This is a genomic window from Micromonospora sp. NPDC049836 (assembly GCF_044465125.1).
In the GTDB taxonomy this organism is placed as follows: Bacteria; Actinomycetota; Actinomycetes; order Mycobacteriales; family Micromonosporaceae; genus Micromonospora.
Map to the genome: position 1 here is coordinate 1 of NZ_JBITLH010000015.1, position 56,369 is coordinate 56,369.

Annotated in this window: 51 protein-coding genes and 1 tRNA gene (1 of these 52 running past the window's edge); 19 read left to right on the forward strand and 33 right to left on the reverse strand. The window is 73.9% G+C overall.

The window, feature by feature from the left end; genetic code table 11:
* Window positions 1-691: 691 nt before the first annotated feature.
* Window positions 692-820 (forward strand): hypothetical protein, encoded by a 129-nt coding sequence (locus tag ACIBPB_RS28910; RefSeq protein ID WP_396842606.1) that lies wholly within the window; start codon window positions 692-694, stop codon window positions 818-820.
* A 73-nt stretch (window positions 821-893) separates the two neighbouring features.
* On the opposite strand, the gene ACIBPB_RS28915 is transcribed toward ACIBPB_RS28910, so the two are convergent.
* Window positions 894-970: transfer RNA gene (locus tag ACIBPB_RS28915), tRNA-Thr, on the reverse strand.
* Between the two features lie 365 nt (window positions 971-1,335).
* Here ACIBPB_RS28915 and ACIBPB_RS28920 point away from each other — a divergent pair.
* Entirely contained in the window at window positions 1,336-2,427 is a 1,092-nt protein-coding gene (locus ACIBPB_RS28920) for a sn-glycerol-3-phosphate ABC transporter ATP-binding protein UgpC (protein ID WP_357316643.1), read from the forward strand.
* Window positions 2,428-2,593: 166 nt separating this feature from the next.
* Window positions 2,594-4,546: a hypothetical protein gene (locus ACIBPB_RS28925; RefSeq protein ID WP_396842607.1), complete on the forward strand. Its 1,953-nt coding sequence runs from the start codon at window positions 2,594-2,596 to the stop codon at window positions 4,544-4,546.
* Window positions 4,547-4,639: 93 nt separating this feature from the next.
* Here the strand turns inward: ACIBPB_RS28925 and rlmB are convergent, their stop codons facing one another.
* Together rlmB and cysS are read right to left on the reverse strand one after the other, a co-directional pair.
* Window positions 4,640-5,755 (reverse strand): 23S rRNA (guanosine(2251)-2'-O)-methyltransferase RlmB, encoded by a 1,116-nt coding sequence (gene rlmB, locus ACIBPB_RS28930; RefSeq protein WP_396842608.1) that lies wholly within the window; start codon window positions 5,753-5,755, stop codon window positions 4,640-4,642.
* Window positions 5,755-7,170, reverse strand: a complete 1,416-nt coding sequence (gene cysS, locus ACIBPB_RS28935) for a cysteine--tRNA ligase (protein WP_396842609.1) — start codon at window positions 7,168-7,170, stop codon at window positions 5,755-5,757. Before cysS ends, rlmB begins: the two co-directional genes overlap by 1 nt.
* 63 nt (window positions 7,171-7,233) lie before the next feature.
* Here cysS and ACIBPB_RS28940 point away from each other — a divergent pair, with 63 nt between their 5' ends.
* The gene (locus tag ACIBPB_RS28940; protein ID WP_396842610.1) at window positions 7,234-7,881 is read left to right on the forward strand and encodes an IclR family transcriptional regulator; all 648 of its coding nucleotides are present in this window, start codon (window positions 7,234-7,236) and stop codon (window positions 7,879-7,881) included.
* Between the two features lie 11 nt (window positions 7,882-7,892).
* On the opposite strand, the gene ACIBPB_RS28945 is transcribed toward ACIBPB_RS28940, so the two are convergent.
* Complete coding sequence (locus ACIBPB_RS28945) at window positions 7,893-8,594, reverse strand: HAD family hydrolase (RefSeq protein WP_396842611.1); 702 nt, start codon at window positions 8,592-8,594, stop codon at window positions 7,893-7,895.
* Between the two features lie 13 nt (window positions 8,595-8,607).
* On the reverse strand, window positions 8,608-9,564 hold the full coding sequence (locus ACIBPB_RS28950; protein WP_396842612.1) for an EamA family transporter: 957 nt from the start codon (window positions 9,562-9,564) through the stop codon (window positions 8,608-8,610).
* Window positions 9,565-9,648: 84 nt separating this feature from the next.
* On the opposite strand from ACIBPB_RS28950, the gene ACIBPB_RS28955 reads away from it, so the two are divergent.
* Window positions 9,649-10,194 carry a CGNR zinc finger domain-containing protein gene (locus ACIBPB_RS28955; RefSeq protein ID WP_357316670.1) on the forward strand — a complete coding sequence of 182 codons (546 nt, stop codon included), beginning with the start codon at window positions 9,649-9,651 and terminating at the stop codon, window positions 10,192-10,194.
* Here ACIBPB_RS28955 and ACIBPB_RS28960 read toward each other — a convergent pair.
* From ACIBPB_RS28960 to ACIBPB_RS28985, 6 genes are all read right to left on the reverse strand, one after another.
* On the reverse strand, window positions 10,161-10,757 hold the full coding sequence (locus tag ACIBPB_RS28960) for a GNAT family N-acetyltransferase (protein ID WP_396842613.1): 597 nt from the start codon (window positions 10,755-10,757) through the stop codon (window positions 10,161-10,163). The genes ACIBPB_RS28955 and ACIBPB_RS28960 overlap by 34 nt on opposite strands.
* 149 nt (window positions 10,758-10,906) lie before the next feature.
* Entirely contained in the window at window positions 10,907-12,316 is a 1,410-nt protein-coding gene (locus ACIBPB_RS28965) for a class II fumarate hydratase (protein WP_396842614.1), read from the reverse strand.
* 39 nt (window positions 12,317-12,355) lie between these two features.
* Window positions 12,356-15,346 carry a BTAD domain-containing putative transcriptional regulator gene (locus ACIBPB_RS28970; RefSeq protein WP_396842615.1) on the reverse strand — a complete coding sequence of 997 codons (2,991 nt, stop codon included), beginning with the start codon at window positions 15,344-15,346 and terminating at the stop codon, window positions 12,356-12,358.
* 244 nt (window positions 15,347-15,590) lie between these two features.
* Window positions 15,591-17,258 carry a fumarate hydratase gene (locus tag ACIBPB_RS28975; protein ID WP_396842616.1) on the reverse strand — a complete coding sequence of 556 codons (1,668 nt, stop codon included), beginning with the start codon at window positions 17,256-17,258 and terminating at the stop codon, window positions 15,591-15,593.
* A gap of 66 nt (window positions 17,259-17,324) precedes the next feature.
* On the reverse strand, window positions 17,325-18,707 hold the full coding sequence (locus ACIBPB_RS28980; RefSeq protein WP_396842720.1) for a hypothetical protein: 1,383 nt from the start codon (window positions 18,705-18,707) through the stop codon (window positions 17,325-17,327).
* A gap of 122 nt (window positions 18,708-18,829) precedes the next feature.
* The gene (locus ACIBPB_RS28985; RefSeq protein ID WP_396842617.1) at window positions 18,830-19,360 is read right to left on the reverse strand and encodes an Lrp/AsnC family transcriptional regulator; all 531 of its coding nucleotides are present in this window, start codon (window positions 19,358-19,360) and stop codon (window positions 18,830-18,832) included.
* A gap of 140 nt (window positions 19,361-19,500) precedes the next feature.
* Here ACIBPB_RS28985 and hppD point away from each other — a divergent pair, with 140 nt between their 5' ends.
* Genes hppD through hisC form a run of 4 tightly spaced genes read left to right on the forward strand, consistent with a single transcriptional unit; the run spans window position 19,501 to window position 23,575 of the window.
* Window positions 19,501-20,706, forward strand: coding sequence for a 4-hydroxyphenylpyruvate dioxygenase (hppD, locus tag ACIBPB_RS28990; protein ID WP_357316695.1), 1,206 nt, complete (start codon window positions 19,501-19,503; stop codon window positions 20,704-20,706).
* 10 nt (window positions 20,707-20,716) lie between these two features.
* Window positions 20,717-21,412, forward strand: coding sequence for an RDD family protein (locus tag ACIBPB_RS28995; protein WP_396842618.1), 696 nt, complete (start codon window positions 20,717-20,719; stop codon window positions 21,410-21,412).
* Window positions 21,413-21,467: 55 nt separating this feature from the next.
* On the forward strand, window positions 21,468-22,475 hold the full coding sequence (locus tag ACIBPB_RS29000; protein ID WP_396842620.1) for an RDD family protein: 1,008 nt from the start codon (window positions 21,468-21,470) through the stop codon (window positions 22,473-22,475).
* Complete coding sequence (hisC, locus tag ACIBPB_RS29005; RefSeq protein WP_396842621.1) at window positions 22,472-23,575, forward strand: histidinol-phosphate transaminase; 1,104 nt, start codon at window positions 22,472-22,474, stop codon at window positions 23,573-23,575. The genes ACIBPB_RS29000 and hisC overlap by 4 nt, the downstream gene beginning before the upstream one ends.
* 246 nt (window positions 23,576-23,821) lie before the next feature.
* Here the strand turns inward: hisC and ACIBPB_RS29010 are convergent, their stop codons facing one another.
* The 5 genes from ACIBPB_RS29010 to ACIBPB_RS29030 all read right to left on the reverse strand — a co-directional run bounded on the left by ACIBPB_RS29010 (window position 23,822) and on the right by ACIBPB_RS29030 (window position 28,293).
* On the reverse strand, window positions 23,822-25,069 hold the full coding sequence (locus ACIBPB_RS29010) for a PQQ-binding-like beta-propeller repeat protein (RefSeq protein ID WP_396842622.1): 1,248 nt from the start codon (window positions 25,067-25,069) through the stop codon (window positions 23,822-23,824).
* 133 nt (window positions 25,070-25,202) lie between these two features.
* The gene (locus ACIBPB_RS29015; RefSeq protein ID WP_396842623.1) at window positions 25,203-25,685 is read right to left on the reverse strand and encodes an SRPBCC family protein; all 483 of its coding nucleotides are present in this window, start codon (window positions 25,683-25,685) and stop codon (window positions 25,203-25,205) included.
* Between the two features lie 114 nt (window positions 25,686-25,799).
* Complete coding sequence (locus ACIBPB_RS29020; RefSeq protein WP_396842624.1) at window positions 25,800-26,009, reverse strand: DUF397 domain-containing protein; 210 nt, start codon at window positions 26,007-26,009, stop codon at window positions 25,800-25,802.
* Window positions 26,010-26,150: 141 nt separating this feature from the next.
* Window positions 26,151-27,350 carry a fumarylacetoacetase gene (gene fahA / locus ACIBPB_RS29025; protein WP_396842625.1) on the reverse strand — a complete coding sequence of 400 codons (1,200 nt, stop codon included), beginning with the start codon at window positions 27,348-27,350 and terminating at the stop codon, window positions 26,151-26,153.
* 76 nt (window positions 27,351-27,426) lie between these two features.
* Window positions 27,427-28,293, reverse strand: a complete 867-nt coding sequence (locus ACIBPB_RS29030) for a hypothetical protein (protein WP_396842626.1) — start codon at window positions 28,291-28,293, stop codon at window positions 27,427-27,429.
* Window positions 28,294-28,387: 94 nt separating this feature from the next.
* Between ACIBPB_RS29030 and ACIBPB_RS29035 the strand changes: the two genes are divergently transcribed.
* Window positions 28,388-29,554 (forward strand): homogentisate 1,2-dioxygenase, encoded by a 1,167-nt coding sequence (locus tag ACIBPB_RS29035; protein ID WP_396842627.1) that lies wholly within the window; start codon window positions 28,388-28,390, stop codon window positions 29,552-29,554.
* Between the two features lie 70 nt (window positions 29,555-29,624).
* Here the strand turns inward: ACIBPB_RS29035 and ACIBPB_RS29040 are convergent, their stop codons facing one another.
* The 3 genes from ACIBPB_RS29040 to ACIBPB_RS29050 form a co-directional block, all read right to left on the reverse strand.
* On the reverse strand, window positions 29,625-30,665 hold the full coding sequence (locus ACIBPB_RS29040; protein WP_396842628.1) for an NAD(P)-dependent alcohol dehydrogenase: 1,041 nt from the start codon (window positions 30,663-30,665) through the stop codon (window positions 29,625-29,627).
* 163 nt (window positions 30,666-30,828) lie between these two features.
* Entirely contained in the window at window positions 30,829-31,848 is a 1,020-nt protein-coding gene (locus tag ACIBPB_RS29045; RefSeq protein WP_396842629.1) for a tetratricopeptide repeat protein, read from the reverse strand.
* 115 nt (window positions 31,849-31,963) lie between these two features.
* Entirely contained in the window at window positions 31,964-33,319 is a 1,356-nt protein-coding gene (locus ACIBPB_RS29050; RefSeq protein WP_396842630.1) for a BTAD domain-containing putative transcriptional regulator, read from the reverse strand.
* 187 nt (window positions 33,320-33,506) lie between these two features.
* Here ACIBPB_RS29050 and ACIBPB_RS29055 point away from each other — a divergent pair, with 187 nt between their 5' ends.
* Entirely contained in the window at window positions 33,507-34,034 is a 528-nt protein-coding gene (locus ACIBPB_RS29055; RefSeq protein ID WP_357316731.1) for a hypothetical protein, read from the forward strand.
* 80 nt (window positions 34,035-34,114) lie between these two features.
* Here ACIBPB_RS29055 and ispF read toward each other — a convergent pair whose 3' ends face one another.
* From ispF to ACIBPB_RS29070, 3 genes are read right to left on the reverse strand one after another with little or no spacing between them, the layout of a single operon-like run.
* A complete protein-coding gene (gene ispF / locus ACIBPB_RS29060) occupies window positions 34,115-34,597 on the reverse strand; it encodes a 2-C-methyl-D-erythritol 2,4-cyclodiphosphate synthase (RefSeq protein ID WP_357316735.1) in 483 nt (160 codons plus the stop codon).
* 16 nt (window positions 34,598-34,613) lie between these two features.
* Window positions 34,614-35,309 carry a 2-C-methyl-D-erythritol 4-phosphate cytidylyltransferase gene (gene ispD / locus ACIBPB_RS29065; RefSeq protein ID WP_396842631.1) on the reverse strand — a complete coding sequence of 232 codons (696 nt, stop codon included), beginning with the start codon at window positions 35,307-35,309 and terminating at the stop codon, window positions 34,614-34,616.
* Between the two features lie 54 nt (window positions 35,310-35,363).
* Window positions 35,364-35,849 carry a CarD family transcriptional regulator gene (locus ACIBPB_RS29070; protein WP_007073334.1) on the reverse strand — a complete coding sequence of 162 codons (486 nt, stop codon included), beginning with the start codon at window positions 35,847-35,849 and terminating at the stop codon, window positions 35,364-35,366.
* Window positions 35,850-36,177: 328 nt separating this feature from the next.
* On the opposite strand from ACIBPB_RS29070, the gene ACIBPB_RS29075 reads away from it, so the two are divergent.
* A complete protein-coding gene (locus ACIBPB_RS29075) occupies window positions 36,178-36,888 on the forward strand; it encodes a hypothetical protein (RefSeq protein ID WP_396842632.1) in 711 nt (236 codons plus the stop codon).
* Window positions 36,889-36,895: 7 nt separating this feature from the next.
* Here the strand turns inward: ACIBPB_RS29075 and ACIBPB_RS29080 are convergent, their stop codons facing one another.
* The 4 genes from ACIBPB_RS29080 to ACIBPB_RS29095 form a co-directional block, all read right to left on the reverse strand.
* On the reverse strand, window positions 36,896-37,462 hold the full coding sequence (locus ACIBPB_RS29080) for a hypothetical protein (protein WP_396842633.1): 567 nt from the start codon (window positions 37,460-37,462) through the stop codon (window positions 36,896-36,898).
* Window positions 37,463-37,502: 40 nt separating this feature from the next.
* Complete coding sequence (locus ACIBPB_RS29085) at window positions 37,503-38,552, reverse strand: type III polyketide synthase (protein WP_396842634.1); 1,050 nt, start codon at window positions 38,550-38,552, stop codon at window positions 37,503-37,505.
* A 140-nt stretch (window positions 38,553-38,692) separates the two neighbouring features.
* Window positions 38,693-39,859 (reverse strand): acyl-CoA dehydrogenase family protein, encoded by a 1,167-nt coding sequence (locus ACIBPB_RS29090; protein WP_396842635.1) that lies wholly within the window; start codon window positions 39,857-39,859, stop codon window positions 38,693-38,695.
* 42 nt (window positions 39,860-39,901) lie between these two features.
* Window positions 39,902-40,660, reverse strand: a complete 759-nt coding sequence (locus ACIBPB_RS29095) for a methyltransferase domain-containing protein (protein WP_357316752.1) — start codon at window positions 40,658-40,660, stop codon at window positions 39,902-39,904.
* 46 nt (window positions 40,661-40,706) lie between these two features.
* Here ACIBPB_RS29095 and ACIBPB_RS29100 point away from each other — a divergent pair, with 46 nt between their 5' ends.
* The 4 genes from ACIBPB_RS29100 (at window position 40,707) to disA (ending at window position 45,329) form a co-directional block, all read left to right on the forward strand.
* Entirely contained in the window at window positions 40,707-41,546 is an 840-nt protein-coding gene (locus ACIBPB_RS29100; protein WP_396842636.1) for a UbiA family prenyltransferase, read from the forward strand.
* A gap of 142 nt (window positions 41,547-41,688) precedes the next feature.
* Entirely contained in the window at window positions 41,689-42,441 is a 753-nt protein-coding gene (locus ACIBPB_RS29105) for a hypothetical protein (protein WP_396842637.1), read from the forward strand.
* Window positions 42,442-42,547: 106 nt separating this feature from the next.
* Window positions 42,548-44,002, forward strand: a complete 1,455-nt coding sequence (radA, locus tag ACIBPB_RS29110) for a DNA repair protein RadA (protein WP_396842638.1) — start codon at window positions 42,548-42,550, stop codon at window positions 44,000-44,002.
* A 142-nt stretch (window positions 44,003-44,144) separates the two neighbouring features.
* Entirely contained in the window at window positions 44,145-45,329 is a 1,185-nt protein-coding gene (gene disA / locus ACIBPB_RS29115; RefSeq protein WP_396842639.1) for a DNA integrity scanning diadenylate cyclase DisA, read from the forward strand.
* 51 nt (window positions 45,330-45,380) lie between these two features.
* Here disA and ACIBPB_RS29120 read toward each other — a convergent pair whose 3' ends face one another.
* The 3 genes from ACIBPB_RS29120 to ACIBPB_RS29130 form a co-directional block, all read right to left on the reverse strand.
* Window positions 45,381-46,136, reverse strand: coding sequence for a hypothetical protein (locus ACIBPB_RS29120; RefSeq protein ID WP_396842640.1), 756 nt, complete (start codon window positions 46,134-46,136; stop codon window positions 45,381-45,383).
* Window positions 46,137-46,266: 130 nt separating this feature from the next.
* On the reverse strand, window positions 46,267-46,830 hold the full coding sequence (locus ACIBPB_RS29125; RefSeq protein WP_396842641.1) for a peptide deformylase: 564 nt from the start codon (window positions 46,828-46,830) through the stop codon (window positions 46,267-46,269).
* Window positions 46,827-47,339 (reverse strand): glycine cleavage system protein R, encoded by a 513-nt coding sequence (locus ACIBPB_RS29130; RefSeq protein ID WP_046562695.1) that lies wholly within the window; start codon window positions 47,337-47,339, stop codon window positions 46,827-46,829. The genes ACIBPB_RS29125 and ACIBPB_RS29130 overlap by 4 nt, the downstream gene beginning before the upstream one ends.
* A 589-nt stretch (window positions 47,340-47,928) precedes the next feature.
* Here ACIBPB_RS29130 and ACIBPB_RS29135 point away from each other — a divergent pair.
* Window positions 47,929-48,834, forward strand: coding sequence for an A/G-specific adenine glycosylase (locus ACIBPB_RS29135; protein ID WP_396842642.1), 906 nt, complete (start codon window positions 47,929-47,931; stop codon window positions 48,832-48,834).
* Window positions 48,835-49,094: 260 nt separating this feature from the next.
* Here ACIBPB_RS29135 and ACIBPB_RS29140 read toward each other — a convergent pair whose 3' ends face one another.
* The 3 genes from ACIBPB_RS29140 to lysS all read right to left on the reverse strand — a co-directional run bounded on the left by ACIBPB_RS29140 (window position 49,095) and on the right by lysS (window position 54,081).
* Window positions 49,095-51,632 (reverse strand): ATP-dependent Clp protease ATP-binding subunit, encoded by a 2,538-nt coding sequence (locus tag ACIBPB_RS29140; protein WP_357316775.1) that lies wholly within the window; start codon window positions 51,630-51,632, stop codon window positions 49,095-49,097.
* Window positions 51,633-52,109: 477 nt separating this feature from the next.
* Window positions 52,110-52,460 carry an Lsr2 family protein gene (locus ACIBPB_RS29145; RefSeq protein WP_396842643.1) on the reverse strand — a complete coding sequence of 117 codons (351 nt, stop codon included), beginning with the start codon at window positions 52,458-52,460 and terminating at the stop codon, window positions 52,110-52,112.
* A gap of 112 nt (window positions 52,461-52,572) precedes the next feature.
* Window positions 52,573-54,081 carry a lysine--tRNA ligase gene (gene lysS / locus ACIBPB_RS29150; RefSeq protein WP_396842644.1) on the reverse strand — a complete coding sequence of 503 codons (1,509 nt, stop codon included), beginning with the start codon at window positions 54,079-54,081 and terminating at the stop codon, window positions 52,573-52,575.
* Between the two features lie 91 nt (window positions 54,082-54,172).
* Between lysS and ACIBPB_RS29155 the strand changes: the two genes are divergently transcribed.
* Complete coding sequence (locus ACIBPB_RS29155; RefSeq protein WP_396842645.1) at window positions 54,173-54,913, forward strand: class I SAM-dependent methyltransferase; 741 nt, start codon at window positions 54,173-54,175, stop codon at window positions 54,911-54,913.
* A 35-nt stretch (window positions 54,914-54,948) separates the two neighbouring features.
* Window positions 54,949-55,689 (forward strand): class I SAM-dependent methyltransferase, encoded by a 741-nt coding sequence (locus tag ACIBPB_RS29160; RefSeq protein WP_396842647.1) that lies wholly within the window; start codon window positions 54,949-54,951, stop codon window positions 55,687-55,689.
* Between the two features lie 72 nt (window positions 55,690-55,761).
* Here the strand turns inward: ACIBPB_RS29160 and ACIBPB_RS29165 are convergent, their stop codons facing one another.
* Window positions 55,762-56,369 carry the 3' portion of a type III pantothenate kinase gene (locus ACIBPB_RS29165; protein WP_357316791.1) on the reverse strand. It continues 151 nt past the right edge of the window, so the window shows 608 of its 759 coding nt (coding positions 152-759); the start codon falls outside the window, past its right edge — the gene reads right to left on this strand; it ends in the stop codon at window positions 55,762-55,764.

The following is a 56,369-nucleotide window of genomic DNA, read 5'->3' on the forward strand; positions in this document are numbered from 1 at the left end:
TATGGGTGCCGGTGGTGTTCGAGGTGACGGTGCGGTCGGCCTCGGCGTGCGCGACGCCGGTCATGGTGGCCGAGACGGCAGCCAGCAGGACGGCGGTGGCAGCGCCTACGAGCAGTCTGAACCGGCCGCGACCGCGGCCACCTGGGCGGGCGGGAGCATCGTTCATGGGTGTCACCTACTCGTGAGACCTGGCGGACGAGCCAGGCGGTGATCGGGGGTGGTGGTGCGACGGCGCTGACAGCCGTCGATGAGCATCGTGATTCAGCGTTCATCGCATGTCAACAATTTCCGGAACGACTCCGGAACCAATCTTCCCGACGATCTCCCTGATTAGCACTGGATCGCCGGTCTCTCCGGAAGGGCCGATCCAGCATGACGGGTAGCGATCTCCGAAAGTTTTCGGAGCCGTACCGAATGATCTGCTGGCAGGCCACCGGCGGGCCGCTCCGCGGCCGGGCACCAGCTATCTGGGCCATTCGCACCGGTCCGGCCTACTGGGCGAGTGAACGCCAGCAGGCTGAGCGGGCTGCGCTCGCCGAGGTCTGGCAGGACACGGCCCGGTCTTCCCCTCCGAGCGGGGCACCCCGTTGAAGCCGACCAACCTCAGCCGCTCGTTCGCTCGGCTTCGGGAGACCGCCGGTCTGCCCCGTGCCGCCTGCACGACCTGCGGCACACGGTCGTGTCCCTGCCGATGGAGCTGGGCGTCCCGCCGCACGTCGTCCAGGCCATCGCCCGGCACGCCGACGTGAAGGCCTACGCCCACGCCAACCTTGATGCCATGCGTCAGGCGCTCGGCAAGCTCGACGGGCGGCTGTCGTGACCCCCGTTGCTGTCAGCGTTGCTGTCCATGCGCCGTCTCGTGGCAGCCAGCGCCGCAAGATGCCTGATGGAATTGGAGCCCCCGGCCGGGATCGAACCGGCGACATCTCGCTTACAAGGCGAGTGCTCTGGCCAGCTGAGCTACAGGGGCGCGTGGTGCCGCCGTCAGCATAGCGAGTGACGTCCGAAAATCCCGCTCGGCAGGCGTCCCGAGCACGGAAAACGTCAATTTCCGGACCCGGCCAGCTTCGGATCGGTGTCGGGTCGCCGCCGGCACCGAGGAGATTGATGCCTTGCCGTGCCCGTGTGCCCGGAATGCGCTATGCCGGCCGTCCCACCCTTGGCACCCCGTCTTGGCAGCGCCGCCAAAGCCGTTTACGGTGCAGTGACACGGACGACACTCCGGTCGGCCTCGGCTGCCCGGGTGACGCCCGGCTGGCCGGCACCGTAGGTGCCGGTCGCTCCTTCACTCGGATCGTCCGGCACGTTCCTGCCGGTGAAAGGAAGCGCTTCACCATGGCTACGGTCACCTACGCGAAGGCGTCCCGGATCTACCCGGGTACCGACCGCCCCGCGGTCAACCAGCTCGACCTCCAGATCGGCGACGGCGAGTTCCTCGTCCTCGTCGGCCCCTCGGGTTGCGGCAAGTCCACCAGCCTCCGGATGCTCGCCGGCCTCGAGGACGTCGACGACGGCGCCATCTACATCGACGACCGGGACGTCACCCACCTGCCGCCGAAGGCCCGTGACATCGCGATGGTCTTCCAGAACTACGCCCTCTACCCGCACATGACGGTGTACGAGAACATGGCGTTCGCGCTCAAGCTGCGCAAGACCTCGAAGTCGGAGATCGACCGGCGGGTCAAGGAGGCGGCCGGGCTGCTCCAGCTGGAGGAGTTCCTCAGCCGCAAGCCGAAGGCGCTCTCCGGCGGTCAGCGCCAGCGGGTCGCCATGGGCCGCGCGATCGTCCGCGAGCCGCAGGTCTTCCTCATGGACGAGCCGCTGTCGAACCTCGACGCCAAGCTGCGCGTGCAGACCCGTACCCAGATCGCCTCGCTCCAGGCCAAGCTGGGCGTCACCACCGTGTACGTGACCCACGACCAGGTCGAGGCCATGACCATGGGTCACCGGGTGGCGGTCATGCTCGACGGCGTGCTCCAGCAGGTGGACACCCCGCGGGCGCTCTACGACACCCCGGCCAACGTCTTCGTCGCCGGCTTCATGGGCTCCCCGGCCATGAACATCAAGACCGTGCCGCTGACCGAGCAGGGCGCCGCGTTCGCCGAGCTGCACATCCCGCTGACCCGCGAGCAGGTGGCCGCCGCGCGGGCCGAGGGCGGCGACGGCAAGGTGACCGTCGGCTTCCGTCCGGAGGACTGCGACCTGGTCAGCCCGACCGAGGGCGGCATGCCGGTCGTGGTCGAGCTGGTCGAGGACCTGGGTTCCGACGCCAACGTCTACGGCCACGCCGCGCTCGAGGGCCACAACGAGCGGTTCGTGGTCCGCACCGACCGGCGCACGATGCCGAACATGGGCGACACCGTGTTCGTCAAGCCGCGTACCGGCCGCAGCCACGTCTTCCACGCCACCACCGGCACCCGGATCTGACGTACGCCGAAAGGGGCGGTCCGCATCGGCGGGCCGCCCCTTTCCGTGTGCCCGGGTAGGTGTCCCCGGCGGCCCTTCCCCCGGAGGGCCGACTGCAACCGGTCGTGCCCGTGGCGCGTGTCGTGTCTGCTTTTTCGGACAGCGGGAGTTGCGGGGGACACGACACATGCAGGTGTTGCTGGCGTACGGGTTCGACCGGGCGCCCGAAGCGTCCGAGGTGGCCGAACGGCTCGACCGGGTCGCGGCCCATTACCGGCCGTTGTGGCGGGCGCCGGTGGCCCGGCACGGCGTGGCCGCGGGCCGGACCGGCCTGCACCTGTGGGACGCGGTCTCGTCGCCGTGGCGGTGGCCGTCCTGGCAGCAGGCGCCCGACCTCGCCGCCGCGACGCTCTACCTGCCCCTCGGGTACGAACGCCTGGTCGGCCGAATCGCCCCGGAGCGGGCCGCGCTGCCCCTGGCCAGGGCGTTGATCGACCGGCCCGCCGGGGTGCTCGAGCTGACCGCCCCGTTCGTGGTGGCCTCGCTGGCCCCGGACACCGGCCGGCTCCGGCTGCACACCGACGGGATCGGCCTCGGCCGCCTGTACGAGCTGCGTTTTCCCGGCGGCTGGGTCTGGTCGAACCGGCCGGCGGCGGCCTGTCGGTTCGCCGGCATCCGGGCCCGGCCGGACCGGGACGGCTGGCGGATGTTCGCGGCGACCGGCTGGTTCCAGGGCGACCGGACCCCCTTCACCGGCGTCTTCACCGTGCCGGGCGGCGCCACCGTCGGCTACGACCCGCAGGGCCAGGGCCGCACCCAGAGCGTGATCGACGCGCTGGCCGCGTGGGCGGTCGGCCGGGGCGGCGACGCCCTGGCGCCGGACCGGGTCGACGAGGTGGCCGACGGCCTGCGGGAGCTGGCCCGTTCCCTGGGCAGCATGTGGTCGGGTCGGGTCCTCATCGGGCTCAGCGGTGGGCGGGACTCCCGGCTCTGCGTCGCGGCGGCGCTGGCGGCCGGGCTGGACCTGCAACTCTTCACCAACGGTTCGGAGCCGGGCGAGGCCGAGGTCGCCGAAGGGCTGGTCGCCGCGCTCCCCGACGACCTGGCCCGTCGGGTCCGCCACCGGGTCGCCCGCCCGCGGCCGGGCGGTCCCGCGCAGGCGCAGGGCCTGGCCCTCGACGCGCCCATCCTGCCCAACGCGCTCGGCTGGCACCGCTCGCACGAGGGGCTGCGCGCGGAGACGTACCTGCCCAGCCCGGCCCCGGCCGGCCTCGACCACCCCGATTTCCTCACCGTGAGCGGCGCCGCCGGCGAGATCGCGCACGGCTTCTACTACCCCCCGGACTACGCCGAGCTGAGCCAACTGCCGCACGTGGACCGGCTCGACGCGTTCGCCGAACGCCTCTGCGCCCGGATCCTGCTCAAGCGCGGGCTGTCCGACGCGGCCCGGGCGGCGTCCACGGCGGAGATCCGGCACCGGCTGGACGAGGCGTTCCGGAAGGGTCTCGACGACGCCAGGATGCTGGACCACTTCTACGCCACCGAACGGCTCCGCCGGTGGAGTTCGGCGGCCGACCGGATCGGCACCATCGTCCCGCTGCTGGCTCCGGAGTTCGTCCGGGCGGCCTTCGACCTCACCCCGGACCAGCGGCGCGAGAACGCGCTGCACCGCGCGGTGACCGCACGGCTGCTGCCGCAGTGGCGGGACCGGCCGTACTACCAGCGGCCGGCCGGGCTGGTCAGTCCGGCGCTCGCGCCCCGGCTGGGCGACGCGCCGGACCGGGACCTCATCACGGCCCTCGTCGCCGACCGGGCGGGCTGGGCGGACGCCTTCACCCCGTCGGTGGTGAACCGCGCCTGGGCACGCCTGCTGGCCGGAGCGGGCCGCCCGGCCGACGAGCGGCTGCTCCAGCGGGTCATCTGGCGCGCCGTCTTCGCGGACTACCTGGCCGAGGTCAACGACGAACCGCCGGTGCACCGGACGCCGCGTACCCCGGCACCGGCTCCCCCGCCCAGGCAGCCGGCACCGCAGGTCACCGACCCGTCGTCGGCGGGCCCCACCGTGCGGGGCCGGCGCTTCGTGGCGCGCGGCCTACGCCGGGTCGCCCGGGCGCTCGACCCGGCCCCCAGCGCCCGCTGACCGGACCGGGCGTCCGCCCCCCGCTGACCGGATCGGGCGTCCAGCGCACCGCTGACCGGACCCGGCGCCCAGCGCCCGGTCCGGACCGGGCGGTCAGGCCTCGACGGCGCGGCGGCGGGCGACCTCGGCGAGGGTGACCGCCGCGGCCACGCTGGCGTTGAGCGACTCGACCTCGGAGACCATCGGGATGCTGACGGTCAGGTCGCAGGTCTCGCCGACCAGCCGGGACAGCCCGCGCCCCTCCGAACCGACCACCACGACCAGCGGGCCGACCGCGGCCTCCAGGTCGTACAGGTCGGTCTCGCCGTCGGCGTCCAGGCCGACCACGACGAAGCCGGCCTCCTTGCACGCCTTGAGCGACCGGGTCAGGTTGGTGACCTGGGCGACCGGCACCCGCGCGGCCGCGCCGGCACTGGTCCGCCAGGCGGTCGCGGTGATCCCGGCGGCCCGCCGCTCCGGTACGAAGACCCCCTGCGCGCCGAACGCGGCGGCCGACCGGATCACCGCGCCGAGGTTGCGCGGGTCGGTGACCCCGTCCAGCGCGACCAGCAGCGGGGCGGCCTGCTCCAGCGCGGTCGCCACCAGGTCGTCGAACGGCTCGTACGCGAACGGCGGCACCTGGAGGCCGACGCCCTGGTGCAGCACCCCGCCGGTCATCCGGTCCAGCTCGCTCCGGCTGACCTCCAGGATCGCGATGCCCCGGTCGGCCGCGGTACGCACGATCTCCTTGACCCGGTCGTCGACGTCGATGCCCTGCGCGGTGTAGAGCGCGGTCGCCGGCACCTGGGCGCGCAGCGACTCCAGCACCGGGTTGCGCCCGACCAGCAGTTCGGGACTGTCCTTGGCCGGGTTCGACTTCCGGCCCGGCGCGACCCGGGGACCACCCCGACCGGCCGGCTTGCCCTTGCCGCCCTTCAGCGGCGCACCGGCCCGGGTGCCCTTGCCCCAGGTGGTGTCCTTGGTGCCGGGCTGGCCGATCTTGGGGGCGCGCCCCTCCTCGGCCGCCGCCCGGCGCTCCTTGTCCTGCTTCCAGGCGGTGCGCTGGGGGAGCTTCTCGGTGCCCGAGTACGCCTTGTGCCAGGGCCGCTCGTCGGCGGGCAGGGTGCGGCCCCGGCCGGCCAGAGAGTCCTTGTTCTTGCCGCCGGAGCCCTTCGGGGCGCTCGCCTTCGGGGCCAGTCGCCGGCCACGGCGCTGTGAGTTGCCGGCCATCAGTCCTGCTCTCCAATAGTCCAACGCGGGCCCTGGGGGGTGTCCTCGACGACCACGCCGGCCTGCTTGAGCTGGTCGCGTACCGCGTCGGCGGCGGCCCAGTCCTTGCGGCTGCGGGCCTGCGCACGCTGCTCGAGGGCGAGCGCGATCAGCGAGTCCACCACACCGCGCAGGTCGCCCGCGCGGTCGCCGCCGGTCCAGGCCGGGTCCAGGGGGTCGACGCCGAGGATATCCAGCATCGACCGGGTGGCGGCCAGCGTCGTGCGGACGGTCACATCGTCGCCGGCGGTCAGCGCGGTGTTGCCGTCGCGGACCACCTCGTGCAGCGTGGCCAGCGCGGCCGAGGTGTTGAGGTCGTCGTCCATCGCCGCCACGAAGCCGGCCGGCAACTCGCCGAGCGGCCCGGCGCCGACCCGCTCGGCGGCCCGCTGCACGAAACCCTCGATCCGCCGGTACGCCACGGCGGCCTCGCGCAGCGCGTCCTCCGAGTAGTCGATCCGGGACCGGTAGTGCGCGGCGACGTAGTAGTAGCGCAACTCCACCGGGCGCACGCCGAGGGACGCCACGTACTCCAGGTCGAGTGTGTTCCCCAGCGACTTGCCCATCTTGGTGCCGCCGATGCCGAGCAGGCCGTGGTGCACCCAGTAGCGGGCGAACGGCAGGTCGGCCGCCTGGGACTGGGCGATCTCGTTTTCGTGGTGCGGGAAGATCAGGTCGAGCCCGCCGCCGTGGATGTCGAACTCGGCGCCCAGGTAGCGCCAGCACATCGCCGAGCACTCGATGTGCCAGCCCGGCCGGCCCCGGCCCCACGGCGACGGCCAGTAGGCGTCCGCCGGCTCGTCCGGCTTGACGCCCTTCCAGAGCGCGAAGTCGCGCGGGTCCCGCTTGCCCCGCTCGGGCGCGTCCCCGGCGGACTGCATGTCGGCCGGCGACTGGCCCGACAGCGACCCGTACGCCGGCCAGGAGGCGACGTCGAAGTAGACGTCGCCGGAGCCGTCGGTGGCCGGGTAGGCGTGCCCGGTCTCGATCAGCCGCGCGATCAACTGGTGCATCTCCGGGACATGCCCGGTGGCCCGCGGCTCGTACGTCGGCGGCAGCACGTTCAACGCCCGGTAGGACGCCAACAGGACCTGCTCGTTGACGTACGCGATCGACCAGAACGGCCGGCCCTGCTCCATCGCCTTGACCAGGATCTTGTCGTCGATGTCGGTCAGGTTGCGGACGAAGGTGACCTCGAAGCCGGACGCGATCAGCCAGCGGCGGAGCACGTCATAGTTGACCCCGGAGCGAAGGTGGCCGATGTGCGGCGGGCCCTGGAGGGTGAGACCACACAGGTAGACCCCCACCTTGCCGGCTTCCCGCGGGACGAAGTCCCGCACCGATCGGGTGGCGGTGTCATACAGGCGTAGCGTCACCGTACAAGGGTAGCCGTCCGCGCATCCCGAGGTCGTCCGGAGCCGGGTCGTACGCTGCGTGCTGTGGACACGGCGGCACGCACCCCGGAGACGGCGCAGACCCTGGACCGCGGGCTACGCCTGCTGCACCTGGTCGCCGACGCGCCGCGCGGGCTCACCGTCACCGAGGCGGCGGCCCTGCTCGGCATCGGCCGGGCGGCGGTCTACCGGCTGGTGGGCGCGCTGACCGGGCACGGCATGCTGCGGCGGGACGCCGAGGGCCGGCTACGGCTCGGCGCCGGTGTGCTGCACCTGGCCCGGCGGGCCCAGCCGCTGCTCGCCGAGGGGGCACTGCCCGCGCTGCGCCGGTTGGCCGAGCAGGCCGGCGCGACGGCCCACCTGACCGTGGTGGAGGGTGGCGAGGGGGTCGCCCTAGCGGTGGTCGAGCCGAGTTGGACGTCGTTCCACGTGGCGTACCGGTCCGGGTCCCGGCACCCGCTGGAGCGGGGCGCGGCGGGCCGCGCGATCCTGGCCGGGCGGGCCGGGCAGGCGGGCCCGGTGAGCAGCACCGGGGAACTGCAGTCCGGGGCGTACGGGGTGGCCGCCCCGGTGCTGGGCGTGGCCGGGCTGGAGGCGAGCGTCGGCGTGGTGGCCCTCGCCCCGCTGGACGTCACCACCGTCGGCCCTCAGGTGAGCGCTGCCGCCGAGGCGGTCGCCGCAGCGCTGCGCTGACGGGGCGGCCGCTACCCCGCCACCGTCGCCGACGCCGCGGGCAGCGCGGCGAGCGCCGGGGCGAGGTCGGCCAGCGTGGTCACCTCGGCGTCCGGCCGCACCTCCGGCGGGCAGGGCAGTCCGTGCCGGTTCAGCCAGATGCCGCGTAGGCCGGCCCGCTGCGGGCCGACCACGTCGTGGGCCAGCGAGTCGCCGACGTACGCGATCTGCTCCGCCGGTACGCCCGCCGCCTCGACGACGGCGGCGTAGAACTCCGGGTCCGGCTTCTTCGGCAGGCCGCCCTCGTGCGCGTACCGCTCGAAGGCGAACTCGCCGGCCAGGCCGCAGCGTTCGGCGCGGCTGTTCCCGTTGGTGGCGTAGCCCAGCAGGTAACGCGGTCGCAGCGCGGCCAACGCGGCCAGCGCGTCGGGGTAGGGCCGGGTCAGCGCGAACCGTCGGGCGAAGAAGAGGGCCGCCAACTCGTCGAGGTGATCGTCCAGGCCGACCCGGGCCAGTGAGCGGGCCAGCGCCGCCCGCCGGACCTCCTGCACCGGCGCCGCGCTCCGGTCGCCGAAGACCGAGTGCCAGTCCGACTCCAGGTCCGCGAGGGACACTCCGGCCGCCGCCGGGGTCAGCCGCCGCATCTCCTCGAGTACGGCCACCAGCCCTCCGGTCACCGCGGGACGCAGGTCGAGCAGGGTCTCGTCGGCGTCGAACACCACCACCGTCAGCACGGCGCCCAGCCTCTCACGCCAGGGCCGGCTCGTCGGTCCGCTCCTCGGTCGGTTCGGGGCGTCCACCGCGCAGTTCGTCGAGCCGGACCAGGGCCACCCCGACGATGATGAGCGCGCCGCCGAACAGTTGGATCGTGGTCGGCAGTTCGCCCAGCACCAGCCAGGCGATGAGTACCGCGAACATCACCTCGGTGAGGCCGACGAACGAGGAGAGCCGCGCGCCGAGTAGCCGCGCGCCGGCGACCCCGGTCAGGTAGGCGACCACCGCGGCCACCAGGGACAGGCCGGCGATCGGTACCAGCCAGCTCAGCTGGTGCCCGGCGAAGGTGACGTCGGCGGCGCCGGCGCGCAGTGGGAGCAGCCCGACGAGGCCGAGCAGGAGCAGCACCACGGCACCGACGGCCATCCCGCCGCTCGCCATCACCACGGAGGGCAGCGCCGGGTCGATCCGGCCGGCGATGACGTAGTAGCCGGCGAGGCCGACTCCGGCGCCGAGTCCCCAGAGCACGCCGACCGGGTCGAGCCGGCCGGCGCCGGTGAGGTCCAGCACGAAGAGCAGGCCGCACAGGGCGGTGACCGAACCGGCGACGGTGAGCAGCCGGGGCCGCTGGCCGTGGACCAGCCACATCCAGCCGACCACCAGGACGATGCCGAGGTACTCCAGCAGCAGCGCGACGCCGACGGGCAGGTAGCGGACCGCGTTGAAGAAGCACGCCTGGGCCAGGGCCACGCCGAGCAGTCCGAACACGACGATCGTGACGGTGTTGCGGCGTACCACCGGCCACCGGCCGCGCAGCGCCAGCAGGGCCGGCACGGCCAGGACGAGGGCGGCGATGCCGACCCGGGCCAGCACCACCGCCTCGGCGGACCACTCGCCGGTGATCAGCGGCCGGGCGAAGGTGCCCGAGGTGGCGAAGGTGAGCGCGGAGAGCAGGGCGAGGCCGAGGCCGACACCGGGCCGTTCCCGCATGGACAGCTCCTTGTCCGACCGGTGGTCATGAGTGAAAGACGGGTATGCTGATGACGCTAGGCCAGTGCCGTGACAGGAGTCAAGTTGCTTTTCGCCCATGACACCGAGTGTTCCCTGATCGCCGCCGCGGCGCTGGTCAACACCGCTGACCCGGGCCGGGAAGGGCTGCCCGACGTGGCGGCCCTGGACCGGTTCTTCAGCGCGCACGCCTGGACCGGCCGGCACGAGCACACCGACGCCGAGCTGCGCCAGGTCCGGGCCCTGCGGCCCCGGCTGCGCCGGCTCTGGCACACCGACGTCGACGAGGTGGTGGCGATCGTCAACGGGCTGCTCCGCGAGTCCCGCGCGCTGCCCCAGCTCATCCGGCACGACGACGAGCCGTACCACCTGCACGCGGTGCCCCGGGACGCGCCGCTGGCGACCCGGATGGCGGTCGAGGCCGCGATGGGCGTCGCCGACCTGGTACGCGCCGGTGAACTGGGCCGGCTGCGGACCTGCGAGCACCCGGACTGCCACAACGTGCTGGTCGACCTGTCGAAGAACCGGTCCCGGCGGTTCTGCGACGCCGGCTGCGGCAACCGCGCCGCCGTCACCGCCTATCGGGCGCGCAAGGCGGCGTCCCACTCCTGACGGACCCCGGGCCAGTCCGCCCGGCACAGCTCGTACTCCACCTCACCGTGCTCGGTGCCGGGGATCGGGTCGTCGAAGACCAGGTGGAAGGTGCGCAGGTAGCGCAGCCCGGCCCGGGCCATGACCGCGCGCGACCGGTCGTTGACCGCCATCGTCTGCGCCCAGACCCGCCGTACGCCCACCCGGTCGAAGGCGTGCCGGACCAGCGCGCGGGCCCCCTCGGTGGCCAGGCCGCGGCCCCACGCCGCGCGGCGCAGCCGGTAACCCAGCTCCCCCTCGGTGCCGTCGTCGGCGGGATCGAGGGCCAGCCAACCGAGGAACTCGTCGGTGACCCGGTCCAGCGCGGCCCACCGGCCGAGCCCGGGGTGGCGGTCGTACTGGCCCAGCAGCCGGGGCAGGTGCTCGTCCCGGACCGCCGCCACCGGGGTCGGGCGACCGCCGGTCAGGTAGCGCATGACCTCCGGGTCCCGGTCCAACTCGACCAGGCGGTCCACGTCGTCCATGGTGAACCGGCGCAGCCGCAGCCGCGCGGTCTCCAGCAGCATCCCACCGTCGTCACGCACGCCCGGATCATCCCCCGCGCCGCCGGCCCCGGCGAGCGAGTTACCACGGCGGCGCGGCCGACGCCCCGCTCGACGTGCGGCACGCCGGGTCCGCGCGGGGAGGTCGCCGACCGTACGGGCGGAGCCGGACCCGGAGTGGCTCGGGCCGGTCAGGGGTGGGTCATCCGGAGCAGGTCCAGGGCCTCGTCGAGCTGGGTCTCGGTGAGCTTGCCGGAGTCGACGTGCCCCCGGGAGATCACCACCTCGCGGATGGAGACCTGCTTGGCCAGCGCCTCCTTGGCGATCGAGGCGGCCTCGTCGTAGCCGAGGTGCCGGTTGAGCGGGGTGACGATCGACGGCGAGCCCTCGGCGTACGCCAGGCAGACCTCGGCGTCCGCGACCAGGCCGGCCACCAGCCGCTCCGCGAAGAGCCGGCTCGACGCGGCCAGCAACTTGATCGACTCCAGCAGGTTGCGCCCCATCACCGGGAGCATCACGTTCAGCTCGAAGTCGCCCTGGGACCCGGCGAACGCCACCGCCGCGTCATTGCCGATCACCTGGGCACAGACCTGCCGCACGGCCTCGGCGACCACCGGGTTCACCTTGCCGGGCATGATCGACGAGCCGGGCTGGAGGTCCGGGATGCGCAGCTCCCGCAGGCCCGCGCGCGGGCCGGAACCCATCCAGCGGATGTCGTTGGCCATCTTGTACAGCCCGACGGCGATCGTGCGCAGCTGGCCCGAGGTCTCCACCAGGGCGTCCCGGGCGCCCTGCGCCTCGAAATGGTTGCGCGCCTCGCTCAGCGGCAGCCCGGTCGACTCGCGCAGCTTCCCGATCACCTTGCCGGCGAAGCCGAACGGGGTGTTGATGCCGGTGCCCACCGCGGTGCCGCCGAGCGGCAGCTCGGCCAGCCGGGGCAACGCCGCCTCCAGCCGCTCGACGCCGTAGCGGACCTGCGCGGAGTAGCCGCCGAACTCCTGGCCCAGGGTGACCGGGGTGGCGTCCATCAGGTGGGTACGCCCGGCCTTCACCACGGTCTCGAACTCGGCAGCCTTCTCCTCCAGCGCCCCGGCCAGTTGCTTGAGCGAGGGAATCAGATCCTCCACCACGAACTGGGTGGCAGCCAGGTGGATCGAGGTCGGGAAGACGTCGTTGCTGGACTGCGAGGCGTTGACCTCGTCGTTCGGGTGCACGTTGCGGCCCAGCTCGCGGCTGGCCAGGGTGGCGATCACCTCGTTGGCGTTCATGTTGGACGACGTGCCCGACCCGGTCTGGAAGACGTCCACCGGGAACTGGTCGTCGTACCCGCCGTCGGCGACGTGCGCGGCGGCGGTGGCGATCGCCGCGGCCACGTCCGCCCCGATCACCCCCAGCTCGCCGTTGACCTGGGCGGCGGCCCCCTTGATCTGCGCCAGCGCCTTGATCTGGGCCGGTTCCAGTCCCCGGCCGGAGATCGGGAAGTTCTGCACCGCCCGCTGGGTCTGCGCCCGCCACAGCGCCTCGGCGGGTACCTCCACCTCACCCATCGAGTCGCGTTCGATCCGGTATCCGGTCGCCTCTGGAGTCGTCACGCGTACCATCCTGCCGCGCGTCCCGCCGGGCCGCAGGGAAAGCCGGCCTCACCCCAGCTCGGCCAGCAGCTCCGCGGTCTGCCGCTGATCCGGGGACTCGAGCTGCTGGAACAGCGCCAGCGCCCGGCCGGCGTACGTCCGGGCCTGGGCCGGGTCACTGTGCCGCAGGCAGCGGGCGATGCCCTCCAGCGCCCGGGCCTGCTCGTAGCGGGCACCGACCCGGGTGGCGTCGGCCAGCACCCGCCGGTGCAGGTCCAGCGCGCTGGCCGCGTCACCCTGGTCGAGCAGGGCGCGGGCCAGCAGGTTGCGGGAGGCACACTGCCCGGTCCGGTCCCCGATCTCGATCATCGCCACCAGCGCCTCCCGGTGGCGTCCGGCAGCCGCCACGGGCCGGCCGTCCTCGCGCGCCATCACCCCGATCTCGTTGAGCAGCTCGGCCTCGCCGAACCGGTTGCCGACCCGGCGCTTCAGGTTCACCGCGATGCGCAGCAACCGGCGGGCCGGCTCACGGTCGCCCATCCGGTGCCGGATCATCCCGAGATGGGCGACCGCGTTCGCCATCGGTCGCGGGTCGCTGCACTGCCGGGCCAGCAGCAGGTGGTACCGCGACGTCCGCAGGGCCTCGTCGTACCGGCCCCAGAGCAGCAGCGCGATGGACTGGTTGTTGAGCAGGTTCGCCGCCTGTTCGGTCTCCTCCGGCAACCGGGCCAGCCGCAACGCCGCCTCGGCGCTCTCGACGCCGCGCCGGTAGTCGTCGGCGCAGGCGTAGGCGGCCGCCAGGTTGCAGAGCGCGTGCACCGTCTCCCGCCGCTGGCCGAGCCGGCGGTAACGGTCCACGACCGCCTCCATCACCTGGGTCGCCTCGATCACCCGGCCCTGCCGGTAGTAGGCCGAGGCCAGGTAGTTCATGGTGATCGCCGACGCCTCGTCGTCGCGCAGCGCGTCGGCGGCCCGCCTGGCCACCTGATGCGTCTCGACCAGCTCGTCGAGATGCCCGCCGGTGTAGTTGGACCACCAGAACGCCCGCGCCAGCTGCCAGCAGTGCCGGAGGAAACCCTCGTTCTCGGCCACCCGGACCAGCGCGGTCACGCCGCTGCGGTGCTCGTCGAACCAGGCCGCGCCCTGCCCCGCGCAGGCCGTGACCAGGTCGGGACGCCGCGGCGCGGGCATCCGGGCCAGCGTCTGGATGCTCGGGCCGGCTTCCAGCCGCCGGGCGATCGCGGTGGCCACATGCAGGTGATGGTCGAGCAGCAGCTCCAGCCCGACCCGGCGCTCGTCGGACCGCTCGGGCTCGGCCAGCAGCCGCCGGGCGTACTCGCGCAGCAGGTCGTGCAGCCGGTACCGGCCCGGCTCCACCTCCTCCGCCAGGTGCGCGTCCACCAGGTCGTCGAGCAGGTCCTGCGCCTCGGCGAGCGGCAGGTCCGTGAGCGCCGCCGCCACCCGGTTGTCGAACCGGGCGCCGGTGTGCAGGCCGAGCAGCCGGAACAGCCGCTGCACCGGCGGCGCCACCTGGGCGTACGACAGCGCGAAGGCCTGCCCGACGGAGCGTTCGCCGGCCCCCAGCTCGGCCAGCGGGTCGCGCCCGGCGGAGAGGCGCTCGGCCAGGTCGGCGATCCGCCACCGGGGCCGGTGGGCCAGGCGGGCGCCGGCCAGCCGGATCGCCAGCGGCAGGTACCCGCAGCGGCGGACCACCTCGGCGGCGGCCGCCGGCTCGGCGGCCACCCGGTCCCCGCCGGCGACCCGGGCCAACAGCTCGACCGCCTCGTCGGCGTCCAGCACCGGCAGCGACGACGGGCGCCCGTCGTCGAGCCCGAACAGGCGGCGGCGGCTGGTGACGAGGACGACGTTCTCCGCCCCGCTGGGCAGCAGGGGGGCCACCTGCTCGGCGCTGGCCGCGTTGTCCAGCACCACCACGGCCCGGCGCCGCGCCAGCTCGATCCGCCACACCGCCAACCAGTCGTCCACGTCGAGGGGGGTCCGTTCGGGCGCGACGCCGAGCTGCCGGAGCAGCGTGGCCACCGCCGCGACCGGGGTGAGCGGCGGGCGGTCGCTGTGCCCGTGCAGGTCGATGTAGAGCTGCGCGTCGGAGAACCACTCACCGAGGGCGCTCGCCAGGTGGACGGCGAGCGTCGTCTTGCCGCTCCCGGCCATCCCGTCGATGAGCTGCACCCGCGCCTCGTCCTCCACGATCTCCTTGACCAGCCGGGCCACCGTCTGCTGCCGGCCGGTGAAGTCACTGATCGCCCGGGGCAGCGACCGGACCGGGACGACGGCGGCGGGGAGAGCTTTGGGGCCGCTCGTCGTGAGGTCACCGGCGAGCACCCGCTGGTGCAGCTCCTGGAGCGCCGGGCCCGGTTCGATGCCGAGTTCGTCGGCGTGGATCCGGCGGCCCTCCCGGTAGACGGCCAGCGCGTCCGCCTGCCGGCCGAGCGCGGTGAGGGCGAGCATGAGCTGGCCGCGCGTCCGTTCCCGCAGCGGGTGGCGTTCCACGCTCTCGACCAGCTCGTCGAGCACGTCGGCCGCCTGCCCCAGCCGCAGCTCGACGTCGACGCACTCCTCGAGCACGGCGAGCCGCTGCTCGTCGAGGGCCTGCGCCCGGCGCCGTACGCTGCGGCTGGCGATCCCGCCCAGCGCGGGTCCCCGCCAGAGCCCCAACGCGGTCCGGTAGTGCCGGCGGGCCTCGGCGGGCCGCCCGCCGGCGAGCGCCGCCCGGGCGGCGTCGACCTCCCGGGCGAAGACCCCGACGTCCAGGTCGGACGCGTCGACCCGGATGCCGTAGCCGGCCGGATCGGTGACGATGCTCTCCGCGGGCAGCCCGAGCGCGGCGAAGCGCTGCCGCAGCCGCGACACGCAGATCTGGAGCTGGGTACGGGCGGTGGCCGGGGGCCGCTCCTCCCAGACCGCGTCGATCAGCTCCTCGACGGGCACCACCCGGCCGGGCCTCAGCAGCAGCAGGGCGAGCACGGTCCGGTCCCGGCCCGCGGTGACGGTGGTCTCCCCACCGCCGACCCGCAGTGGACCCAGGATCCCGAACCGCATCCGCACCCCCGTATGTGCAACTTCCAGGAGCGTAGCCCGCCCGTCACCGAGCGGCGCGGGTGAACGATAGCGATCTGATAGCGGATCGACAGCGGCGACCCCGAGACTCGTTCCGGGTTGTCGGTAACGGCATCCGACGGGGGCGGTGCGCCCGTCCGGGATCCTCCGGGCGGGCGCACCGATGTCGACAGGCGGCAGCCGGGCAGGGCGTCGAACCGGCCCGGTCGCCCCCTTTCCAGGTACGTCAGCGCCGGCCGACGGTGAGCACCGGCTTGGTCACCTCGGCGAAGAAGTCGTTGCCCTTGTCGTCGACCACGACGAAGGCCGGGAAGTCCTCGACCTCGATCTTCCAGACCGCCTCCATGCCCAGCTCGGGGTATTCGAGCACCTCGACGTGCTTGATGCAGTCCTGGGCGAGCCGCGCGGCCGGGCCGCCGATCGAGCCGAGGTAGAAGCCGCCGTGCTGCTGGCAGGAGCGGGTGACCTGGGCGGACCGGTTGCCCTTCGCCAGCATCACCATCGAGCCGCCGGCCGCCTGGAACTTCGCCACGTACGCGTCCATCCGCCCGGCGGTGGTGGGGCCGAAGGAGCCGGACGCGTAGCCCTCGGGGGTCTTGGCCGGGCCGGCGTAGTAGACGGCGTGGTCGCGCAGGTACTGCGGCATCGGCTCGCCGGCGTCCAGCCGCTCGGCGATCTTGGCGTGCGCGATGTCCCGGGCCACGACGAGCGGGCCGGTCAGCGAGAGCCGGGTCTTCACCGGGTACTTCGACAGCTCGGCGCGGATCTCGTCCATCGGGCGGTTCAGGTCGACCCGGACCACCTCGGAGCTGTCCAGGTGCGCGTCGGTGACGTCGGGCAGGTAGCGCGCCGGGTCGGTCTCCAGCCGCTCCAGCCAGACACCGGACGGGGTGATCTTGGCGACCGCCTGCCGGTCGGCGGAGCAGGAGACCGCGATGGCGACCGGGCAGGAGGCGCCGTGCCGGGGCAGCCGGACCACCCGGACGTCGTGGCAGAAGTACCGCCCGCCGAACTGCGCGCCGATGCCGAAGTTGCGGGTCAGCTCCAGCACCTCGGCCTCCAACTCCAGGTCCCGGAAGCCGTGCGCGGTCATCGAGCCCTGGGTCGGCAGGCCGTCCAGGTATTTGGCGGAGGCGTACTTGGCGGTCTTCAGCGCGTACTCGGCCGAGGTGCCGCCGATGACGACGGCCAGGTGATAGGGCGGGCAGGCCGCGGTGCCGATGAGCCGCAGCTTCTCCTCCAGGAACTGCATCATCCGCGTCGGATTCAACAGCGCCTTGGTCTCCTGGTAGAGGTACGACTTGTTGGCCGAGCCGCCCCCCTTGGCCATGAAGAGGAACTTGTACGCGTCCGGGTGCCCGTCCGGGTCCTCGGCGTAGAGCTCCACCTGGGCGGGCAGGTTGCTGCCGGTGTTCCGCTCGTCCCACATGGTCAGCGGGGCGAGCTGGGAGTAACGCAGGTTGAGCCGGGTGTACGCCTGCCACACACCGCGCGAGATCGCCTCGGCGTCGGCGCCGTCGGTGAGCACGTGCCGGCCGCGCTTGCCCATCACGATCGCGGTGCCGGTGTCCTGGCACATCGGCAGCACCCCGCCGGCGGCGATGTTGGCGTTGCGCAGCAGGTCCAGCGCGACGAACCGGTCGTTCGGCGAGGCCATCGGGTCGTCGATGATCGACCGGAGCTGAGCCAGGTGGGCCGGGCGCAGGAAGTGGGCGATGTCGTGCATCGCCTCGGCGGTCAGCGCGGTCAACGCGGCGGGCTCCACGGTGAGGAACCGGCGACCACCGGGGCCGTTGACGACGTCGACGCCCTCATCGGTGACCAGGCGGTACTCGGTCTGGTCGGGACCGGTCGGCAGCAGAGGGGCGTACGAGAAGGCGGCGGCACTGCTCATGAGCGAAAAGCCTAGGGCAGAGCTGTCGATCGGTGACACCCGCCGGGGTCCCCTGGGACGCCGCTCTCACCCACCGCCGGGACAGAGCTCGTTCTTCGGCCCGCAGTCGCCCTGCTGGGACGGGGGAAGGCGGGTGCCGCCCGGCCCCGGTCCGGGGAGGCCGTCCCCGGCCGCGGGCGGCACGACGGCGCCGCCGGCGCCCCAGCGGACGTACCCGATCTCGCGCCCCTCGCCGATGATCATGCCGTTCGGGCCGACGGCGAGGGCGTTCGCGGAGGTCCGCAGCACGACCAGTTCCCGGCCGCCGGCCGGGGTGACGGCGATCAGCCGGGACGGCTTCTCCTCGGCGATCAGCGCCGCGTACGGGGTGAGCGCCGCACCGCTCTTCCCGCCCGCGGGCCGGCTCCAGCCGGCCCGGTCGACGCCCAGCTCGCGGCCGACGATGGTCCGCTTGTCGGCGCTGCGTACCAGCGCGTACCGGTCGTCGACGGCGAGCAGCTTCTCCCCGTCCGCGCCGACCAGGAGCAACCGGCCGTCGTACCCGTCGAGCACCGCCTCGCGGCCGTCCGGGCCGACCCCGATGAGCACGTTCCGGGCGCCCTGCGGGTCCTCCCGCTGCACGCAGCCGGCGTAGTCGGCGGTCCGCAGGTTCACCCCGGTACGCCGCCACACCTGCTGCCCGGTGGCCGGATCGACGGCGGAGATGTCGAAGTAGCAGCTCCCGTCGCGGGAGGTGGCTCTGATCCGGAGCAGCCGGCCACCGATCACCGCCAGCCGCTCCTCCCGGCCGGGCTGGACGTTCTGCAGCACCCGGCCGGTGGCGGTGTCCACCACGTGCACCCGCCCGTCCACCGGGAACCCGAGCAGCGGCGGGACGTCCTCCGGACCGGCCACCCCGTCGTCGATGCGCGGCGCGTCGAGCCGCCGGGTGCCGAGCAGCTCCGGATTGTCGGCGAGCAGCCCGCTGTGCACGCCGGGCAGGAAGGCCGTCCAGAGTGGCCGGGTCCCGCGCGGCTCCCAGGCGCTCAGCGTGCAGTCGGTGGCCGCCACGCAGCGGACGTCGAGCAGCAGGTCGCGATACGTCCACACGGCCACCGCCCGGTCGTCGCGCCGGCGTACCGCGCCGGTGGCGGGGTCGAGCAGCTCGTACCCCTTGACCAGGAGCTTGCCCACGGCGACGACCGGGTCCCGGTCGCCGCCGGCCACCGCCGCCCAGTCGGCCTTGCGCTCCCAGAGCTGGCTGCCGGTGGCCAGGCTGCGCGCCTCGACCCGGGTGCGCTGCTCGACGACCACCGTGTCGCCGGCGATGGTCACGCTTCGCGGCGTGCCGCCGACCCGCTGCTGCCAGACCACGTCCGGCTCGGAGATCGGCTCGCTCCGGTCGACCCAGTCCCACATCCTCGGGAACGGGTTCCACACCCCGGTGGCGGCGAGAATGACCACGGTGATGAGCCCCAGCAGCAACCAGCCGCGTACGCCAAGGCCCTTCACACCGCACACGGTAGCGACGATCACCGCCGCGCCGAGGACCCGAACGGCCGTGTCGCGTAGCTTTCTCGGCCGCCGCCGTGCTAAGCGGGGCTCCCCGCGCCACCTCCGGGGGGCACGCGGGACCCCGCCCGGGCCGCGGAGCGGACCAGGGGCAGCGTGCGGTACGGGATCTGCTCGGCCAGCGCGATGATCGTCGAGGCGCGGCGGATGCCCTCGGAGGAGACGATCTGGTCGATCACCCGCTGGAGGTCGGTGTTCGACCGGGCCACGATGCGGCAGAGCAGGTCGCTGGAGCCGGTGATGGTGTGCGCCTCCAGCACCTCGGGGATCGCCGCCAGGTGCGCGGTCACCGGGTCGTGCCCGTGCCGCTGGCTGATCTCCAGGGTGACGAAGCTGGTCACCCCGAAGCCGATCGCGGCCGGCGAGATCTCCGGGCCGAAGCCGCCGATGACCCCCCGGTCGACCAGCTTGTCGAGCCGGGCCTGGACGGTGCCCCGGGCCACCCCGAGCCGGCGGGAGCACTCCAGCACCCCGATCCGCGGCTCCTCGGCGAGCAACGTGAGCAGCCGTGCATCAAGCTCGTCGAGCTGTACATCCTGACCAGCACTCATGGGTAAACACCCTACCGAATGCACAAGCTGACCAGGGTTTTCCGCAACTGTTGCCCAACGATCGGCCGCCCAGCGATCCTCGCCACAACAGCACACCCAGGGCGGCCCACGAGGCCGGCCGGTACGCAAGGGAGGCCACCATGACCCAGGCGATCGACCGACCCCAGTCGACCGACGAGATCGACGCCGACGTCCTCATCGGCGCCGTCGACCACGACATCACCCGCGACCCGTTCCCGGTCAAGGGGCTCGACCACGTGCACTTCCTGGTGGGCAACGCCAAGCAGGCCGCCCACTACTACTCCACCGCGTACGGGATGACCTGCGTGGCGTACCGGGGCCCGGAGCAGGGCTACCGGGACCACGCCCAGTACGTGCTGACCAGCGGTTCGGCGCGGTTCGTGCTGACCGGCGTGGTCCGCCCCGGCGCCGAGGGCGCCGCGCACGTGGCCGCGCACAGCGACGGCATCTCCGACATCGCGCTGGAGGTGCCGGACGTCGACGCCGCGTACGCGCACGCCACCGCGCAGGGCGCCACCGGCCTGGTCGAGCCGCACGACGTCAGCGACGAGCACGGCACGGTCCGGATGGCGAGCATCGCCGCGTACGGGGACACCCGGCACACGCTCGTCGACCGGTCCCGCTACACCGGCCCGTTCCTGCCCGGCTTCGTGGCCCGCGGCCCGATCGTGGACCGGCAGCCGATGATCGACGCCGGCCTCCAGCCGAAGCGCTTCTTCCAGGCCGTCGACCACGTGGTCGGCAACGTGGAGCTGGGCCGGATGGACGAGTGGGTCGAGTTCTACAAGCGGGTCATGGGCTTCACCAACATGGCCGAGTTCGTCGGCGACGACATCGCCACCGACTACTCCGCGCTGATGAGCAAGGTGGTCGCGAGCGGCACCCGCAAGGTGAAGTTCCCGCTCAACGAGCCGGCCATCGCCCGCAAGAAGTCGCAGATCGACGAGTACCTGGAGTTCTACCAGGGGCCGGGCGCCCAGCACATCGCCGTGGCCACCAACGACATCCTGGCCAGCGTCGACGCCATGCGCGCGGCCGGCGTCGAGTTCCTGGACACCCCGGACTCCTACTACGAGGACCCGGAGCTGCGGTCCCGGATCGGCAACGTGCGGGTGCCGATCGAGGAGCTGCAGTCCCGCAAGATCCTGGTCGACCGGGACGAGGATGGCTACCTGCTCCAGATCTTCACCAAGCCGGTGCAGGACCGCCCGACCGTCTTCTTCGAGCTGATCGAGCGGCACGGCTCCCTCGGCTTCGGCAAGGGCAACTTCAAGGCCCTGTTCGAGGCGATCGAGCGGGAGCAGGAGAAGCGCGGCAACCTGTAACACTGTCGGCGTGACCCACCCTTCCCCGAGCACCCCGCCGCCGCCCGCCGGGCCCCCGCCCGTGGGCGGCGGCTTCGCGCCGCCCACCCAGTACGTCCCCCCGGCGTACGCGGGACCGCCGGGCTACCCGCCCCCGCCGCCCGGGTACGCCCCGCCCGCCGGGTTCGTGCCGCCGGCCCTGGCCCCCAACGGTCAGCCGCTGGCCGGCTTCGGCGAGCGGCTGGTGGCCTGGCTGATCGACTCGATGGTCGCCTCGGCGGTGGCCATGGTGCTCTTCGCGCCGGTCTTCGTCTGGTTGGTCGTCCGGACGATCGACCAGATGCCGATGCCCGGCCCGGACGGGACGGTGCCCGAGCCCGACCCGTCGATGTTCTTCACCGACCTGTTCCTGCCGATCCTCCTCGCCGAGCTGGGGATCTTCGCGGTCCTGCTCGTCTTCTACTGGCTCTACCACGTCGAGTACGCCCGCCGGACCGGTCAGACGCTGGGCAAGAAGGTGATGAAGCTGCGCATCGTCCCGGTCGAGCCGGGTGCCGCGCTGACCCGGGGTCACCTCGGCCGGCGGTACCTGGTGGAGTTCGTCGCCGGGTCGCTCGTGCCGTTCGCCAGCTACGTCGACGGGCTCTGGCAGCTCTGGGACAAGCCCTGGCAGCAGTGCCTGCACGACAAGGCCGCCGGCACGGTCGTCGTTAAGGTTGCACCGTGAGCGTGAGGAGCGAGCCGGGTCTGCGAGCCCCGCAGTCGCGAACTGAGGTGGCACCGTGAGTGTGGAACCTGGCTGGTACGTCGACCCCGCCGACCCGGAGACCCGCCGGTACTGGGACGGGGAGGGCTGGCTCGGCGCGCCCATCCCGGTCGACGCCACCCCGCCCGAGGGTCCGCCGCCGCCGGAGCCGGCCCCCGTCGCGGTCCCGGCTGCCCCGCCGCACACCGCTGCCCCGCCGCACACCGCCGCCCCGGTCAGCGGCCCGCACCCGGGTCAGCCGGGCGGGTACCCCGGTCACGGCGGCCCGTACCCCGGGCCGCCGGTCGGGCGGCCCGGCCCGGCCGGCGCCTGGCCGCCGGGCCCGGGGCCGCACCCGGGGCGGCCGGTGGGCGGGCCCGGGCAGCCGTCGGGACCTCCGCCGGGCTGGCCCTACCCGACCTGGCCGGCGCGGCCGCCCGAGCCGCGCCCACACGGGCTGCCGCTCGCCTCGTACGGTGCCCGGCTGGCCGCCCGACTGATTGATGTCGGCATGCTCGTCCTGCTCAACGCGGCGATCAACGGCTGGTTCATCTGGCGCTTCTTCGTCGAGTGGTCCGCGCCGTGGCAGGAGTACTGGCGCCGGGTCAGCACCGGGGATCTCAGCAACGAGCCGCTGCCGCCCCCCGGCGAGCAGTTCGGCGGGCTGCTCCTCGCCGTCCTGCTGATCGCCACCGCGCTCTGGTTCGCCTACGAGGTGCCGTCGATGGCCGCCCGGGGGCAGACCTTCGGCAAGCGGCTGATGGGCGTCCGCGCGCTGCCCGTGGAGGCGGACCAGCCGCTCGGCTTCGGCCGGGCCACCCGCCGGTGGAGCACCCTCGGCATGCCGACCCTGTTCTGGGCCTGCTGCGGCTTCGGGCTGCTGCTCCAGTTCCTCGACGCCGTCTCGGCGCTCTTCGACCAGCCGCTGCGCCAGGCGCTGCACGACAAGCGGGCGCAGACCGTGGTGGTCCAGCTCTCCGGCGCCCGGCCCGAATCCGGTACCACCCCGCGCGACCGCGCCAACCCCCCGGGAGACACCCCATGAGCGACACCGGACGTCACCAGCCTGCGCTGCGGCTGACCCGCGCCGACCTGGACGCGCTGCCCAACTACGTGCCCGGGCGCAGCCCCGCCGACCTGGCCCGCGAGCTGGGCCTGCCGGAGGCGATCAAGCTGGCCAGCAACGAGGTGCCCTACGGCCCGCTGCCCGGTGTGGTGGAGGCGGTGGCCGAGGCGGTGGCCGGCTCGCACCGCTACCCGGACATGGGCGTGGTGGCGCTGCGCCAGGCCCTCGCGGAGCGGTACGGCGTGGACGCCGACCGGATCGCCACCGGCTGCGGCTCGGTGGCGCTGGCCGAGCACCTGGTCCGGGCCACCTGCCTGCCCGGCGACGAGTTGCTCTACTCGTGGCGGTCGTTCGAGGCGTACCCGATCATCGCGGCGACCAGCGGCGCGACGAGCGTGCGGGTGCCGAACGACGCGGGCCACGGTCACGACCTGGCCTCGATGGCGGCGGCGGTGACCGACCGGACCCGGATGATCCTGGTCTGCAACCCGAACAACCCCACCGGTACGGCGGTCCGCAAGGCCGAGCTGGACCGCTTCCTCGACGCGGTGCCGGACGACGTGCTCGTGGTGATCGACGAGGCGTACCGGGAGTTCGTCACCGACCCGGAGGTGCCGGACGGCCTCGGCTACCTGGACCGGCCGAACGTGGCAGTGCTGCGCACCCTCTCCAAGGCGTGGGGCCTGGCCGGGCTGCGGATCGGCTGGCTGGTGGCCGCGCCGACGGTGGCCGCCGCCGTGCGCAAGGTGGTCACGCCCTTCTCCACCAGCATGGCGGCCCAGGCCGGTGCGCTCGCCGCGCTGGCCCAGGCGGACGAGGTCGAGCGCCGCTGCGCGCTGGTCGTCGCCGAGCGGGACCGGGTCACCGAGGCGGTCCGCAAGTTCGTCCCGGACGTGCCGGCCAGCCAGGCCAACTTCGTCTGGCTGCCGCTGGGCGACCGGGCGGTGGACTTCGGCAAGGCGTGCGAGGCCCGTGGGGTGATCGTCCGGCCGTTCCCGGGCGACGGCGTACGGGTCACCATCGGCACCCCGGCCGAGAACGACGCCTTCCTGGCCGCCGCCGAGGCGGCCCTGGCCTGAGCGGCGTGAGCCGGGGCCGGTCCGTCAACCCCATAACGGACCGGCCCCGGGGCCTGCACCCGGACACCGGTCCCGGCGGCGGTAAGGGTGAGAAGTGGCTTCCCGCTGGGACGGACACTAGGCCACAGACACGTCGCCTTCGGCATGAAAGCAGACAAATCGCCCATCAGGCGGCGGAGTGCGGTGCTGGTTTCGCAGTAGGTGCCCACCAGGACGCCGGCCCGGATTGTCGAACGGGTGACCCGCTCATGTCGCGGCCAGCAACACCGCCTCGGCGGTGAGGAAATACCCCTGGTCGTCGTCGCCGGGGCCGGCCCGCTCGCGCAGCCGCTCCACCGCGAGGTAGCCGCTCGCGGCGTACGCCCGGCCGGGCGCCCAGCCCAGCCCGTCCTGACCGACGTTCAGCACGAACCGGGACCGTTCCGCGCCGGTGGCCGGATCGATCGTCACCAGGTCACGCCCCTCGGTCAGCAGGTGCACCCGCCCGGGCTCGACCGCCAGGATGCGCGCCGCGCCCAGGTCGGCCCGTCGCCACCGCTGGGCCCCGCTCCGCGCCGACCGGCCGGTCACCCCACCCGACGTGCCGACCACCCACTCGCCGTCCAACTCGGTGTCCGCGCCGTCCAGCGCGGGCGCGGCCACCGGCTCGCCCGGGCCGACCAGCCAGCCCCGGCCGGTGCCGTCACCGGGCCCCCCGGTACGCAGCCCTCGGCAGCCGGAGTGCCCGCTCCGGCAGCCGACCGGGGTGACCACCAGCGCGCCGGAGGTGTCCGGTGGCCGCCAGCGGGTGCGGACCGCCCCGGTCGCCGCGTCCCGGAACTCGACCGTCGCCGGCCCGGCGCAGCCGTCCACCCCGACCAGGTCACCGCCGGCCGTGGTGCCCACGTCGGTGCGGCAGCCGTGCCGCAGGTCCGCCTGCCAAAGCCGGCGGCCGTCGCCGAGCGCGTACCCGCCGATCCCGCCGGGACCGGCCGCCACCAGCACCGTCCGGCCGCCGGAGCCCCGGGCGACGTGCAGCCCGGCCGGATCCCAGACCGTGGCGGCGTAGGTGCGCCGGGGCGCCGGCACCGGCCCCGGCGCCGGCCCGTCCGCCCGCCAGGCCACCCGGCCGGTACGCGCGTCCAGCGCCACGAGCCGCCCGTCGGACCAGCGGCTGACCACCGTCGTGCCGTCGGCCAGCACCCCGTCGAGCCGGGCCGGCCAGCGCCGGTACGACCAGAACGGGGTGACCCGGTGCCGGCCGCTCGCCGGCTGGTCGGCGTACACCTGGCGGGCGCTGGCGTAGACGCGGAGCCGGCCATCGACGACCAGCGGCGCCACCGGCAGCCGGCCCACCACGCCGACCGGCGGGGTGGCCGCCGGCGGATAGGCCGCCCGGGCCACGGTGCTGACCTCGGCGGGCGCCAGCACCCGGTGGACCACGGCGGCGGCCGCCACGACGGCGAGCACCGCCACCAGCGCCACCACGCTCCGCCGCCCCCGGGCCTTCCCCATGCCGCACCTCCGCCCGGCACCCTACCCAGCCGCGACCCCGGCGCCCCGCGCAGCGCCGGACGCGCTGGACAGGTTCCGGTAGCCGACGCGGCGCCGGACGGGGCGGCCGCGGGCGGCGGGGTGACCGGGTGGCTCAGGCGGCCTCGGCGGACCGGTGCGGGCGCACGGCCCGGGCCAGGTCGGCGAGATCACGCCGGAGGGCGCCCTCGACCGCCCGGGCGGCCAGGCCGCCGAGGATCAGGGCGAGCACCCGACCGTACGGGGCGGTCGGGGCCGCCTCCTGCTCGACGGTGACCTCGGTGCAGCCGCGCCGGCGCCGCTCGACGGTCCGCAGCGTCCAGGTGATCCGGTAGTCCGCGCCGGTGCCCCGCGAGGTGAGCACCAGCCGGGCCGGGGCGACCGCCTCGACCACCACGAACTCCTCCGGCTCCGCCGCGCCGTCGGGCCGCGCCCGGGTCTCGCACCAGACGGTGCCCGGGCCGAACTCCCCCGGGGTGAGCACCTCGACCGAGCCGACCGCGGAGAGCCAGCCGGCCCGCGCGGGCAGGTCGGTGAGCAGCCGCCACACGTCGACGTCCTGGGCTTCGATGAATTCGCTGACCGTCACCGTCGACATGGCACCTCCCGTGTCGTCCACGGTACGGGGCGTGAACGGGAAACGGGGCGCGTTGCGGTGACAATTCCACCGCCGGTGCCCCGCGCGGGGCACCGGGGTGTACGGAGCCGGGGGTCAGCGGTCGAATGCGCCGGCCCGGATCCCGGCGACGAACGCGGTCCAGCCCGGTGGGCTCACCGCGAGCGCGGGACCGGTCTGGTCCTTCGAGTCACGTACCCCCACCACGCCGTGCGCGGCCACCACGTTGGTGGCCACCTCGACGCAGAGGCCCTGGTCGTTGGAGCGACTGCTGGTGCGCCAGATGGCGCCGGTCAGCTCGGTCATCCTCGTTCCCTCCTCGTTCCGCTCGGGCACGCCCGGGGCGCAGTGCCCCGGGCGTGCGGAATCCGCGTCGATCAACGGGGAACGCGCGACCGCTGGTCGCACAGCGGGTGCGACCGGGGAACGGGCGGACGGAAGGGCGACTCAGCGGGCCGGCAGGATGGTCCCGGTGACCTCGCCGAGGGCGATCGTGGTGCCGTCCGGGCCCGGGGCGGTGGCGGTGATGGTGACCGTGTCGCCGTCCTCCAGGAAGGTCCGGGTGGTGCCGTCGGCGAACGTGACCGGCTCGCTGCCGCCCCAGGTCAGCTCCAGGAACGAGCCGACCTGGCCGCGCTCGGGGCCGGAGACGGTGCCGGAGGCGTACAGGTCCCCGGTCCGCAACGACGCGCCGTTGACGGTGAGGTGGGCGAGCTGCTGGGCCGGCGTCCAGTACATGGTGGCGAAGGGCGGCTCGGCGACCCGCTCGCCGTTCCACTGCACCGCGAGGGACAGGTCGAGCCCGAGGTGCGGGGTGTCGCGCAGGTAGTCCTGGACCGGCGGGTCCTGGTTGGGGGCGGGCACGAAGGCGTCGGCGAGCGCCTCCAGCGGGGTGATCCAGGCCGACACGCTGGTGGTGAAGGACTTGCCGAGGAACGGCCCGAGCGGCTGGTACTCCCAGGCCTGGATGTCCCGGGCGGACCAGTCGTTGACCAGCACCACGCCGAAGACGTGGTCGGCGAAGTCCGCGACCGGGACGCGGTCACCGAGCCGGCTCGGCACCCCGACCACGAAACCCACCTCGGCCTCGATGTCCAGCCGGACCGAGGCCCCGGTGATCGGGCCCTGGGCGGTCGCCCGCTGGCCGGTCGGGCGGACCACCGGGGTGCCGGAGACCACCACCGTGCCGGCCCGGCCGTGGTAGCCGATCGGCACGTGCTTCCAGTTGGGCAGCAGCGCCGCCTGACCGGGACGGAAGATCTGCCCGACGTTCGAGGCGTGCTGCTCGGAGGAGTAGAAGTCGACGTAGTCGGCCACCTCGACCGGCAGCAGCAGCTCCACCGCGCGCAGCGGGATCAGCAGCGGCTCGACCGCCGCCCGGTGCGCCGGGTCGGTGAGCAGCTCGGTGAGCCGCTGCCGGACGGCGGTCCACTGGGGACGGCCGAGCGCCATGAAGTCGTTGAGGCTGGGCCGGCCCAGCGCGCCGGCGGCCAGCACCAGGCCGGCCGCCTCCGCGCCGGCCAGGTCCAGCACGAAGTCGCCGATCCGTACGCCGATCCGCGGCTCGCGGTCGCCGTGCCGGAACACCCCGTACGGCAGGTTGGTCACCCCGTACGGCGAGCCGTCGGCACCCGTCACCCAGCTCATGCCGTCACTCCGCTCCGCTCCGTGCCGCCATGAGGCACCATCGCACTGAACCTCCCGATTCGCTCGCTGCGCTCGCTCATTCCTCGTAGCCCCCGTTCACCAGCCCCAGCCGGATCAGATCGGTCAGTGGTTCGGAGATGCTGCACGAGCCGTACCCGATCCAGAGCGGGCGCTCGTCGTCGCGGTGCGCCCGGACCCGCTCGACCACCCGCACCGCGTCGGTGGCGGCGAGCAGTTCGGCGACCTCGTCCACCTCCGCGCCCCCGGCGGCGGCCAGCGTCGCGGTCAGCACGTTGACGAAACCGTGGTGGGTGAAGCCGGTCTCCGGGTCGCGGTGGCGGATCGCGTGGTGCAGCCCGGCGGTCAGCTTGAACGGCAGCTCCCGGTCTCGGCAGGCGCAGATCACCGCGGCCAGCTCGACCGGGGTCGGGAACAGCTCGGCGGCCAGCCCGCCGGTGCGGAACTTGGCCGCGACGGGCAGCCCGCCGGCCCGCGCGTCGGCGACCGTGTCCAGCGCACCCATCAGCCCGAAGGTCAGCGGGATCTCGGCGTAGACGGCCGTGCCGCCCCGCTGCTCGGCGAGCTTGATCAGCTCGGCCAGGCCGGGCTGCGGGTCCTCGCCCCGCTTGGCGACCGGCGCCTCGACCTGCCGGGCGGTCACCCCGTCGGGGGCCAGGAAGGACAGCGCGACGGGCAGCCGCTGCACGCCGGTGTCGCCGATCAGGCCGATCACGAACCCCTCGGCGGGGTCGACCAGGCCGCTCAGCTCGCCGGCCTCGATCACCGAGGCGGGCAGCAGCAGCGGGCCGACCAGGTCGGCGTACCAGGCGGCGCGGTGCCGGCGGTGGTCGGTCACCGCGTCCGGCGGCGCGGCACTGCCGGGCGGGAAGACCGCGGCGTCGTCCACCAGGCCGGCGAGGAGGCGGGGCACCTGCGTTGACACGAGACAAGAATCTACGGGACGCTACAAGGAACGGACAACAGCGTCCGATTATCGGACGTCACCGGCCGGAGAACGGGACATATCGGGAGGCGAGATGCCGTACTACCGCAGCATCGGCGAGGTGCCCCGCAAGCGGCACACCCAGTTCCGCCAGCCCGACGGCAGCCTCTACGCGGAAGAGCTGGTCGGTCAGGAGGGCTTCTCCTCCGACTCGTCGCTGCTCTACCACCGGCACGCGCCGACCGCGATCGTGGCCGCCGAGGAGTTCACCCCGCCCGCGGTCACCCGGGCACCCAACCTGCCGCTGAAGCCGCGCCACCTGCGCACCCACAAGCTCGACGCGGCCGGCGCCGACCCGGTGCTCGGCCGGCAGTACCTGCTCGCCAACGATGACGTCCGGATCGCGTACGTGCTGGCCGACCGGCCCTCCCCGCTGTTCCGGGACGCCACCGGCGACCACTGCCTCTACCTCGAGTCGGGATCGCTGCGGGTCGAGTCGCCGTTCGGCGTGCTGGAGGCGGTGGCCGGCGACTACGTCATCATCCCCACCTCGACCATCCACCGCCTGGTGCCCACCGGCGACCAGCCCACCCGGCTGCTCGCCATCGAGGCGGCCGGGCACGTCGGGCCGCCCAAGCGCTACCTCTCGGTGCGCGGGCAGTTCCTGGAGCACTCGCCGTACTGCGAGCGCGACGTCCGCGGGCCGGACGAGCCGCTGCTGGTCGACGGCGAGGACGTCGAGGTGCTGGTCCGGCACCGCCGCGGGTGGACCCGCTACACGTACGCGAACCACCCGTTCGACGTGGTCGGCTGGGACGGGCACCTGTACCCGTGGGCGTTCTCCATCCACGACTTCGAGCCGATCACCGGCCGGATCCACCAGCCGCCGCCGGTGCACCAGACCTTCCAGGGCCCGAACTTCGTCATCTGCTCGTTCGTGCCGCGCAAGGTGGACTACCACCCGGACGCCATCCCGGTGCCGTACAACCACCACAACGTCGACTCCGACGAGATGCTCTTCTACACCGGCGGCAACTACGAGGCCCGGCGCGGCTCCGGCATCGAACAGGGCTCGATCTCGCTGCACCCCTCCGGCTTCACCCACGGCCCGCAGCCCGGGGCGGCGGAGCGGGCGATCGGGGTGGACTTCTTCGACGAACTGGCGGTCATGGTGGACACCTTCCGCCCGCTGGACCTCTGCGCCGCCGCCACCGCCTGCGAGGACGACGGGTACGCCTGGACCTGGGCGCGCCGCGGCTGACGTACCGACGGAAGGGGCCGCGTCCGATCGGACGCGGCCCCTTCCCGACTCCGGCCCCCGCCGGCGGCGGTCAGAACGTCGAGGCGTCGATGACGAAGCGGTAGCGCACGTCCGAGGCGAGCACCCGCTCGTACGCCTCATTGATCTGCTCGGCCCGGATGACCTCGATCTCGGCGCCGAGCCCGTGCTCGGCGCAGAAGTCGAGCATCTCCTGCGTCTCGGCGATGCCGCCGATCATCGAGCCGGCGAACGACCGCCGGGCCGGGATGAGCGAGAACGCCAGCACCGACAGCGGCTCCTCCGGCGCGCCGACGTTGACCAGCGTCCCGTCCACCGCGAGCAGCCCCAGGTACGCGTCCAGGTCGATCTTCGCGCTGACCGTGTTCAGGACGACGTCGAAGGAACCCGCCAGCCTGGCGAAGGTCTCCTCGTCCCCGGTGGCGTAGTAGTGGTCGGCGCCGAGCCGCAGCCCGTCCTCCTGCTTCTTCAGCGACTGGGACAGCACGGTCACCTCGGCGCCCATGGCGTGCGCCAGCTTGACGGCCATGTGACCGAGCCCGCCGAGACCGATGACCGCCACCCGGCTGCCCCGGCCCACGCCCCAGTGCCGCAGCGGCGAGTACGTGGTGATGCCCGCGCAGAGCAGCGGCGCCGCCACGTCCAGCGCGAGACCGTCCGGGATCCGCAGCACGAAGTCCTCGGTGACCACGATGGCCTGGGCGTAGCCGCCCTGGGTCGGCCGGCCGTCCCGGTCCACCGCCCCGTACGTGCCGACGTTGCCGTTGAGGCAGTACTGCTCCAGGCCCTTGCGGCAGTTGTCGCACTCGCGGCAGGAGTCGACCATGCAGCCGACGCCGACCCGGTCGCCGGCGGCGAACTTCGTCACCTCGGCGCCGACCTCCCGGACCACGCCCGCGATCTCGTGGCCGACCACGATCGGGTAGTTGGTGGCGCCCCACTCGCTGCGCGCGGTGTGGATGTCGGAATGGCAGATGCCGGAGAACGCGATGTCGATGAGCACGTCGTGCGGCCCGAGGTCGCGCCGCTCGATGGTGGTCGGGGTGAGTGGTCCGGTCGCGGACGTCGCCGCGTAGGCGTTGACGGTCAGCACAGTTCTCCGCTTCCTGCAGACGTACGGGATGATGCGTGGCTCGCGGCGCCACCGCCCGCACCGGCGGGCGCCCAGGACAAGCCAACGCTTCGACCATTCCTACCCCCGCGCCGCCCCCACCCACACGTAGCCAGGCTCACCCCGGAGACCGGGAATAACCACGTCAGCGCCGGACCAGCACGGCGAACGACGCGACCGTCGCCGCGATCACCGCCGCCACCAGCGGCCACGGCCCGCCGAGCAGCGCGTAGAGCAGCAGCAGCGCCGGGGCGGCGGCCGTCGCGTACAGCGCCACGGCCAGGCTCCGGTCGGACCGGACCAGCCCCGGCAGGACCGTCCCGAGCAGGTCGGGCAGCCGGGCCGCGTACCGCCAGCCGACCAGCGCCCCGCCGAGCGCGGCCACCCCGGCGAGGATCCGGGACGGTCCGGGCGCCGCCGGGGCCAGGAAGGCGACCAGCACCGTGGCCACCAGCGACCAGCCGGCGGCGTGGAGCACCATCCGGCGCAGTCCGTCACCGATCGTCCGGCGGGCGTCGCCGCGCGCCGGGTCCATGGCGGCCGCCTCGGTCAGGTGCTCCAGGGCCTCGGCGTAGCGCCGCTGGTCCAGCCGGATCACCCCCAGGTCGTGGCGCGCCTCGGCCAGCTGCGGGTCCAGCCGCAGCGCCTCCCGGTAGGCCCGCTCGGCCAGGTCGAACAGCGCCAGCCGGGCGGCCACCAGGCCGAGCACCAGGTGCGCCTGCGGCTCCTCCGGCACCAGCTCGACCCCCCGCCAGGCGGCGTCCAGCGCCGGTTGGCCGTTGCGTGCGCCGGACAGGATCGCGGCGGCGCTGCGCTGGGCGTACGGGTCGGTCGGGCCGAGCGCCAGGATCTGGTCGGCGGTGGTCGCGGCCTCCTTCCACCGCTGCAGGTCGGCCAGCGCGAAGCCCCGTGCCACCAGCGCCGGTACGGCGTCCGGGGCGACCGCCAGAGCCGCCTCGGCGGCGTCCAGCGCCTCGGCCGCCCGGTCGCCGGCGAGGTGCATCCGGGCCAGCATGGTCAGCGCGTCGGCGTGGCCCGGCTCGGCGGCGATCAGGAAGCTGAGCTCACCGATCGCCTCGTCGTACCGGCCCAGCTCGGCGAGGAGCCGGGCGCGCTGGAGGTAGCCGTCGGCGGCGGACTGGTCGGGGGCGGCGTCACTCGACATCCCGGCGAGCGTAGCCGCCCGCCCCCGCCCACGCCGGGTGGCACCGCCGGGGCGGCATCGGCCGCACGCACCGTCCGCCGTTCAGGCGCGCTGGCCGGCGGATCCGGCCGCGCGTTCAGGCGCTGTGGCAGACGGACCCGGCCGCCGAGTTGCCGCACGTGCCCAGGCTGCACCAGCGACGCAGCCCGCCCTCGTCCAGGAAGAGCCAACCGCACCGCTCGTCGGCGCAGCCCCGGAGGGCGAGCCGGCGCGGGTCGGCGAGCAGTTGGGCGGCGGACCACGCGACGGCGTGCAGGGGCGTCCGGAGCCCGGCGGTGAGTTCCGGCCACCAGTGCCCCCGGCCGTCGGTCTCGCGCCGGAACACCAGCACCTTGGCGGCGGCCTCCGCGTACCCGGCGACCACGTCGAAGGCCGGGCGGTCGTCCGGGTCGACGAGGCAGTCGTGCAGCGCGGTCCGCAGCCGGCGGGCCTCGGCGAGCACCTCCGCGGCCCCGCCCGGGTCCCGCCGGTCCAGGTGGATCAGCCGGCTCACCGAGACGTCGTCGAGGAGACCCGCGTGCCCGGCCCAGACCGCCAGGGTGCGGTAGCCGCGCAGCCACTCCGAGCCGGGCAGCGGGGGCTCCTGCCCCCAGCCGGCGAAGGTGTTGCAGAAGTCCAGCGCGGGATGGCCGCCGACGCTCCACGGCAGGCTCTCGTCGCGCACCCGCACCTCGTACACCGGCCGCCCGGGGCGGTCCAGCCGGTGGTCGCCGCGCAGGATCCGGCGGTGCACCTCGCGCAGCCGCGGCCCCGGTTCGACGCCCAACTCGTCCACCAGCACCCGCCGGGTCGTCCGGTACAGGCGCAGCGCGTCGGCCTGCCGGGCCCCCTGGTACAGCGCGGTCATCAGCACGCCGACGAGTTGCTCCCGGGTCGGGTACGCGGCGGCCAACGGCATCAGCTCGGTGATCGCCTGGGCGTGCTGGCCGAGCGCGAGCCGCGCCTCGGCGCGCAGCTCGACGGCGACCAGCCGCAGCTCTTCGACGGCGCCGTGCAGCCGCTCCCGCAGCTCACCGTCGGCCGCGTCGGCCAGCAGCGGCCCGCGCCAGAGCGCCAGCCCTCGGTCGAGCAGCCGCACCCGCTCGGCGGGATCGGCGGCCGCCCCGGCCCGCCGGACCAGCTCGGCGAACTCGTCGACGTCGACGCGGTGGCCGTCCGCCTCCACGAGGTAACCCTCGCCCCGGGTGCTGATCCGCACCCCGTACGGCGACAGCGACCCCCGCAGCCGGCCGATGTACGTCTGCACGGTGCCCCGGGCCGAGGCCGGCGGCCGGTCGGGCCAGAGCAGGTCGATCAGGCGTTCGGTGTCCACCACCCGTCCCGCGTCGAGCAGCAGCACCCCGAGCAGGCAGCGCTCCTGCCGCCGGCTGCCCACCTCGACCGGTTGCCCCTCGTGGCGTGCCTCGAAGGGTCCAAGTAGTCGGAAGTCCATACGGAAAGGACCGGCTGGCCCGGCGGGCGGGTTGTCAGGCGACGGTGAGCGGTTGGTGGGTGACCGGCGCCCGGCGGCCCGTCCGGCCGCGTACGGCGCCGCCGCGCCCGTCCCGCGGTGGTGATCCCGTGGTGAGCCGGGCCGCGCATCCTGGTCCGGCCCTGAACCCCGTACGGATGGAGTGATCATGCGAATCAGGATGAAGGTGGCGCTGGCGTCGGCGGTCGCGCTGATCGGCGCGGCCCTGCCGGGTACGGCGTCCGCCGCGACCGTCGACAGCGCCCCGGGCGCCTGGGAACCGGCCCCGCAGGAGGCGTTCGAGCTGCCCGCCGGGGCCCGGTGCGAATTCGCGGTGCGGGTCGAGCCGATCGTCGACGAGGTACGGAAGCTGACCCTGGCGACCTACCCGGACGGCTCGCCGAAGCGGGAGTTGTACACCGGCGCTCTGATCGACCGGGTGACCAATCTGGAGACCGGCGCCACCTCCACGGCGGACGCGAGCGGCACCTCCCTGGTGGTCTACGGCACCGACGGGTCGATGACCTGGTACGTGACCGGTCCGGTGCTGCTCGGCTTCCGGGAGAACGCGGGCTCGCTGCCGAAGGGGCTGTGGATCGTCGACGGCCAGTTCGTGGTGCAGTTCGATCCCAGCTTCGCGAAGACCATCACGATGCTGCACGGCACGACCCACAACGTCTGCACCGACGTCGACTGAGCCGGCGGATCCGGTCCCGGGCCGTCCGGCACGATCCGCCGGAGCCCGGGCCGGCCGGCCCCGGCGAGTGGCCGCCCGGCTCAGTCGGCCGGGGCCTCGTACACCAGGGCCACCGCGATGCCGGTCAGCCCTTCGCCGCGCCCCGGGAAGCCGAGCCCGTCGGTGGTGGCGGCGGCGACCGTGACCGGGGCGCCGACCGCGGCGGAGAGCACCCGCTGCGCCTCCCCCCGGCGTGGGCCGATCTTGGGGCGGTTGCCGATCACCTGCACCGACACGTTGCCGATCCGGAAGCCGGCGGCCCGGACCCGCCGGGCGCTCTCGGTGAGCAGCGCCACTCCCGAGGCGCCGGCCCACTCGGGCTGGTCCACGCCGAAGTTCGCGCCCAGGTCGCCGAGGTCGGCCGCGGCGAGCAGCGCGTTGCAGGCGGCGTGCGCCACCACGTCGGCGTCCGAGTGGCCGGCCAGGCCGTCCTGGCCCGGCCAGTGCAGGCCGGCGACCCAGCAGGGCCGGCCGGGCGCGAAGGCGTGCACGTCGGTGCCGATGGCCACCCGAGGGACGATCATGAGCCGAGGGTACGCGTCAGACCCCGGCCGCCAGCAGGTACTCGGCCAGCGCCAGGTCGAACGGCCGGGTGATCTTGAGGGCCAGCTCCGACCCGGGTACGCAGAACACCGGCACGCCCTGCTTCTCGGCCAGGCCGGCGTCGTCGGTCAGCGGGTCACCGGCCGCCTCGTGCGCGGCGGCCAGCACCGACCGGCGGAAGCCCTGCGGGGTCTGCACCGCGCGGAGGGCGGACCGGTCGACCGTGCCGAGGACCCGCTCGCCGGTGTCGACCTCCTTGATCGTGTCGACCACCGGCAGGACCGGGATCACCGCGTCGTGGCCGGCGCGGACCGCCGCGGCCACCGACTCGACGAGTGCGGGCGGGGTGAGCGCCCGGGCCGCGTCGTGCACCAGGACGATCTCCGGCCCGGCCGGGACGGCGGCCAGCGCGGCGGCCACCGACGCCTGCCGTTCGGCGCCGCCGGGGACCACGGTCACCGGGGCCACCGGCGCGAGCAGCGCCCGCACCGCCTCGACGTCGGCCGCCGGGGCGGCCACCACGATGGTGTGCACCGAGGCGGCCGCCGCGACCCGGCGTACCGCGTGCACCAGCAGTGGCTCGCCGGCGAGCGGCCGGAGCGCCTTCGGAGCGCCGGGACCGAGGCGTACCCCGGCACCGGCCGCAGGAACAAGGACCGCGACGTCACCGCGCGGGTTGAGCTGCGCGGTCACGTCGCGGTCCTCGGATTTCTTTGCTACGGGTCGGGTACGACGATGCGGTGGAACTCAGGCCTCGGTCAGTACCTTGTCGAGCAGCGTCTCCGCCTCGTCCTTGGTGCTCTTCTCGGCCAGCGCGACCTCGCCGACGAGAATGTCGCGGGCCTTGGCGAGCATGCGCTTCTCACCCGCGGACAGGCCCCGCTCCCGCTCCCGGCGCCACAGGTCGCGGACGACCTCGGCGACCTTCAGCGGGTTACCCGAGGCCAGCTTCTCCAGATTCGCCTTGTAACGCCGCGACCAGTTGGTCGGCTCCTCGGTGTGCGGTGCACGGAGCACGTCGAAGACCTTGCCCAGGCCCTCTTCGCCGACCACCTCTCGCACACCCACGATCTCGGCGTTCTCGGCGGGCACCCGGACCGTCAGGTCACCCTGCGCGACCCTCAGGACGAGGTACTGCTTGGGCTCGCCCTTGATGACCCGAGTCTCGATTGCCTCGATGAGTGCGGCCCCGTGGTGGGGGTAAACAACGGTCTCGCCGACACTGAAAACCATAGGTTCGAAACCCCTTTCGCTGTGTCTAGGGTAACACGCTCAGGCACCGATGTCTCACCGCTGTCCTGACCGTTGGCGCAGCTCAGGGGCCCTGTGAGAGGTATTTCTTCAGCTTGACAGGCGGTCAAACCGATGGTTTCGACACGCTCCGTGACGATCGGATGACAACCCGGTACGAGTGATCGGAGCGTTGATATCTAGGGCGATGCGCTCCTTCCATGGTAGCCCTGGAATCCGACGTGCGCCCAGGTGTGGCGGTACGAGCGCCGGTGCGGGACGCTTGAGGCGGGCGCGACGTCCGCTCACGGAGACGGCTCCTGGGGGTCCGATGGGCATGCCTGACGCTGAAGGCCACGGGCCGCCGGACGGGCTGCCCGACCTGCCACCGGAGTGGGGTCGGGTGGTCGTTCCCGACGACCCCTCGGCGCTCGCCGAGGAGGCCCGCCAGGTCCGCCGCGAGCTGCGCCGCGAGCGCCGGAACTCCGGCGGGCGGCACGGCGCCCCGCGACCGGCGGTCCGCCCGCTGCGGCTGCCGCTGCTGGCCCTGCTGATCTCGGTGCTGGTGACGCTGAGCGGGTTGGCCGCCGTGACCTGGCCCCGCTCCACCCGCTCCGGCGGCAGCCCCACCGTCGTCCCCTTCCCGAGCGCCACCCCCGGCCCGGTCGGGCCGGTGCCCGCGCTGGACCTGGTCGACGCCGGCAACTCCCCGGTGCCGCTGCGCGGCCTGCTCCCCGCCATGATCATCCTGGTCGACGCCTGCGCCTGCCGGGAGCAGGTGAGCACGGCTGCGGCGACCGCGCCACGGGACGTCACCGTGCTCACGGTGACCGAGGGGCGCAGCGCCGAGGCCCCACCGGCGGCCGGCGTACGACCGCTCGCCGACCCGGCCGGCGGCCTCCGGGCCTACCTGCACCTGGCCCCCCATCCGGGCACGGCCGCCGCCCTCCTGGTGGACCGGGACGGCACCGTGGTCCGGGTGGTGCCCGAGCTGGGACCGGTCGAGGACTACCGCGCCGACCTGGTCGGACTGGCCGGCTGAGCGGCGCTCAGGACACCGCCGCGAGCCGGGCGTCGAGGTCGACCTCGTCCCCGAGCGCGGCGAACCACACCAGCAGCGGCCGGTTCCCCGTCTCCAGCACCACGACCTCGGGCGCACCGCCGCAGCTCACCGTGCGCTCCGGCTCGGCCGCGGGCGCACCGGAGACCCCGACGACGACCGAGCCGGCGCCGGAGCAGCCGACCGTGAGCACCACCCGGTCCGCGTCCGACGCGTTCGTCTGGCGCCGCACCGGCGGGCCGTCCGGCAGCAGATGGGACCGTTCCCGCCACAGCACCTGCGAGTCGTCCAGCTGACGCACCGTGCCGTCGGGGGCCTGGTGGATCACCACCCGCTGGTCCGGGTCCGCATCCGGCCCCGGGAGCACCTGCCCGGTCCGAGCATCGATCGCCACGCGGAGGCCGGGCTCGAGGAAGGCGGCCGGCGACCCGGTGGGCCCCGGATCGGCGCGGTCGACGGCCGGCGCCGCGGCCCGCCACCACCACGCACCGGCGACCAGCGCCGCCACCGTCAGCCCGGCCAGCAGCACGCGCCGGGTCCGCTCGTCAGGGGTCACCCGCAGAGCGTATCGACGCGGGGCGGCGGTCGCCGTCCCGTCACGCGGTGCGCTCCAGCAGCGCCGCGTAGAGGGTGAGGCCCGGCCCGAAGGCGAGCATCACGACCCGCTCCGGCGACGGCTGCGTCCGGCGCAGCCGGTCCAAAATCAGCAGCACCGTCGGGGACGAACAGTTGCCGTGCTCGTCCAGGGTGGCCCGGGACGCCGCCAGCGCCGCCGGCGGCAGCGCCAGTTCCCGTTCGACCACGTTGAGGATGCGCGGGCCGCCCGGATGCACCGCCCACCCGTCCACCTCGGCGAGGCCGCGGCCGTGCCGGGCCAACAGGTCGTCGACCAGCGCCCGGACGTGCCGGGAGAGCACCTGCGGCACCTTCGGCGACAGCCCCATCCGGAAGCCGGCGTCGGTGACGTCCCAGGTCATGTGGTCCGCCGTGGAGGTGTCCGTGACCGAGGTGATCTCACGCAGCGCGTACCCCCGGCCGCCGGGGACGACCACGGCGGCGACCGCGGCGTCCGAGAAGAGCGCGTGCGAGACGATCTGCTGGGTGTCCACCCGGGACCCGGCCGGCTGGATGTGCAGGCTGGTCAGCTCCGCGCAGAGCAGCAGCGCCGGCCGGCCCCGGGCGGTCACGAAGTCGCTCGTCGCGCCCAGCCCCGGCAGGGCCGCGTAGCAGCCCATGTGGCCGACGAACATGCGCTGGGTGTCCGAGGCCATGCCCAGGTCCCGGGCGAGCAGGATGTCCAGCCCCGGGGTGGCGTACCCGGTGCACGAGCAGACCACGAAGAGCCCCACGTCGCCCGCGTCCAGCCCGGCGGCGGTGAGCGCCCGGCTCACCGCCTCCTTGCCGAGCGGCAGCGCCTCGACCTGGTAGCGGCGCATCCGGCGCTCGGTGGGCCACTCCGAGACGTCCTCCAGCAGCGGGTTCACCGCCGCCTGCCGGCGGGACACCCCGGAGTTGGCGAAGATCCGCTCGGCCAGCGCCCGGGTCGTCCCGGAGAAGTGCTTCGAGAAGAAGCCCGTCCACAGCTCCTCCTGCCCGGCCGTCGGCGGTTGCGCCGTGCCCAGGCCCGCGATCACCGGCACCGCCATGTCCCCCACCTCTCGTCCCGTGTCCCCACCGTCACCAACGAGCGCCCCCGCCCGAGGAGAGCGCCGGTCGCGGATCCGGCTCGCGTCGCGCGCTCAGCCGGCCCCGGCCACCGGCCCCGCACCCCGGCGCGCTCACCCGCTCACCAGCGCGGCGCCGAGCCGTCGCGGTCGGGGTCGCCGCCGAGCGCGGCGATGCCCAGCCAGTCGGCGCAGACGTCCGAGGTCGCCGGGTGCAGCGAACCGCAGCGGGCGTCCCGGTAGAGCCGCTCCAGGGGATGGCCCCGGCGGGTGGCCGAGGTGCCGGCGGCCTCCAGCATGGACGCGGCCACCTCGGCGGCGGTGGTGCCGGCGAGCAGCTTGGCCCGCCACACCCAGCGGTTGGTCTCCGCGTCCCCCGGCGCCTCGTCCACCCGGCGGGCCGCCTCGGCCACCACCAGCTCGGCCGCCGCCACCGCCGCGTCGGCGCGGCCGAGCCGGGCCCGGACCGCCGGCAGCCCGGCCAGGTTCCGGGCGTTCAGGTGCTCGGCGGCGGCGTCGATGGCCGCCCGGGCCACCCCGACGTAGACCGCGGCATAGCTGGCCACCAGCCAGTGCGGCATGAGCTGGGCAACCACCAGGGCCAGCCCCTCCACCCCGCCGAGCAGCCGGTCGGCCGGCACGGTGACGTCCAGGTGCAGGTCGTGCGAGGCGGTGGCGCGCATGCCGAGCGCGTCCCAGGTGGGCTCGACGGTGATCCCCTGCCCCGCCGGCACCAGGAACTGCGAGACCACCGACTGGTCGGTGGCGCTGCGCGCGGCCACCAGGTAGCCGTCCGGGTGCCCCGCGCCCGAGCAGAACGTCTTGCTGCCCTTGACGTGCCAACCGCCCTCGACCGGCTCGTAGACCGTGCTCAGCTGGGACAGCCGGGCGCCAGCGCCCCGCTCGCTCATGGCCACCGCGTACCAGGAGCCCTCGGCGGCCGCGCGGAGCAGGCGGTCCCGCGCGGCCAGCGCCTCCGCCGGTACGCCCAGCGCCTCGGCCAGTTCCTCGGTGACCGCGCCCAGCGCCCCGGTCACCGAGGCGTGCATGTTGAACACCAGGGCGGTCGCGCCGTTGCCCCGGGCCAGCTCGGTGGCGACGGCGGCGTACTCGGCGAAGGTGGCGCCCAGGCCGCCCAGCTCCCGGGGCACCATGAGGCCGAAGAGCCCGGCCTCCCGCAGGTCGGCGAAGTCGTCGACCGGGAACGAGCCGTCCCGGTCGTGCTGCGCCGCCCGCGCGGCCAGTCGCGGCGCCAACCGGCGGGCCGCCTCCAGCGCGTGCACAGTCATGTAGCCCCCTTCTCGGCGTCCCAATACCCCGGGCGGCCCCGGCTACCCGTTCCGGACCCCACGGCCCTGGTAGAGCACGGCCGTCGACCAGGTCGGCACGATCCGCGGCGACGTCCCGGTCGGACGGTCACCGGCACCGCGCAGCCGGCGCAGCAGCCAGGCCAGCGTGCCGCCGAACGCCGGCCGGATCCCGCGCAGCCGCAGCGTCACGCCGTGCCGGGCGGCCTCGGCGGCCAGCGCCCGGGCGTCCACGAACAACCGTGGATCGTGGATGCCGCGCGGCACGGTGGGCAGCCGCTCGCCGATCTCCACCGCGACCAGCCGGGCCAGCAGGGTGTCGTTGAGGGTGTCCAGCACCAGCAGGCCGCCCGGACGCAGCAGCCGGCACGCCTCGGCCACCACGCGGCGCCAGTCCGGCACGTGTTCGAGCAGCTCGCCGGCGGAGACCACGTCGGCACAGCCGTCGGCGAGCGGCACCGCCGTGGCGTCGGCCCGGACCACCGTGACGCCGTGCGCCGCGGCCAGGTCGAGCGCGGACCGGGTCAGGTCGACCCCGACGTGCCGGTAGCCCTTGCCGGCCAGGTGCGGGGCGAGCAGGCCGGCGCCGCAACCGAGGTCGACCAGCAGCGCGTCCGGCCGGGACGCCGGGGGCACCAGCGCGGCGCGGGCCTGGGCCAGCCAGTGCAGCATGGCGAACGCGCCGTCCGGTCGCCACCACTCGCCTACCAGGTCGTCGTACTGCCGGGGATCGTTGCGTGGCAGGACGCGGGGCGGGGTGGACACCGGGGCCGCGTCTCGCATGCCACCGAGCGTGGCACGACTCCCGGGTAACGACCAGACTTCCCTTATGTCGTCGTCGGTGTTAGGGCTGGTCAGGGCGAGCCATCCGGAGCCCACTGTGGCGGTCACCGGGGTGGCCGGGCTGCTGGCCGCCGCGGTCGGGCACCGTCCGGCCGGGATCGTCGCGGTGCTGCTCACGGTGCTGGCCAGCCAGCTCGCGACGGGGTGGAGCAACGACCTGGTGGACGCCGACCGGGACGCCGCGGTGGGGCGTACCGACAAGCCGGTGCCCGCCGGCGCGGTGTCCCGGCGAACCCTCGCCCTGGCCGTCCCGGTGGCAGCGGTGGCCACCGGCCTGATCGCGCTGACCACCACCGGGCCGGCGGCCTGGTGCGTCCTGCTCGGTCTCGCCTCGGCGCTGCTCTACAACCGGCCGCTCAAGTCGACGCCGGTCTCGGTGCTGCCGTACGCGGTCTCGTTCGGCTCGCTGCCGGCCTTCGTGGTGCTGGCGCTGCCCGGCGCCCCCGCCCCGCCGGTCTGGCTGGTGGCCGCCGCCGCCTGCCTCGGCGCCGGGGCGCACTTCGCCAACGTGCTGCCCGACCTGGCCGACGACGCCCGCACCGGGGTGCACGGGCTGCCCCACCGGCTCGGGCCGGCGGGCAGCCGGGCGGCCGCCGCCGGGCTGCTCCTCGCGGCCACCGTGATCCTCGTCGTCGGCCCACCCGGGCCACCGTCCTGGACCGGGCTGTCCGCGGTCGCGGCCGCCGTCGCGGTGCCGGCCCTCGGCTGGTACGCGGGCCGCCGCGCGGCCCGGGCCGGCGGCCGGCCGGTGGCCGCCTTCCGGTCCGTGCTGGTGGTGGCCCTGATCGACGTGGCCCTGCTGCTGGCCAGCGGCCGGGTGGTCTGACCGGCACCCGGGAAGGGTGGCATTACCGGGTCGGCGTGCGGCCCTCGATCAGCTCCAACTACCCTGGAGCGCGGTCTGCGCGGGTATGGCCACCCCGTGTCCGGCGTCCCGCCGGCTGGGGATCGTGACGAGGAGGACCGACGTGACGCGCTCGATCAGGGGTTCCCGGGGTGCGGCCCTGCTGCTGGCCGGCTCGGCGGCGGCGAGCCTGCTGCTGTCCGGGTGTGGCGCCGGCCAGGTGGCCGAGACCGCCAACAAGATCCCGTCGGTGCAGGGCGTCAACGTCCAGACTCCCGACAACCTGTACAAGGTGCGCGGCCTGTACGTGCAGTTCCCGGGCACCAAGGGCTACGAGGCCGGCGCCAACGCGCCGCTCAACGTCGTGATCTACAACGACAGCCAGACCCCGGTGACGGTGACCGTCAGCACCGACGGCGCCCGCGACATCCAGCTCGCCGGCGCGACGCCCGGCGGCGAGGGCGCGACCCCCACCGGCTCGCCGACCGAGCCGGCGTCCGCGTCGCCCACCGCCACCGACCCGAACGCGTCGCCGAGCCAGTCGCTCGGCACCACCGAGTCCCCCTCGGCCAGCCCCTCCGCGTCGCCGAGCGAGACGGCCCCGGCCGGCCGGCCCGCCCGGATCGAGATCCCGGCCCTCGGCTACGTCCAGCTGAACAGCGACAGCGACCAGTTCCTCCAGCTCGTCGGCCTGAACGACAAGCTGCTCACCGGCCAGCAGGTCGGCCTGACCTTCGACTTCGGCAACGGCAAGGTGATCAAGACCGCCGCTCCGATCGGCGTACCGCTGACCCCGAACGCGCCCGCCTCGCCGGTGGTCCACCCGCGCGAGGAGGCCGGCGAGCAGGGCGGGGTCGAGGGCGGCGGGCACGACTGACCCACCCCCGAGCATCCGACGACGCCGTCGGTGTGGCCACCGCCACGCCGGCGGCGTCGCCGCTTCCGGATGGGCTTTCGTCGTACCGCCCGGTTAGCGTCCTGGGGTGAGCACCTCCCGAGCCCCCTCCTCCCGCGCCACCGCCGCCACCGGCCGGAGCCGGGGCGCCGCCCGCGAGCCGCGCCCGGCCTACGAGTGCGACGCCTGCGGCCACCAGCCACCCAAGTGGGTCGGCCGCTGCCCGGAGTGCGGCGAGTGGGGCTCGGTGGTCGAGTGCACGGTCAGCGGCCCGATGGTCTCCGGCCGGGTGGTCAGCTCCCGGCTGCCCGCCGAGCCGGCCCGACCGATCGCCACCATCAGCGCGGCACCCGCCCGGGCCCGGCCCACCGGGGTCAGCGAGCTCGACCGGGTGCTCGGCGGCGGCCTGGTGCCCGGCGCCGTGGTGCTCCTCGCCGGTGAGCCCGGGGTCGGCAAGTCCACCCTGCTGCTCGACGTGGCCCAGCAGTGGGCGGCGGGCGCCGGCAGCCCGTCGCTGGTGGTCAGCGGGGAGGAGTCGGTCAGCCAGGTGCGGCTGCGCGCCGAGCGGATGGGCACCCTGCACGACCAGCTCTACCTCGCCGCGGAGAGCGACCTGTCGGCGGTGCTCGGCCACCTCGACGCGGTCAAGCCCGGGCTGCTGGTGCTCGACTCCGTGCAGACCATCTCGACCACCGGCACCGAGGGCGTGCCGGGCGGGGTCACCCAGGTCCGCGCGGTCACCGCGGCGCTGGTCGCGGTCGCCAAGGAGCGGGGCGTCGCCACCGTGCTGGTCGGCCACGTGACCAAGGACGGGCAGGTCGCCGGCCCCCGGGTGCTGGAGCACCTGGTCGACGTGGTGCTGCACTTCGAGGGCGACAAGCACTCGTCGCTGCGGATGGTGCGCGGCGTGAAGAACCGGTTCGGCGCGGCCGACGAGGTGGGCTGCTTCGAGATGCACGAGGGCGGCATCAGCAGCCTGGCCGACCCGTCCGGGCTGTTCCTCACCCGCTACTCGGAGCCCGTGCCGGGCACCTGCGTCACCGTGGCGATGGAGGGGCGGCGCGCGCTGGTCACCGAGGTGCAGGCGCTGATCGGCGCGACCGTGGCCGGTTCGCCCCGGCGTACGGTCTCCGGGCTGGACGGCGCCCGGCTGGCGATGGTGCTGGCGGTGCTCCAGCGGCGCACCGAACGGCTGACCCTGCACGACCGCGAGGTCTTCGCGGCCACCGTGGGTGGCATCCGGGTGGTCGAGCCGGCCGCCGACCTGGCGGTGGCGCTGGCGGTGGCGTCCGGCGGGCTCAACCTGGCCATCGCCCCGCACCTGGTGGCGATCGGCGAGGTGGGGCTCACCGGCGAGGTGCGCCGGGTGGGCGCGGTGCCGCGGCGGCTGGCCGAGGCGGCCCGGCTCGGTTTCCGGCTGGCCCTGGTGCCGCCCGGATGCGGCCCGGGCAGCAGTGGAGTGGTGCCCGAGCAGATGCGCGTGATCGAGGTCACGGACGTGCGCGGGGCGCTCCAGGCCGCCGCCCGCGCGTCGGTGGAGTGACCCGAGGTGAGCGTGCGGCGGGACCGCCGGGTCGATTCCGGACAGCGGGCGCAGCGGGTCGACGACCGCAGGAGCCGGACATCGTGACACATCACAGTAACCACGAGAGCACCCACCGCACGGCAGTCCGTAGACTGTGCCCGTGCCGATCGACCGCGATGCCACCAAGCCCGCCGCGACGACGCCGCACGCCCGCACCGGTGCCGTGGGCTCCGCCGCCCGTCCGATCAGCGTGAGCGTCACCGGGAGCATCGGCGGGGCCGGCGGCGACCCGCTGCGGGCCAACCTCGCCCTCATGGCGCCGGGCACCGCCCTGCGCGACGGCCTGGAGCGGATCCTGCGCGGACGCACCGGCGCGCTCATCGTCCTCGGCTACGACAAGGTGGTCGACTCGATCTGCACCGGCGGCTTCCCGATGGACGTGGAGTTCTCCGCGACCCGGGTCCGGGAGCTGTGCAAGATGGACGGCGCCGTGGTGCTCTCCAGCGACGGCACCCGGATCGTCCAGGCGGGCGTGCACCTGATGCCCGACCCGTCCATCCCCACCGAGGAGTCCGGGACCCGGCACCGCACCGCCGAGCGGGTGGCCCGGCAGACCGGCTACCCGGTGATCTCGGTGAGCCAGTCGATGCGGATCATCAGCCTCTACGTCAACGGCCAGCGGCACGTGCTGGACGACTCGGCGGCGATCCTGTCCCGGGCCAACCAGGCGCTGGCCACCCTGGAACGCTACAAGCTGCGGCTGGACGAGGTCTCCGGCACGCTCTCCGCGCTGGAGATCGAGGATCTGGTCACCGTGCGGGACGCCGTGGCCGTGGTGCAGCGGCTGGAGATGGTCCGCCGGATCGCCGACGAGATCGCCGGGTACGTGGTCGAGCTGGGCACCGACGGCCGGCTGCTCGCCCTCCAGCTCGACGAGCTGATGGCCGGCGTGGACGCCGACCGCACCCTGGTCATCCGGGACTACCTCCCGGTCGGGCGCAAGTCGCGCACCCTCGACGAGGCGCTCGTGGAGCTGGACCTGCTCAGCGCCACCGAGCTGATCGACCTGGTCGCGGTCGCCAAGGCGATCGGCTACCCGTCCGCGTCGGACGCGCTGGACGCGGCGGTCAGCCCGCGCGGCTTCCGGCTGCTGGCCAAGGTGCCCCGGCTCCCCGCCGCCGTGGTGGACCGGCTGGTGGTGCACTTCGGCAGCCTCCAGCGGCTGCTCGGCGCGACGGTGGAGGATCTCCAGGCGGTGGAGGGGGTCGGCGACGCGCGGGCGCGCGGCGTCCGCGAGGGGCTGTCCCGGCTCGCCGAGGCGTCCATCCTCGAGCGCTACGTCTGAGCCACGCCGCGCCGGCGGCGGTCAGGTTGGTGATGGTCGCGCCGGCGGCGGTCAGTTGGTGATGGTGAGCCGCACCGGCTCGCTGAGCTTGGTGCCCACCCGCGCGAAGACGTGATAGGTGCCGGCCGGGGCGTCCTGGCCGGCGGCCACGCCGTTCGCGCACTTCGTGCTCTCCATGCCGTTCCAGTCCAGCTCGTAGGAGCGCTCGAAGTTCGGGGTGAACGACTGCACGTCGGAGCCCGTGCCGGTGCCGCAGGTGTCCGAGGACCAGATCCGGTCCGCGCCGGCCTTGATGAACAACTCCTGGAGGTCGGCGCCGACGTTGCGGCTGCAGGTCCGCTCGGAAATGTTCTTGATCTTGAGGCGGAGGATGACGTGCGCGCCCGACCGCGCGGTGGTCGGCAAGGCCATCGCGGTCACCTTGATCTCCGAATCGGTGCAGGTTCCGTCGTCGACCACCGGGTTGACCGGCGCGCCGGCCCCGCCGTCGCCCGTCCCGGTGCCGCCGCCCGCCGGGCCACCCTGACCGCCCTCCGAGCCGCCCGAGTTCCCACCCGAATCGCCCGACGTCGGGCTCGCGGTCGGCGGGTTCCCGCTCTGCGGAGTCAGCACCGAGCCGGTCGGGGCCGGCTGCTGGCCCTTGGCGGTCGGGCTCGTGGAGGCGCCCGTGCCGGACGAGCCGGTCTTGCGCTCCGACCCGCTGCACGAGTAGAGCACCACGATCAGGAAGAGCAGTCCCGCTCCGAGTACGACGGCGCGACGCCGCCAGTACACGGCGGGAGGCAGGGGGCCGACCGTCAGACGCATGATGCGTTCACCGTAGCGGCGTACCGCGCGACGCGGGGGCGCGACGCGCCGAGCGGGACCGCCCCCACCGCCCGGCACGGCCACAGTGGACACGCACGGTCACCGCGTGCCGTCGCCCGGCGGCGCACCGTCAGAGGTAGACCGTGCGCTGGTAGATGCCGTGCGCGCCGGCGACCCGGTCGAGAAAGAGCAGCCCCGCGCAGTGGTCGATCTCGTGCTGCAACGCCCGCGCCTCGAAACCGTCGGTCACCAGCCGGACCGGGTCACCGGTGCCCGGAAGCACGCCCTCCACCACCAGCCGGGTGGCCCGCTTCACGTCACCGGTCAGGTCCGGCACCGACATGCAGCCCTCCCGGCCGGCCTTCCAGCGGGTCGCCTCCACCACTGTGGCATTGCAGAGCACGAAGGTGCCGTGCACGGTGACCGCCTTCGGATGCCCGGTCACGTCCACCGCGAACACCTGGGCGCTCACCCCGACCTGCGGCGCCGCCAGACCCACACAGCCGGGCGAGATCCGCATGGTGGCGACCAGGTCCGCGGCGAGCCGGACCACCTCCGCCGACGTCGGATCCACGGCCGGGCCGGGCCGCCGGAGCACCGGGTCCGGGGCGGACACCACGGCGCGTACCTCGCCGGGCAGGCCCAGCGACTCGGGCGTCCAACCGCCCAGGCCGACGTACTCCTGCGCGGTCACAGCAGGTCCGTGTCCGCCGGCCGGAGGCTGACCCCCACGCCCAGCTCGGCAGCGGTACGGGCGAGCCGGCCGGCCACCTCGTCGGAGCTGCCCGGCGGCAACTCCACCTCGGCCACCACCACGTAGAGCGAGCCAGTCAGCCGGGTGCTCAGATCGGTGACGTTGCCACCCGCGTCGGCCAGCACCCGGGTCATCGCGGCCACGATGCCCATCCGGTCGGCGCCGTGCACCGCCAGCACGTACGGCTCGCCGGCCGACGCCGCCTGCCCGTCCGGGGTGACCACCCGTACGGTCGCCAGCAGTTGACCGTCGGCGGCGAGCGGGGCCAGCGCGGCCTCCACGTCGGCGGCGGCCGGGCCCACGCAGATCAGGGTCATCGCGAAGTGTCCCCGCAACCGGGTCATCGTCGAGTCGGTGAGGTTGGCGCCCAACCGGGCGAGCACCTCGGCGACGTCGGCCACGATGCCCGGCCGGTCCCGGCCGATGACGGTGATCGCGAGCTCGTTCATCCGGACATTCTGCCCCGACCGCCCCGATCGGCCGCGCAGGCCCACCCCGGCCCGCCCAACCTGCGGGAAGCCGCCGCCCGGGCCGGCCACGTCATCCGAGCGGAGTGCCGTGCCGCCCCCGAGACACCCATCGTGTTCCTGGTCCTCGTGCCCGGTCTCCACGCCGCCTCGGTCCTCGGCCACCACCTCCTCGACCTCTACCGGCTCTGCGCACTCGCCCGACCCAGGGCAACCGCCTCTGCTGGTTTCGCGCCTGTCGAGCTGAGTCGGATACGACATCAAGTCGGCTGTCGCGGTGCCTCGATCTGTCCGTGATGTCGCCTGACCGGCGAACGCGCCGGACCCGTTCGAGTCGAATACGACGTCAGCTCGACAGCGGCACAGGGCGACCTCCCCGGCCGCCCGTGACCGGCGCGCGGCCGGCCAGCCTGACGGACGGAAGGGCGGCCTGGTTCGTGGGGCGGCCCGGCGGGACGGGCGGCCCGGCGGGAGGGGGCAGCCCGCTGAGTGGGGCGGCCCGGTGGGACGGGCGGCCCGGTGGGAGGGCCCGCGCTGGCGATCCGTCGCCCGTGACATCATCGGCGGCGCGATGTCTGAGCCCACGTTCGCCACCCTGGTCAGCCGCTGGTTCGAGCGGAACGCCCGCGACCTGCCGTGGCGCGAGCCGGGCGTCGGCGCCTGGGCCATCCTGGTCAGCGAGGTCATGCTCCAGCAGACGCCGGTGGCCCGGGTGCTGCCGGCCTGGTCGGCGTGGCTGTCCCGCTGGCCGACTCCGACCGCGCTGGCCGAGGACACCCCCGCCGAGGCGATCCGGATGTGGGGACGGCTCGGCTACCCCCGGCGGGCGGTCCGGCTGCGGGACTGCGCGGTGGCGATCGTGGAGCGGCACGGTGGCGAGGTGCCGGACCGGTTGGACCAACTCCTGGCGCTGCCCGGCGTCGGCACGTACACGGCCCGGGCGGTGGCCGCGTTCGCGTACGGGCAGCGGCACCCGGTGGTGGACACCAACGTACGCCGGGTGGTGTGCCGGGCGATCGCCGGCGAGCCGGACGCCGGCCCGACCACCCGCCCCGCCGACCTGGTCGCCACCGAGGAGTTGCTGCCCACCGAGCCGGCCGCCGCGGCGCTGGCCAGCGCGGCGTTCATGGAACTCGGCGCGGTGGTCTGCACGGCCCGCGCGCCCCGCTGCGAGGTCTGCCCGGTCGAGTCGATCTGCGCCTGGCGCGCCTCCGGCCGACCGGCGCCGACCGGCCCGACCCGCCGCCCCCAGCGCTACGCGGGCACCGACCGGCAGGTACGCGGTCTGCTGCTCGCCGTGCTGCGTGAGGCCACCGGACCGGTGCCGCACCAGCGGCTGGACCAGGTCTGGCACGACGACGTGCAGCGGGCCCGCGCCCTGACCGGGCTGGTCACCGACGGCCTGGTGGAACCGGTCGGCGAGGAGTCGTTCCGGCTGGCCGGTGACGGCCCACCGGTCCCGCTAACTCACCCCTGACCCACCCCGCCGCTGCTTGATCCACTCCGGTTGCGGCAAAGTGTGCCATCCCCGTCCAGCGAAGCCACGAGTTGCCGCAACCGGAGCGAACCGACCCGGCCCAGCGGGTCAGCCGGGCCCCGGCGAGCCGGCCAGCGGGCCAGCCGGGCCGACCCGGCCCAGCGGGCCAGCCGGCCCAGCGGGGCGAGGGCGGGGAAAAGGCGACGGCCCCGGTCGGCTTTCGCCGGCCGGGGCCGTCGCCCTCGATCAGTTGACCCGGGTCACGCCGCGTCGTCCGCGCCCGTGGCGGCGGTGCCGCCGAGGTCCGCCGGGACCGCGTCCGGCACGGCCACCGGCCGGTCGGCGCCCCGGAAGACGAGCTTGGACTTGTCGATGTTTTCGGGGTCGCCCTCGCAGTCCACCACCACGATCTGACCCGGGGTCAGCTCGTTGAAGAGGATCCGCTCGGACAGGTTGTCCTCGATGTCGCGCTGGATCGTGCGACGCAGCGGCCGCGCGCCCAGCACCGGGTCGAAGCCCTTCTTCGCCAGGTACTTCTTGGCGTTGTCGGTCAGCTCCAGGCCCATGTCCTTGTTCCGCAGCTGCGTCTCGATCCGCTGGATCATGATGTCCACGATCTGGAGGATCTCGTTCTCGCGCAGCTGGTGGAAGACGATGGTGTCGTCGATCCGGTTCAGGAACTCGGGCCGGAAGTGCTGCTTGAGCTCGTCGTTGACCTTCTGCTTCATCCGGTCGTAGTTGGACTCGGAGTCCTCAGAGGCCTGGAAGCCCAGCGACACCGCCTTGGCGACGTCCCGCGTGCCGAGGTTGGTGGTCAGGATGATGACCGTGTTCTTGAAGTCCACGATCCGGCCCTGGCCGTCGGTGAGCCGCCCGTCCTCCAGGATCTGGAGGAGCGTGTTGAACACGTCCGGGTGGGCCTTCTCGATCTCGTCGAAGAGGACCACCGAGAACGGCCGACGGCGCACCTTCTCGGTCAGCTGGCCGCCCTCGTCGTAGCCGACGTAGCCGGGAGGGGCACCCACCAGCCGGGAGACCGTGTAGCGGTCGTGGAACTCGGACATGTCCAGCTGGATGAGGGCGTCCTCGCTGCCGAACAGGAACTCGGCGAGCGCCTTGGAGAGCTCGGTCTTACCCACGCCGGACGGGCCGGCGAAGATGAACGAGCCGGACGGGCGCTTCGGGTCCTTCAGGCCGGCCCGGGTACGCCGGATCGCCTTCGAGACCGCCTTGACCGCGTCCTCCTGGCCGATGACGCGCTTGTGCAGCTCGTCCTCCATGCGCAGCAGGCGCGAGGTCTCCTCCTCGGTCAGCTTGTAGACCGGGATGCCGGTCCAGTTGCCGAGCACCTCGGCGATCTGCTCGTCGTCAACCTCGCTGACGACGTCCAGGTCACCGGCCTTCCACTCCTTCTCCCGCTGGGCCTTCTGGCCGAGCAGCTGCTTCTCCTTGTCGCGGAGCTGCGCCGCCCGCTCGAAGTCCTGCGCGTCGATCGCGGACTCCTTGTCGCGGCGGACCTGGGCGATCCGCTCGTCGAAGTCACGCAGGTCTGGCGGCGCGGTCATCCGGCGGATCCGCATCCGGGCGCCGGCCTCGTCGATCAGGTCGATCGCCTTGTCCGGCAGGAAGCGGTCGGAGATGTACCGGTCGGCCAGGGTGGCAGCCGCCACCAGCGCGGCGTCCGTGATCGAGACGCGGTGGTGCGCCTCGTAGCGGTCCCGCAGGCCCTTGAGGATCTCGATGGTGTGGGCCAGCGAGGGCTCACCCACCTGGATCGGCTGGAAGCGGCGCTCGAGAGCGGCGTCCTTCTCCAGGTGCTTGCGGTACTCGTCCAGGGTGGTGGCGCCGATGGTCTGCAGCTCACCGCGGGCCAGCATCGGCTTGAGGATGCTGGCGGCGTCGATCGCGCCCTCGGCGGCACCCGCACCCACCAGGGTGTGGATCTCGTCGATGAACAGGATGATGTCGCCGCGGGTGCGGATCTCCTTGAGCACCTTCTTGAGGCGCTCCTCGAAGTCACCGCGGTAGCGGGAACCGGCGACCAGCGCGCCGAGGTCGAGCGTGTAGAGCTGCTTGTCCTTCAGCGTCTCGGGCACCTCGCCCTTGATGATCTTCTGGGACAGCCCCTCCACCACGGCGGTCTTACCGACGCCGGGCTCACCGATCAGGACCGGGTTGTTCTTGGTACGGCGGGAGAGCACCTGCATGACCCGCTCGATTTCCTTCTCGCGCCCGATGACCGGGTCGAGCTTGCCCTCGCGGGCGGCCTGGGTCAGGTTGCGGCCGAACTGGTCCAGCACCAGGCTGGTCGACGGCGCGGCCTCGCCCGGCGCGGCGCCCGCCGCGGCCGGCTCCTTGCCCTGGTAGCCGGAGAGCAGCTGGATCACCTGCTGGCGGACCCGGTTGAGGTCGGCGCCGAGCTTGACCAGGACCTGGGCGGCGACGCCCTCGCCCTCGCGGATCAGGCCGAGCAGGATGTGCTCCGTGCCGATGTAGTTGTGGCCGAGCTGCAGCGCCTCGCGCAGCGACAGCTCCAGCACCTTCTTGGCCCGCGGCGTGAACGGGATGTGCCCGCTCGGCGCCTGCTGGCCCTGGCCGATGATCTCCTCGACCTGCTGACGGACGCCCTCGAGGGAGATGCCGAGGCTCTCCAGGGCCTTTGCCGCGACACCCTCACCCTCGTGGATCAGGCCCAGCAGGATGTGCTCCGTACCGATGTAGTTGTGGTTGAGCATCCGGGCCTCTTCCTGGGCCAGGACGACAACCCGTCGCGCTCGGTCGGTGAACCGCTCGAACATGCCCTCGTGCTCCTCACGTGCCGTGCGCCTTGATGGTCAAGATCTTGGCGGGGCCGGTGCGCGGACGTCCGGGACGGGCGTCCGTGCCTCCTTACTCTATCGCCGCGGACCGCCTTCGCTGAGGTCGTGTGTCCTCGCGAAGGGCCGTTCCCACGTCGTATCTGACAACCGTCCGCGCTCAGGAGGTGTTCCGGTACCCCTGCCTGTACGCGCAGAGCGAAATTCGCTGGGAGCCGGCAACCACCGTCCGGGCGGTCCAGTGCCCCCGGGCCGGGCCCGGGCGGTCTCTCCACAGCCTGTGGACGAAATCTCCACCGCCTGTGGACAACTCGGTCCGGGGGCGGTTTCTTCCCCGGTCCCGGGCCGGTCCCGCCGAGGCCCGCCCGCAACCGGACAGCCCACGCAGTCAGGCCCAAACGGCGACGCCGGCCCGGAAGGTGCTCCGGACCGGCGTCGGCGTCGCCCGTGGTGGTCGGCTCAGTGGCCGGCCTTCGAGTGGTACTCCTCGACGATCTCCTGCGGAATCCGACCCCGGTCGGAGATGTCCTTGCCCGCCTTCTTGGCCCAGGCCCGGATCGCCTTGTTCTGCTCCCGGTCGGCGGTGGCGCCGCCCCGGCCCCGGGCGGCCCGGCCGCCCACGACCACACCGCCGCGCCCGACCTTGGTCCCGTGCGCGATGTACTGCGCGAATACGTCGCGCAATTTCTCGGCGTTCGACGCCGAGAGGTCGATCTCGTACTGCACGCCGTCCAACGCGAACTTGACGGTCTCGTCAGCGTCCCCGCCGTCCAGGTCATCGACCAGCTTGTGAATGATCTGCTTGGCCACGTCCCACATTCCTTTCGAGCAGGGTTGTGCTCCTGCAATACAGGAGCACAATAACCCGCCCGATGCTTGCCGCGTCAATGGGTTCCGGTAACAACCCGGGAACGGGGTGCCGCTACTCTGGCCGGACCAACGGGAACAGGATCGTTTCCCGAATTCCGAGCCCGGTCAGCGCCATCAACAGACGGTCGATTCCCATTCCCATACCACCGGCCGGCGGCATTCCGTACTCCATCGCCCGAAGAAAGTCCTCGTCGAGTCGCATGGCCTCGTCGTCGCCGCGCGCGGCGAGCTGCGCCTGGGCCACCAGCCGCTCCCGCTGCACCACCGGGTCGACCAGCTCGGAGTACGCCGTGCCCAGCTCGAAGCCGAGCACGTAGAGGTCCCACTTCTCGGCCAGCCCCGGCTCGTCGCGGTGCGCCCGGGTGAGCGGGCTGGTCTCCTCCGGGTAGTCCCGGACGAAGGTGGGCGCCTGCAGCGACGGCACCACCAGCTCCTCGAAAAGCTCCTCGGCCAGCTTGCCCGGACCCCACTTCGGGTCGACGGAGAGGCCGACCTTGTCCGCGTACTCGACCAGGCGGGTCCTTTCGGTGCGGACGGTGACCTCCTCACCGAGCGCTTCGGAAAGGACACCGAAGAGCGACACCGACCGCCACTCGCCACCCAGATCGAACTCGCGGCCGTCGGCGTGGGTCACCACGGTCGAGCCGCTCACCGCGAGCGCCGCCTGCTGCACCAGATTCCGGGTCAGCTCCGCCATCGTGTTGTAGTCGCCGTACGCCTGGTAGGCCTCGAGCATGGCGAACTCCGGCGAGTGCGTGGAGTCGATGCCCTCATTACGGAAGTTGCGGTTGATCTCGAAGACCCGGTCGACGCCGCCCACCACGGCCCGCTTGAGAAACAGTTCCGGCGCGATTCGCAGATACAGATCGGTGTTGAGCGCATTGCTGTGGGTCACGAATGGGCGGGCCGCCGCGCCACCGTGCAGCAGCTGGAGCATCGGGGTCTCCACCTCGATGAAGTCCTGGCCGTGCAGGGTGTCCCGCAGGCTGCGCACCGCCGCCGCGCGGGTCCGCACCATCTGCCGCGCCTGTGGGCGGACCACGAGGTCCACGTACCGCTGGCGGACCCGGGCCTCCTCGCTCAGCGGCTTGTGCGCCACCGGCAGCGGGCGCAGCGCCTTGGCGGTGACCGCCCACTGCTCGACCAGCACCGACAGCTCACCGCGCCGGCTGGTGATCACCTCGCCGGTCACCCCGACGTGGTCGCCGAGGTCGACCAGGCGCTTCCAGTCCTCCAGCCGCTCCGCGCCGACCCGGTCCAGCGAGAGCATCGCCTGCAACTCGGTGCCGTCGCCGTCGCGCAGGGTGGCGAAGCAGAGCTTGCCGGTGTTGCGTACGAAGATCACCCGGCCGGTCACCGAGACCCGGTCGCCGGTGGCCGTGTCGGTGGGCAGCTCGGCGTACTGCTCGCGGACCCTGGCCAGGGTGCTGGTCCGCGGGTAGCCGATCGGGTAGGGCGCGACGCCCTCGGCGAGCATCCGGTCCCGCTTCTCCCGGCGGACCTTCATCTGCTCCGGAAGATCGTCGGCGGGGTCCACTGGCAGGGCGTTCTGCTCGGTCACGGGAGCTTCCTCAGGCTTGGGAGATATCGGCGGGTCAGCCCATGAGCGTACTCAAGCGCCCGGCCGGCCGTTACGGGATAACCTGCCGCCCATGACCGACTCCACCGAGGCCCTCTCCTTCGGCGTGGCGGCCGCCGACTACGACCGCTACCGGCCCCGGTATCCGGAGGCGGCGCTGCGCTGGGCGGTGGACGGCCTCGCCGCGCCCACCCGCACCGTGGACCTGGGCGCCGGCACCGGGATCGTCACCGCCGGGCTGCTCGCGCTCGGCCACCAGGTGACCGCCGTCGAACCCGATCCGGGCATGCGGGCCCAGTTCGCGGCCGTACTGCCGGGCACCCCGGCACTGGCCGGCAGCGCCGAGTCGATCCCGCTCCCCGACGGGTACGCGGACGCGGTGCTGGTCGGCCAGGCGTACCACTGGTTCGACCGGGAGCGGGCGCACCCCGAGGTCGCCCGGGTGCTGCGGGCCGGGGGGACCTTCGCGGCGGTCTGGAACCTGCGCGACGACCGGGTCGGCTGGGTGACCGAGCTGAACCGGATCGCCGAGATCGGCGACACCGTCGACCACCTGCGAGCCACCGTGACCGGCTTCGGCCCCCGGTTCGCCACCCCGGAGTGGGCGGAGTTCGGGCAGGTCACCCCCCTCGCCCCCGACGATCTGCTCGGCATGGTGCGGACCCGGTCGCACTACCTGACGGCCGAACCGGCGCGGCGCCGCGAGGTCGAGGCGGAACTGGGTGAGTTGCTCACCACCCACCCCGACCTGGCCGGCCGGGACATCATCGACCTGCCCTACCGCACCCTGGTCGCCCGCGCGCACCGCCACTGATCCCCGGCGGCCGTCCGCCGCACTAGCCTCACCGGATGACCAACCCCCACCAGGCGCTCTCCTTCGGCGCCGCCGCGGCCGCGTACGACCGGTTCCGTCCCCGCTATCCCGAGGCGGCGCTGCGCTGGGCGCTGGACCGGGTGCCCGCCCCGGCCCGGCTGGTCGACCTCGGCGCCGGCACCGGCATCCTCACCCGTGGCCTGCTCGCCCTCGGCCACCAGGTCGTACCCGTCGAACCGGACCCGGGGATGCGGGCGGAACTGGCCGCCGCCACCCCGGGCACGGCGGCGCTGGCCGGCAGCGCCGAGTCGGTGCCGCTGCCGGACGGCACGGCGGACGCGGTGCTGGTCGGTCAGGCCTACCACTGGTTCGACCGGGAGCCCGCGCACGCCGAGATCGCCCGGGTGCTGCGGCCCGGCGGCACCTTCGCGCCGATCTGGAACGTCCGGGACGAGCGGGTGGACTGGGTGGCGGAGCTGACCCGGATCGCCCACCTCGGCGACAACGCGGGTGACGTGACCGAGAAGTACGCCGACTTCGGTCCCGGTTTCGCCGCGGTGGAGCTGGGCGAGTTCGCCCACGCCACCACGCTCACCCCGGACGAGGTGCTGGGCATGCTGCACACCCGCTCCTCCTGGCTGACCGCCTCGGCAGCAGACCGGGAGCGGATCGACCGGGGCGTCCGAGGTCTCTTCGCCAGCCATCCGGACCTGGTCGGACGGGAGGCGGTCGAACTGCCGTACCGCACGCTCGTCCTCCGGTCCCGGCGGCGCTGAACCACGGCGGGTCTCCGGGCGGCCCGGCCGGCGGAGGGGACAAGCCGGACCGCCCGGACACCGCCACCAGGATCAGAGGTTGCGCTCGTACACCATCCGCAGGCCGATCAGGGTGATCATCGGCTCGTGGTGGGTGATCGTGTGGCACTCGTTGAGCACCAGCGAGGCCAGCCCGCCGGTGGCGATCACCGCCTTGACCTCGCCCAGCTCCTGGGTCATCCGCTCGACGATCCGGTCCACCTGCCCGGCGAAGCCGAAGTAGAGCCCGGCCTGGAGGCATTCCACCGTGTTCTTGCCGATCACCGAGCGGGGCCGGGTGGCCTCCACCTTGCGCAACTGGGCGGCGCGGGCCGCCAGCGCGTCGAAGGAGATCTCGATGCCGGGGGCGAACGCGCCACCCAGGAACTCGCCCCGGTCGCTGATCACGTCGAAGTTGGTGGTGGTGCCGAAATCCACCACGATCGACGGCCCGCCGTAGAGGGTGTACGCGGCCAAGGTGTTGACCACCCGGTCCGCGCCCACCTCCTTCGGGTTGTCGATGGCGAGCTGCACCCCGGTGCGTACGCCGGGCTCGACGATCACGCTCGGCAGGTCCGCGTAGTAGCGGGAGAGCATGGTGCGCAGCGAGCGCAGCGCGGCCGGCACCGTCGAGCAGGCGGCCACTCCGGTGATCTCCACGG

Bases quoted from the DNA above. Each gene is read 5' to 3' on its own strand.
- ACIBPB_RS28910 (WP_396842606.1), top strand. From the start codon at position 692: ATGGAGCTGGGCGTCCCGCCGCACGTCGTCCAGGCCATCGCCCGGCAC.
- ACIBPB_RS28920 (WP_357316643.1), top strand. From the start codon at position 1,336: ATGGCTACGGTCACCTACGCGAAGGCGTCCCGGATCTACCCGGGTACC.
- ACIBPB_RS28925 (WP_396842607.1), top strand. From the start codon at position 2,594: ATGCAGGTGTTGCTGGCGTACGGGTTCGACCGGGCGCCCGAAGCGTCC.
- rlmB (WP_396842608.1), bottom strand. From the start codon at position 5,755: ATGGCCGGCAACTCACAGCGCCGTGGCCGGCGACTGGCCCCGAAGGCG.
- ACIBPB_RS28950 (WP_396842612.1), bottom strand. From the start codon at position 9,564: ATGCGGGAACGGCCCGGTGTCGGCCTCGGCCTCGCCCTGCTCTCCGCG.
- ACIBPB_RS28965 (WP_396842614.1), bottom strand. From the start codon at position 12,316: ATGGTACGCGTGACGACTCCAGAGGCGACCGGATACCGGATCGAACGC.
- ACIBPB_RS28970 (WP_396842615.1), bottom strand. From the start codon at position 15,346: ATGCGGTTCGGGATCCTGGGTCCACTGCGGGTCGGCGGTGGGGAGACC.
- ACIBPB_RS28975 (WP_396842616.1), bottom strand. From the start codon at position 17,258: ATGAGCAGTGCCGCCGCCTTCTCGTACGCCCCTCTGCTGCCGACCGGT.
- ACIBPB_RS28985 (WP_396842617.1), bottom strand. From the start codon at position 19,360: ATGAGTGCTGGTCAGGATGTACAGCTCGACGAGCTTGATGCACGGCTG.
- hppD (WP_357316695.1), top strand. From the start codon at position 19,501: ATGACCCAGGCGATCGACCGACCCCAGTCGACCGACGAGATCGACGCC.
- hisC (WP_396842621.1), top strand. From the start codon at position 22,472: ATGAGCGACACCGGACGTCACCAGCCTGCGCTGCGGCTGACCCGCGCC.
- ACIBPB_RS29010 (WP_396842622.1), bottom strand. From the start codon at position 25,069: ATGGGGAAGGCCCGGGGGCGGCGGAGCGTGGTGGCGCTGGTGGCGGTG.
- ACIBPB_RS29015 (WP_396842623.1), bottom strand. From the start codon at position 25,685: ATGTCGACGGTGACGGTCAGCGAATTCATCGAAGCCCAGGACGTCGAC.
- ACIBPB_RS29020 (WP_396842624.1), bottom strand. From the start codon at position 26,009: ATGACCGAGCTGACCGGCGCCATCTGGCGCACCAGCAGTCGCTCCAAC.
- fahA (WP_396842625.1), bottom strand. From the start codon at position 27,350: ATGAGCTGGGTGACGGGTGCCGACGGCTCGCCGTACGGGGTGACCAAC.
- ACIBPB_RS29035 (WP_396842627.1), top strand. From the start codon at position 28,388: ATGCCGTACTACCGCAGCATCGGCGAGGTGCCCCGCAAGCGGCACACC.
- ACIBPB_RS29045 (WP_396842629.1), bottom strand. From the start codon at position 31,848: ATGTCGAGTGACGCCGCCCCCGACCAGTCCGCCGCCGACGGCTACCTC.
- ACIBPB_RS29050 (WP_396842630.1), bottom strand. From the start codon at position 33,319: ATGGACTTCCGACTACTTGGACCCTTCGAGGCACGCCACGAGGGGCAA.
- ACIBPB_RS29055 (WP_357316731.1), top strand. From the start codon at position 33,507: ATGCGAATCAGGATGAAGGTGGCGCTGGCGTCGGCGGTCGCGCTGATC.
- ispF (WP_357316735.1), bottom strand. From the start codon at position 34,597: ATGATCGTCCCTCGGGTGGCCATCGGCACCGACGTGCACGCCTTCGCG.
- ACIBPB_RS29070 (WP_007073334.1), bottom strand. From the start codon at position 35,849: ATGGTTTTCAGTGTCGGCGAGACCGTTGTTTACCCCCACCACGGGGCC.
- ACIBPB_RS29075 (WP_396842632.1), top strand. From the start codon at position 36,178: ATGGGCATGCCTGACGCTGAAGGCCACGGGCCGCCGGACGGGCTGCCC.
- ACIBPB_RS29085 (WP_396842634.1), bottom strand. From the start codon at position 38,552: ATGGCGGTGCCGGTGATCGCGGGCCTGGGCACGGCGCAACCGCCGACG.
- ACIBPB_RS29090 (WP_396842635.1), bottom strand. From the start codon at position 39,859: ATGACTGTGCACGCGCTGGAGGCGGCCCGCCGGTTGGCGCCGCGACTG.
- ACIBPB_RS29095 (WP_357316752.1), bottom strand. From the start codon at position 40,660: ATGCGAGACGCGGCCCCGGTGTCCACCCCGCCCCGCGTCCTGCCACGC.
- ACIBPB_RS29100 (WP_396842636.1), top strand. From the start codon at position 40,707: ATGTCGTCGTCGGTGTTAGGGCTGGTCAGGGCGAGCCATCCGGAGCCC.
- ACIBPB_RS29120 (WP_396842640.1), bottom strand. From the start codon at position 46,136: ATGCGTCTGACGGTCGGCCCCCTGCCTCCCGCCGTGTACTGGCGGCGT.
- ACIBPB_RS29130 (WP_046562695.1), bottom strand. From the start codon at position 47,339: ATGAACGAGCTCGCGATCACCGTCATCGGCCGGGACCGGCCGGGCATC.
- ACIBPB_RS29135 (WP_396842642.1), top strand. From the start codon at position 47,929: ATGTCTGAGCCCACGTTCGCCACCCTGGTCAGCCGCTGGTTCGAGCGG.
- ACIBPB_RS29140 (WP_357316775.1), bottom strand. From the start codon at position 51,632: ATGTTCGAGCGGTTCACCGACCGAGCGCGACGGGTTGTCGTCCTGGCC.
- ACIBPB_RS29155 (WP_396842645.1), top strand. From the start codon at position 54,173: ATGACCGACTCCACCGAGGCCCTCTCCTTCGGCGTGGCGGCCGCCGAC.
- ACIBPB_RS29160 (WP_396842647.1), top strand. From the start codon at position 54,949: ATGACCAACCCCCACCAGGCGCTCTCCTTCGGCGCCGCCGCGGCCGCG.